Genomic DNA, 57,671 nt, shown 5'->3' with positions numbered 1-57,671 from the left:
GTTGGGCCGCCTGCTCAGCGTCTGTGTGGCGAGGCGTGCGCGCTGCACTCTGATTTGGCGCTGTGCCTGACGGCCCCGGGGGCTCCACCGCAAGGCGGTCGGGGCCCTTTGCTGTTGCTGCCCAGCCTTGCCAACATGGCATAGCGCAATTGGCGTGATTTGTGCCTGTTTTGCAGCGCCGCCGTGCTGCTGGGCTACCGCCGCTGTGGCGGCGCCACGGCGCTGTGCCGCGCCATGTTGGGTGGCGTGCTGCCATTGGGGTAGCCCGTTCGTGTCGAGAGCAGGCCCGCCGTAGGGCGTATTTAGGGCTAGGGCGCTCTGGCACAGGGGCCGATGTTGTGGCTGCACAGTCTGGCCGGATTGGTGGGTGGCCGGTGTGGCGCAATATGCAACCTGTCTGGCCTGATCGGGTGCCCTCGCGCGCGCTTTGCGGCGTATGCTTTGGTGTCAGGCCGTGCCCGCACCGCCGAGGGCGCTGCGCTTGCGCACCCCTGCGGTCATGAACAAAACAGGCTCTTGCGTCGCGCCCAGACCGCCAGCCAAGGAGACAAACGCCGTGATCCTGCCGTCCGATCCTTCCATCCCGAAGTCAGCCTCCAGCTATGCCCGTGGGGCTACCGACGTTCCTCTCATCGAGCAAACCATCGGAGCCTTCTTTGCCGATATGGTGGCCCGCCAGCCCGACCGCGAGGCGCTGGTGAGCAGGCACCAGGGCCGCCGCTATACCTACGCCCAACTGCAGGCCGAGGCGCACCGGCTGGCCAGCGCCTTGCTGGGCATGGGCCTGCAGCCCGGCGACCGCGTGGGCATCTGGTCGCACAACAACGCCGAATGGGTGCTGATGCAACTGGCCACCGCGCAGGTGGGCCTGGTGCTGGTCAACATCAACCCGGCCTACCGCACGTCGGAGGTGGAATACGCGCTCAACAAGGTGGGCTGCAAGCTGCTGGTGACCATGGCGCGCTTCAAGACCAGCGACTACCTGGGCATGCTGCGCGAGCTGGCGCCCGAGTGGCAGGGCCAGCAGCCGGGCCACCTGAACGCCGCCAAGCTGCCGCAGTTGAAGACGGTGGTGTGGATTGATGACGAAGTAGGGCAGAGTGCCGACGAGCCGGGCCTGCTGCGATTTACCGACCTGATGGCGCGCGGCAACGCGGCCGACCCGCGCCTGGCCCAGGTGGCCGCCACGCTGAAGGCCTCCGACCCGATCAACATCCAGTTCACCAGCGGCACCACCGGCTTCCCCAAGGGCGCCACGCTCACGCACCGCAACATTCTTAACAACGGCTTCTTCATTGGCGAGTGCATGAAGCTCACGCCTGAGGACCGCCTGTGCATCCCCGTGCCGCTGTACCACTGCTTTGGCATGGTGCTGGGCAACCTAGCGTGCCTGACGCACGGCTCCACCATCGTCTACCCCAACGACGGGTTCGACCCGCTGACGGTGCTGCAGACGGTGCAAGACGAGCGCTGCACCGGCCTGCACGGCGTGCCCACCATGTTCATCGCCGAGCTGGACCATCCGCGTTTTGCCGAGTTCAACCTGAGCACGCTGCGCACCGGCATCATGGCCGGATCGCCATGCCCCACCGAGGTGATGAAGCGCGTGGTGGAGCAGATGAACCTGCGCGAGATCACCATTGCCTACGGCATGACCGAGACCAGCCCCGTGAGCTGCCAAAGCAGCACCGACACGCCGCTTACCAAGCGCGTATCGACCGTGGGCACCGTGCAGCCGCACCTTGAGATCCAAATCGTGGACCCTGAAACCGGCGCCGTGGTGCCGCGTGGCGCGCGCGGCGAGTTCTGCACCCGGGGCTATTCGGTGATGCACGGCTATTGGGGCGACGAAGCCAAGACGCGCGAAGCCATTGATGCCGAGGGCTGGATGCACACCGGCGACCTGGCCACCATGGACGACGAGGGCTACGTGAACATCGTCGGCCGCATCAAGGACATGGTGATCCGCGGCGGCGAGAACATCTACCCGCGCGAGATTGAAGAATTCTTGTACCGCCATCCGCAGGTGCAGGACGTGCAGGTGGTGGGCGTGCCCGACCAGAAGTACGGTGAGGAACTTTGCGCCTGGATCATCGCCAAGCCCGGCACCCAGCCGACGGAAGAAGACATTCGTGCCTTCTGCAAGGGCCAGATCGCGCACTACAAGGTGCCACGCTACATCCGCTTTGTGACCAGCTTTCCGATGACGGTGACCGGCAAGATCCAGAAGTTCAAGATCCGCGACGAGATGAAAGACCAGCTGGGGCTGATTGAAGATAAAACCGCTTGAAAGAGCAAGACCGTATGACCATTCTCGACACCCAACTCAATGCCCGCTCGGCGGACTTTCTGGCCAATGCCGCCGCCATGCGCACGCTGGTGGATGACCTGCGCGCCCAGCTCGACAAGGTGGCCCAGGGCGGTGGCGAGGCCGCGCGCGCCAAGCACACCGCACGCGGCAAACTGCTGCCGCGTGAGCGCGTGCAGATGCTGCTGGACCCCGGCACGCCGTTCCTCGAACTCGCGCCGCTGGCCGCGCTGAACATGTACAACAACGACGCGCCCAGCGCGGGGCTCATCGCAGGCATTGGCCGCGTGAGCAGCGTGGACTGCATGATCGTGTGCAACGACGCCACGGTGAAGGGCGGCACCTACTACCCGCTCACCGTCAAGAAGCACCTGCGTGCGCAAGAGGTGGCGCAGCAGAACCACCTGCCCTGCATCTACCTGGTGGACTCGGGCGGGGCCAACCTGCCCAACCAGGACGAAGTCTTCCCTGACCGCGACCACTTCGGCCGCATCTTCTTCAACCAGGCCAACATGAGCGCCATGGGCATCTCGCAGATCGCCGTGGTGATGGGCAGCTGCACGGCGGGCGGCGCGTATGTGCCCGCGATGAGCGACGAGTCCATCATCGTCAAGAACCAGGGCACGATCTTTCTGGGCGGCCCGCCGCTGGTCAAGGCCGCCACGGGCGAGGTCGTCACGGCCGAAGACCTGGGCGGTGGCGACGTGCACACGCGCCTGTCGGGCGTGGCCGACCACCTGGCACAAAACGACATGCATGCGCTGCAGCTGGCGCGCAACGCAGTGCGCAATTTGAATAAAAATAAGGCTCCAGCGCACGCAGATCAAGCGCCGGTAGCTCCTAAATTCGTAGCGGAAGAGCTGTACGGCGTGATCCCCGTAGACACACGCAAGCCCTTTGATGTGCGCGAGATCATTGCCCGCATCGTCGATGGCAGCGAGTTCGACGAGTTCAAGGCGCGCTACGGCACCACGCTGGTCACGGGCTTTGCGCGCATCGAAGGGATGATGGTCGGCATCATTGCCAACAACGGCATCCTGTTCAGTGAATCGGCCCTGAAAGGCGCGCACTTCATCGAGCTGTGCTGCCAGCGCAAGATTCCGCTGGTGTTCCTTCAGAACATCACCGGCTTCATGGTGGGCCGCAAGTACGAGAACGAAGGCATTGCCCGCAACGGCGCCAAGATGGTCACGGCCGTGGCCACGGCGAGTGTGCCCAAGTTCACGATCATCATCGGCGGCAGTTTTGGCGCAGGCAACTACGGCATGTGCGGCCGTGCGTACTCGCCCCGCTTCTTGTGGATGTGGCCGAACGCGCGCATCAGCGTGATGGGCGGCGACCAGGCTGCGGGCGTGCTGGCCACCGTGAAGCGCGATGGCATCGAGGCCAAGGGTGGGCAGTGGACGATGGAAGAGGAAGAAGCCTTCAAGGCCCCCATCCGCCGCCAGTACGAAGACCAGGGCCACCCCTACTACGCCACGGCACGCCTGTGGGACGACGGCGTCATCGACCCGGCCGACACCCGCCGCGTGCTGGCACTGGGCCTTGCGGCCACGCGCAACGCGCCGATTGAAGACACCAAGTTCGGCCTGTTCCGCATGTAAGCCTGGTTGCGTGGTGCTATTTCCAATTGCTATGAAGCCCTCTGGCGCCTCCCCGTTGCCCGTTGTTCCAACGCGCTGGCTGCTGGGTGCCGCCTTGACGCTGTGGGGAGTGTTGGCGCAGGCGGCCCCCGAGATGCAGCGTGTGAAACTGCCATTGCCTTCCGGCACCGTGCTGCAAGCGCACTGGCTGCCCGCACCGCAGTCGGCAGCACCGGCCCAGCCATCAGCCAAACCTGCGGTGCTCGCACTGCATGGCTGCGGGGGCTTGTACGCCAAGGGTGGGGCGCTGTCTTCGCGCTACCGCGAGACGGCTGAGACTTTGCACGCCGCAGGCTATGCGGTGCTGATGCCCCACAGCTTTGGATCGCGCGGTTTGCGCGATGTGTGCCAGACCCGCTACAGCGACCGGACCTTGAACGTGAGCGACCGCGTGCAGGACGCTCGCGCCGCCCTGGTGTGGCTGGCGGCGCAGCCGGGTGTGGATGCCCAGCGCATCGGCGTGATGGGCTGGTCCAACGGCGGCACCACCACCTTGAACCTGCTGGTGCAGCGGCACACCCATCCGCAAGAGGGCGAGCCGCCACTGGCCGGAGCGGCCGTGTTTTACCCCGGCTGCGGGCCCCTGCTCAAACACCAGGCCGTGGCGGGCAATGTGCCGCTGCTGATGCAGCTCGGTGCGCTGGACGACTGGACCCCGGCCCAACCCTGCGTGGACTGGGCCGCCACCCTCAAGGCCCGCGCAGGCAGCGACGTGACGGTGCATGTGTACGAGGGAAGCTACCACGGCTTCGATGGCTCTGCGCCAGTGCGCTTGCGTGGCGATGTGCCCAATGGCACTTCAGCACAGGGTGTGCACCAGGGCGGCAATCCGCAGGCGCGTACCCAATCACTGGAGGCCTTGCAATCTTTCTGGAGCCGGGTGCTGGGCACGCGGAAAGCACCATGAACCCAGCGCACCATTTCAGCCAACTTGCGCGCTACAACCAGTGGGCCACGGCCCGCTTGCTCGATGCCGTGGCGGCCCTGCCCGAGGCGGACTACCGGCGCGATGCAGGGCTGTTCTTTTGCAGCATTCACGGCACGCTCAACCATCTGCTGGTGGGCGAGCATCTGCTGTGGTTTGTGCGATTTTCGGAAGGCGCATCGCCCCGGGTGGCGCTGGATGCTGAAGTGGAGGCTGATCGGAAGGCGCTCGCGCTGCGCCTGCAAGAAGGTGCGGCCCGCTGGCCTCCGCTGATCGTAACCTGGCCTGCCGAACGTTGGGGTGGCACGCTGGACTACACCACCATGCGCGGCACGGCCGCGTCGCTGCCCTTTGCCGCCACCCTGGCCCATGTGTTCAACCATGGCACCCACCACCGGGGCCAGATCACCGCCGCGCTGACCGCACTGGGCCAGCCCTGTCCTGAGCTGGACCTTGTCTATTTCCTGCAGGCCGAACAGGCCGGAGCCACCCCATGAGCAACAACCTACAAATCACCTACGAAGGCGCCGTGGCGCGCATCACGCTCACGCAGCCTGAGATTCGCAACGCCTTCAGCGATGAGGTCATTGCCGAGATCACCGCCGCCTTCACCGAGGCGGGGGGGCGTGCCGATGTGTGCGCCGTGGTGCTGGCAGCCGAGGGCCCCGCATTCTGTGCGGGCGCCAACCTCAACTGGATGCGCCGCATGGCCGACTACACGCGCGATGAAAACATCGCCGACGCTGGCAAGCTGGCCGAGATGCTGCGTGTGATCTACGAGTGCCCCAAGCCAACAATAGCCCGCGTGCAGGGCGATGTGTATGCGGGCGGCATGGGCCTGGTGGCGGCCTGCGACATGGCCGTGGCGGTAGACACGGCGGGCTTTTGCCTCAGCGAAGTGAAGCTGGGCCTCATCCCTGCCACCATCAGCCCCTACGTGATCCGCGCCATGGGGGCGCGCGCTGCGCACCGCTACTTCCTGACGGCCGAACGCTTTGGCGCGGCCGAGGCGTTGCGCATCGGCTTTGTGCACGAGGTGGTGGTGGCCGACCAGCTCGACGCCAAGGTCGATGAACTGCTCAAAGCCCTGACCAGCGCCAGCCCCAACGCCGTGCGGGTGTGCAAGAAGCTGGTGATGGATGTGGCAGAGCGCGAAATCAACGCGGGCCTGATCTCTGCCACGGTGCGGGGTATTGCCGACATCCGCGCCAGCGACCAGGGCAAGGAAGGCGTGCAGTCGTTCCTCGCCAAACGCAAGCCCAACTGGTTATGAAGCACCCCCTGAGTCGCTACGCGCCTTCCCCCTCTCTCGCTTCGCGGGAGGGGGACGAAGCCCTCGCTGCGGGGCGGCCCTTGCTCGGCATCCCTGGCATGAAGCCACGGCGGTTTCGCACGCCTGAGGCAAGGCTGGACGCGGCGGAGGACTGACATGGACACCCTCTGGTTCAACATCGTTCAGTGGCTCCACACGCTGGGGCTGCATATGGATGGTGGCACGGCGCGCGCTGTGGGCGATGCGGCGGCCACAGCAACTGCGAAGCTCGACATGCCCGCCCTGCTGGCGCTGGCCGCCGCACTGGGCTGGGCCAGCGGGTTCCGGCTGTATGCGGTGGTGTTCCTGGTCGGGATGATGGGTGTGCTGGGCTGGATGCCTTTGCCGCCCGGCCTGGCGATGCTGCAGCACCCGCTGGTACTGATGGTCAGCGGCTTCATGCTGATGGTGGAGTTTTTTGCCGACAAGGTGCCCTGGGTGGACAGCGCCTGGGATGCCATCCACGCTTTCATCCGCGTACCCGCTGGCGCTGCGCTGGCGTACGGCGTGTTCGGCGCCGACAACGCCACGATGGCCGTGGTGGCGGGGCTGCTGGGCGGCTCGCTCTCGGCCACGGCCCTGGCTACCAAGATGACCACGCGGGCGGCGGTGAACACGTCGCCCGAGCCGTTTTCTAACTGGGGCCTGTCGTTCTTTGAGGATGGCTTAGTGGTCGCCGTGGTGTGGCTGGCCACGCAGCACCCGGTGGCTTTCGGCATTGCGTTGGTGGTGATATTGGTCGTGTCGGTGCTGCTGCTGGTGGTGCTGTTCAAGTTTTTGCGCGCCGTGGTGCGGCGCTTGTCTTCTTTCTTTTCTGGTTCTGCCAAGGTGGCTTAAATGTTCAACAAAATCCTGATTGCCAATCGTGGGGAGATTGCCTGCCGAGTGGCGGCTACGGCAAAACGCCTGGGCGTGAAGACCGTCGCCGTGTATTCCGATGCCGACGCCAATGCCAAGCATGTGGCCGTGTGCGACGAGGCCGTGCACATTGGCGGCAGCGCGCCCAAGGACAGCTACCTGCGCTGGGAGCGCATCATCGAAGCCGCCCAGGCCACGGGCGCGCAGGCCATCCACCCTGGCTACGGTTTCCTGAGCGAGAACGAAGACTTTGCGCAGGCCTGTGCCGCTGCGGGCTTGGTCTTTATCGGCCCGCCCGCCTCGGCCATCAAGGACATGGGGCTCAAGGCCGAGTCCAAACAGCTGATGGAAAAGGCGGGCGTGCCCCTGGTGCCCGGCTACCACGGCGCCGACCAGGACCCGGCCCTGCTGCAGCGCGAGGCCGACCGCATTGGCTACCCCGTGCTCATCAAGGCCAGCGCGGGTGGCGGCGGCAAGGGCATGCGCGCGGTGGACAAGGCCGAGGACTTTGCCGCCGCGCTCGAATCGTGCAAGCGCGAAGCCATCAACAGCTTTGGCGACGATGCGGTGCTGGTTGAAAAGTACGTGCAGCGCCCTCGCCACATCGAGATCCAGGTGTTTGGCGACACGCATGGCAACTGCGTGTACCTGTTCGAGCGCGACTGCTCGGTGCAGCGCCGCCACCAGAAGGTGCTGGAAGAAGCCCCCGCCCCCGGCATGACGCCCGCGCTGCGCCAGCAGATGGGTGAGGCCGCCGTGGCCGCCGCCAAGGCCGTGAACTACGTGGGCGCAGGCACGGTGGAGTTCATCGTGGAGCAGCCGGGCGGCTATGAAAAGCCGGAAGACATGAAGTTTTTCTTCATGGAGATGAACACCCGCCTGCAGGTGGAGCACCCGGTGACCGAGGCCATCACGGGTCTCGATCTGGTGGAGTGGCAGTTGCGCGTGGCGTCGGGCGAGCCGCTGCCGCTGCAGCAGCAAGACCTGCGCATCATCGGCCACGCCATCGAGGCGCGCATCTGCGCCGAGAACCCCGACAACAACTTCCTGCCTGCCACCGGCGCGCTCAACGTGTATGCGCTGCCCGAGTGCGTGACCTTTGAGCGGGGCTTGGTACGCGTGGACTCTGGTGTGCGCCAGGGCGACGCGATCAGCCCCTTCTACGACTCCATGGTGGCCAAGCTCATCGTGCACGGCGACACGCGCGAACAGGCGCTGGCCCGGCTCGATGACGCGCTGGCCCAGACCCACATCGTGGGCCTGGCGACCAATGTGCAGTTCTTGCGCCGCGTGGCACGCACTGAGGCATTTGCCAGCGCCAAGCTCGACACCGCGCTGATCCCGCGCGAGCAGGCCGTGCTGTTCCATCAGGAGCCCGTGGGTTTGCCCCTGGCCGCTGCGGCTGCCGTGGCGCAGACCCTGCTGAATGAGCGCGCCAGCGAGGGCGTGGACCCGTTCAGCCGCCGCGACGGATTTCACACGCATGGCGTGGTGCAGCGTCGGTTTGAGTTTGAATTTGGTGGCGAACATGCCAAAGCGCTGCTGACCTACGAGCGTGGTGGCAATCTGCACTTGGCCGTGGGCGAAGGCGATGCTGCCGTGGCCGGGCCGCTGGTGTTCAGCGACTTGGCGCAGGGCATCGAGTTGCAATTTGCCGGCCAGCGCACCCGCGCTGCCGTGTACGCGCAAGGCGAGGTGGACCATGTGTTCACCCCGCTGGGCGCCACGCAGATCACCGCCATCGACCTGCTGGCCCACGCGGGTGAGGCAGCGGCTGAAGGCGGTCGCCTGACGGCCCCCATGCCCGGCAAGGTGGTGTCGTTTGCCGTGAAGGCGGGCGACGCGGTGACCAAGGGCCAGCCCCTGGCGGTGATGGAGGCCATGAAGATGGAGCACACCATCGCCGCACCGGCCGACGGTGTGGTGCAGGAACTGCTGTACGCGCCCGGCGACCAGGTCACCGAAGGGGCTGAGCTGCTCAAGCTGGTGGCGGCCGAAAAGGCCTGATCGGCTCCAGGGCGCCCTGCAGGTGACAGCGCGAGTTGCCCGATGCGGCTACCCTTGGGCGCCATGAAAATCACTCTTTGCTGTACCGACACCAAGGCCGAGCCTTGGCTCCAGGGCCTGTCCGCCGCATTGCCTGGCGCTGATATTTCCGTGTGGCAACCCGGCGCCCCGCAGGCCGACTACGCCGTGGTCTGGGCGCCGCCCCAGCAGTTCATGGACGAGCAGTTGGGCCTCAAGGCCTTGTTCAACATCGGCGCGGGTGTGGATGCGCTGCTCAAGTTGCGCCTGCCGCCCGGCGCGCTGGTGGTGCGGCTCGATGATGCGGGCATGGCTGTGCAGATGGCCGAATACGTGAGCCACGCGGTCATCCGCCACTTTCGCGAGTTCGACGGCTACGAGGCCGACATGGCGGCGGGGCGCTGGGGCTACCGCAAGCCGCGCCTGCGCAGTGACTTTCCCATCGGCGTGATGGGCCTGGGCGTGCTGGGCGAGCGCGTGGCCAAGGCGTTGGCTCAGTTTGACTTTCCCGTCAATGGCTGGAGCCGCAGCCCCAAGGCCATCGATGGTGTGCGCGCCTTCACGGGTGCGGAGCAGTTCAACGACTTTCTGGCCGCCAGCCGTGTGCTGGTCAACCTGCTGCCCCTCACCCCCGAAACGACCAACGTCATCAACAAAGACACGTTGGGTCGCCTGTTGCCCGGCGCTTACGTGATCAATGTGGCGCGCGGCGCGCACCTGGTGGATGAAGACCTGATCGCCGCCATAGCCAGCGGCCACGTGGCGGGTGCCACGCTCGATGTGTTCCGCACCGAGCCCTTGCCCGCAGGCCATGCGTTCTGGTCGCATCCGCGCATCACCGTCACGCCGCACACCTCGGCGCGCACGCTGCGTGAGGAGAGCATTGCGCAGATCGCGCGCAAGATGGCGGCGCTAGAGCGGGGCGATCCGGTGGCGGGCGTGGTGAACCCCGCGCGCGGTTACTGAAGCCCCCGACGGTCGCAGTGGACCAGGTCAGTCCACCGTCACGCCCGCGTCACGCACCAGCTTGCCCAGGCGTTGTGCATCTGCCTTGATGAGCGCGCCAAAGTCCGCCGCTGAGCCTGCCACCACAGGTGTACCGATGGCTTCCCATTTGGCTCGGAAGGCGGGTTCCTTGAAGATGGCGTTGACCGTGGTGTTGAGCTTGTCGATGATGGGCTGTGGCGTGCCTGCGCGCACCGCAATGCCATGCCAGCCGGTGATCTGGTAGCCGGGCACACCAGCTTCGGCCAGGGTGGGCACGTTGGGCAGTACCTTGGCGCGTTCGCTCGACGTGACGGCCAGCGGGATTAGCTTGCCCGCCTGAATATGGGGCAGGGAGCTTCCCACGATGTCGAACATCACATTGACCTGGCCGCCGATCAGGTCGTTGAGTGCGGGGCCTGCACCCCGGTAGGGGATGTGCGCCAGCTTGACCCCTAGCGTGCTGTTGAACAGCTCGCCCGCCAGATGCTGGGGCGTGCCATTGCCCGCAGAGGCGTAGCTCAGCACCGGCTTGCCTGCTTTGGCCACGGCCAGAAATTCGGCCAGCGTTTTCACTCCGAGCGATGGATGTACTTCGAGCACCAGCGGAAAGGCGGACAGTTGCACCACCGGGGCCAGGTCGGTCAACGGGTTGAACGGCATGCTGCTGTACAGCGAAGCGTTCACCGCCATGGGGCCGCTGGCTGCCAGCAGCAGCGTGTGGCCGTCGGCAGGGGCTTGCTTGGCAACCTCGGCGCTGCCGGTGTTGCCGCCTGCGCCGCCCTTGTTGTCCACGATCACGGTCACGCCCAGCCGACTTTGCAGCTCAGGTTGCAGCATGCGCGCCATCAGATCGGTAGGGCCGCCGGGCGGGTAGGGCACCACGAAGCGGATGGTCTTGCTGGGCCAGGCGTTGGTCGCTGTTTGGGCAGTTGCTGCGCCTGCAATGCCCAGGGCCAGCGGCAAGGCGCAGGCGGCGTGCAACAGGGCGCGCCGGGTGGTGCGCAGTGAGGGTGAAGGTGTTGAGTGGGGCATGTCTGTCTCCTGGAGGATGAAAAACCCATCTGATGTGGGCTGATGGTGTTGGATAACGGTTCTCAGGCTGCGCCGAAGCGCTTTCGGATGTCGGCGGCAGTGGCCAGCGGGCGGCCCAGCGCCTGCGCGGCTTCCACCGCCTGGCGTACCAGTGCGGCGTTGTCAGGGGCTGTGCTGCCGTCCTTGCACAGCAGGTTGTTTTCAAACCCCACGCGGGCGTGGCCGCCAAACACGGCGGCGGCGGCCACGCAGGCGTTTTCTGCGGCACCGAAGGCGCACACGGCCCAGGGCTCATTACCCTCGTGGGCGTTCAGAAAAGGCAGTAGGTCGCGCGGGCTGGAGGTCTGCCCAGCGCTGTAGCGGCCCAGCACGAACAGCAGGAACCACGGTGCATCCGGCACCACGCCACTGGCGCGCAAGGCCTGCCAGCGGCGCAGGTCGGCCACGTCATACAGGATGACCTGCACCATGGTGCGGCGCTGGGCTAGGCCGGTGAAGAAGCGCTGCAGCCCCGCTTCGCCAATCTCGGGCTTGTCCACCTCACGCAGGCCGATGGACACGGCCTCGGGTTGCAGTGCTTCGACCATGGCGATCTGCACCGGGGCCTGGTAGACACCTGCGGCTTCGCTGGTGATCTGGATGACCATGGCATCGCCGACGGCCTGGCGTACCACGCGCTGGGCTTCTCGGTAGCCCTCCACATCGAGGCTGTGGCGGCCCTGCGCATCGCGGATGTGCATGTGCAGCATCGCGGCTCCGGCATGAAGGCAGGCCTTGGCCGTGGCGGCCAGCGTGGCGGGCGTGATGGGTACGGCCGGGTGGTCGGCGGGCTGCTTGTAGGCGCCGTTGGGCGCTACGGTCACGATTAGCGGGTCGGCCCACTGGTCTTGGGGGATGGGCGATGCACTCATGCGCGGGCTCCTGTGGCCGATGGGGTGTCAGCGTGTGGGGTATCGGTGGGGGGCTCGATGGTGGGCAACTCGCTGGCCAGCAGCGCCAGGCCCTGGCGCAGCAGAGTGTCGTAGCGCGCGCGTTCTGCCTGCTTGCGGTCTTCGGGCCAGTCGAAGAAGCCTTTGCCCGTCTTCATGCCGAGCTGGCCCTGGGCCACCTTGTCGCGCAGGGCTTGGGCGGGCACGTCGATGTTGGACAGCGTGGGGTACATGGTGGCTGCTGCGGCGGTGTGCACCTCGATGCCGGCATGGTCGCGCTGCAGCACCGGACCGGCAGCTAGAAAGCGGAAGCCGAAGCCAAAGCGCACGGCCGCGTCCACGTCCTCCGGTGAGGCAATGCCTTCGTCGATGAGGGCAAACGCCTCGCGAGATAGCGCATGCTGCATGCGGTTGGCCAGAAAGCCGGGCTTGTCCTTCTTGACCAGCACCGGCACGCTGCCGCAGCCGCGCATAAAGGCATGCAGCCAGGTGCCCAGTGCCGGGTCGCTGCGCTCGCCCAGCACCACCTCCACCAGCGGCACCAGGTGGGCGGGCATGAAGAAGTGCAGGCCCAGCATGCGCTGCGCCGTGGCCAGCCCCTGGGCAATGGCGCTGATGGGAAAACCCGAGCTGTTGCTGGCCAACACGGCCTGGGCGGGGGCCACGGCTTCTAACTCGGCAAACAGGTGTTGCTTGGCCGCCAGTTGCTCGGTGATGCATTCGACCACCAGCACCACGCCAGTCCAGTCCACCTCCTGCAGCGATGCGCACACCTGCACTGCGCCTGCGTGGGCGGCCTGGCCGGCAGCGGCCAGCTCCTGGGCAATGTGGGGCAGTAGCCGGTTGCGGCGGTCGGTGTGCGGGTCTACCACCGTGACGTGGGCTCCCCCGCGCGCCAGGACCACGGCCACATCGGCCCCCATGGTGCCTCCGCCCACCACCACGGTGCGTGCATTGCGAGGCGAACTTGTTTCCATCATGTCTCCTGTTTCTTGGATCGCTTACTTGTCTGCAGTGCAGTCTAGGTACCCAGCATTGCGCGGTCCAAACGTCTTTTTCGATAGACTGATCGGCCATGAAGATCAATTGGTCCGCTCGCGAGGTAGACGTTTTCCTGTCGCTGGCCGAAACGCTGAGCTTTCGGCGCACGGCCCTGCAGATGCACCTGTCGCAATCGGCGGTGTCAGGCACAGTGGCGCGTCTGGAAGAGATGCTGGACGTGCGCTTGTTTGAGCGCACCACGCGCACCGTGCAGCTCACGCTGGCGGGCGAGGTGTTTGCCGAGCAGGCGCGGTTTCTGCGCCACCAGATGGAAGAAACCGTACGCCGCGTGCAGGAGGTGGCGCAGCTGCAGGTGGGCCGCATTGCGCTGGCGGCGCTGCCGTCGCTGGCAGCCGGGGCGGTGCCACGCGCGTTTGCAAGGTTTGCCGCGCAGCACCCGGGCGTGCAGATGGAGCTGATCGACAGCCTGGCAGGCCCCGCGTTTGACATGGTGCGCGCCGGGCGGGTGGACTTTGCCCTCACCGCCGCCAACCCCGCCTATGCGGACCTGGACTACACCCCGCTGGTGTCCGACCGGTTTGTGCTGCTGATGCCGCGCACGCACGCCCTGGCCCGGGGGCGCGGTGCCGTGGCCTGGGCCGATGTGGCTGAGCTGCCCCACATCTCCATGCCCGCAGGCACCAGCGTGCGGCAGTACGCGCAAGAGGCTTTGCTGACGCACCGTATCCGCTTTGAACCCCGCTACGAGGTGGAGCACCTGGCCACCATTGCGGCCATGGTGGCGGCGGGGCTGGGTGTGAGCGCGCTGCCCGAGCTGGCTGCCCAGGTCGTGCGCAGGCCCGAGGTGGTCACGCGAGCGCTCAAGGCGCCCGTGCTGCACCGGCCCATCGGGTTGATCACGCTGCGCGGGCGGCCGCTTTCGCTGGCGGCACAGGCCATGGTGGCGCTGCTGCGGCAAGAGGTGGAGGGTGATGGCACCCGTACTGGCTGATGGCGCGTCCGGCGAATGGTCTGGCACGATATGAGGTGGCCCTGGGGAGGCGCTGGCGAGACAATGGCGGCATTCCTTGATCCCCATTTGGTAGCCCCATGAGCATTCCCTCCCGCGTCCACCTCATCGACGTTGGCCCCCGCGACGGCCTGCAGAACGAAAAGACCCCGGTGCCTGCCGCCGTGAAGATCGAGCTGGTGCACCGCCTTCAACAGGCGGGCCTGAAAGAGATCGAGGTCACGAGCTATGTGAGCCCCAAATGGGTGCCGCAGATGGCCGACAACCACGAGGTGATGAGCGGCATCGCGCGCCAGAGCGGCGTGGCGTACTCGGTGCTTACGCCCAACCTCAAGGGCTTTGACGCGGCGGTGTTGGACCTGCCCGACGAGATTGTCGTCTTCGGCTCCGCCAGCGAGGCCTTCAGCCAGCGCAACATCAACTGCAGCATTGCCGAGAGCATCGAGCGCTTTGCGCCCGTGGTGGCGGCGGCGCTGGCCGCAGGCATTCGTGTGCGCGGTGCCATGAGCTGCACCGTGGGCTGCCCGTACGAGGGCGATATTGCGCCTGAGCGCGTGACATACCTGGCAGGCCTGCTCAAAGGCATTGGCGTGCAGCGTGTGGATGTGGCCGACACCATTGGCGTGGGCACGCCGCGCAAGGTGCAGAAAGCGCTGGAGGCCACGCTGCAGCACTTCGATATCGATGGCGTTTCGGGCCACTTCCACGACACCTACGGCCAAGCGTTGTCCAACACGCTGGCGGCGCTGGAACTGGGCGTGTGGAACTTCCAGTCGTCCGTGGCTGGGCTGGGCGGCTGCCCCTATGCCAAGGGCGCCACGGGCAATGTGGCGACCGAAGACGTGGTGTACATGCTCCATGGCATGGGCGTTGAGACAGGGATTGACCTCGACCGCCTCATCGATGCGGGCGCGTACATTAGCGGCTTTCTGGACCGCAAGCCCCAGTCCCGCGTCGCGAACGCCCTGCTGGCCAAGCGCGCAGGCTGACGCCCTGGCAGGCGTGGCCCCGGCTGCCCGCCTGACAAGGGGCTCCCAAAGATGGATGAACCTATGTGTGGAAGTGAATTGATCCCCTTGCCCGATGGCGTGCAGCGCGTGGCTGCCGCCTTGCTCGAAAAAGGCCACCCGCATGCCCCGCGCATGCTCGACAACTCGGCCCGCACCGCGCAGGAAGCCGCCGATGCTTTGGGCATTGCCGTGGGACAGATTGCCAAGAGCATCATTTTTCGGCGCAAGAGCGACGACGTGGCCGTGCTGGTGGTTACCTCGGGCGACCGGCGAGTGGACGAAAAGAAGGTCGAAGCCCATGTGGGCAAAGTGGGCCGCGCCGACGCGGACTTCGTCAAATCGCGCACAGGGTTTTCGATTGGCGGAGTCTCGCCCGTGGCCCACGCCACGCCGCCCGTGACGCTGATTGACCAGGACCTGCTGCGCTTTGACGTGGTGTGGGCAGCGGCTGGCCACCCGCATGGCGTGTTTGCACTGCACCCGAGCGACCTGCATCGCCTGACGGGCGCGCCGGTGGTGGATGTGGTGCAGGCCGTGGCCCCAGTGGCCCCAGCGCATGCCCCAGCCCCAGGGAGTGCTGGTGCATGAGTACTACTGAATCCATAGCTGCTCGCGCTTTATTGATGAGCGATGCAGGCTATTTTGATGTGAACTCTGACGAGGTGGTGCCATCGCCGTGCATTTCGGTGTGCCGCCTGACGGACGACCGCACGCGCTGCGAAGGCTGCTTTCGCACGATTGACGAAATCCGCGCCTGGTCGGGCGCCGACAGTGCGCAGCGGCGTGCCATCTGGGTGACGCTGTTGCAGCGGGCTGGTGTGGCCCTGCCTGCGCCGTTGGTGCCGTAGTCGGTCACGCAGTGCGTTGCAGATCGGCCCGCCCATCCCGCTATCTGTTTGCCAACCCTTCGCTCAGGAGCCCGGCCCATGAAGCACATCACGTTTTATTTGGACTTTGTGTCGCCCTATGCCTGGCTGGCGTTCGAGCGCTTGCCTGATGCGCTGGAGGGCCTGAGCTACAGCGTGGCTTACCAGCCGGTGCTGCTGGGCGCCTTGTTGCAGCAGCACGGCAACCCCGGCCCGGCGGGCATTGCCCCCAAGCGCGACTGGACCTACCGCCATGTGACCTGGCTGGGCCACGCGCAGGGCACGCCACTGCAGATGCCTGCGCGCCACCCGTTCAACCCGCTGCCTTTGCTGCGGCAGGCGCTGGCTTGCAGTGACGACGGCCGCATCAACCGTTTTGTGGCGGGCACGGTGCTGCGCCATGTGTGGCAGGGCGGGCACGACGCGCTGGACGCTGAGCGGCTGAAGGTGCTGGCCGCGCAATTGAGCGAGCAGGTGCGCCCAGGGCAGGACCTGCACAGCGATGCCCCCAAGGCGCTGCTGCGCGCCAACACCGAGGCGGCGCAAGCCGCTGGCGTGTTTGGCGTGCCCGCGTTTGGGGTGGATGGCAAGGTGTTTTGGGGGCTCGACTGCTTGCCCATGCTGCGGGCCTATCTGGCGGGGGACGCCTGGTTTGACGGCTCGCAGTGGGATGCGGTGCAGCAGGTGCCATCCGGCCTGCCGACGCCCACCGAACGCAAGGCCTGAGTTTTTTGCTATTGAATGTATAGCTGCTTGCGCCTGTAGATAAAGCGCTGGAGGCCAATTTGTCTTGGGTCTTGGCAAGGTGCCTGCCCTGACCGTTGGGCCGTGCGATTGCAAGCCCCCAGCAAGCGCGCGGTGGTGCAATGGGCGCACTTGGTTGCACACCTTGGAGACAGCCCCGCATGCCCAACGCCTTTCCGTTTTCCTTGTCGCCTTTTGACTGCCTGGACCCGGACGAACAGCGCCAGGTGCGCGGCAGTGTGGACATCGCCTACTTTCCGCAGAATGCGGTGATCCTGGAGCCTGGGGCGACGCCGTTGCACCTGTTCGTCATCGTCAAAGGTTATGTGCAGCAGCTCGACGATGGCGATGTGGTGGCCACCCTGGGGCCGGACGATTGCTTTGACGGGCGCAGCCTGGTGGCCGGGCGCGTCAGCAGCCGGTTTGTGGCGGCGCAAGAGGTGGTGGCCTACCAGCTGGCGCGGCAGACGGTGATTGAGCTGATTGCCAGCAACGCCACGTTTGGCGCGCTGCTGTTTTCTGACCTGGGGCACAAGCTCAGTGTGCTGGCCGAGCGCCAGCAGCCGCGCGAGCTGCCGTCGCTGAGCCTGTCGCGCGTGGGCGAGGCCTTCTTGCGGCCAGTGCACAGCGTGGATGCGGCCACCGACATCCTGAGCGTGGTGCGCCTGATGCGCGAGCAGCGCACCTCCAGCGTGGTGGTGCTGGACGCGGCGGCGGGGCGCAAGGGGATTTTCAGCCGCACCTTGCTGCAGCAGGCCATTCTGGATGGGCGTCCCCTGCAGACCATGCCCGTGGGCGACTGGGCGAAGTACCCGCTGATCGAGATCCGCTCCGTGGAGCCGCTGGGCGACGCCATGGCCATCATGCTGCACCACCGCATCCACCGCCTGGTGGTGGAAGAGGGCGGGCAGATGCTGGGCGTGCTCGAAGCGCTGGATTTGCTGAGCTACCTCTCCAACCAGTCGCACATCGTCACGCTGCAAATCGAGCAGGCTCGCGACCTGGAGAGCCTGGGCAGCGCGGCGCTGCAGATCAGCAAGGTGATTGCGCTGCTGTTTCGCAGTGGCTCGCGGGTGGGCTTGATTGCGCGGCTGGTGCAGCAGCTCAATGCCCGGCTGTTTGAACGGGCCTGGCAGCTCATTGCACCGCCTGAGCTGGTGGCCAACAGCTGCCTGTTTGTGATGGGCAGCGAGGGGCGCGGTGAGCAGCTGCTCAAGACCGACCAGGACAACGGCCTGGTCCTGCGCGAGGGCTATGTACCACCGGCCGATCTGGCCGAGACTTGTGCGCGGTTTTCTGAGGCGCTGGGCCAGTTTGGCTACCCCCCGTGCCCCGGCGGCATCATGCTCAGCAACCCTGCCTGGCGCCGCTCGGTGCCCGATTTTGTGGCCATCCTGCGCCAATGGGTGTGGCAGCCCGATGGCGACAACCTCATGCACCTGGCCATCTTCATGGATGCCCACGCCGTGGCAGGTGACGCCAAGCTGCTGGCCCAGGTCAGCGACAGCCTGCACCAGTGCGCCACCGACAACGACGCCCTGCTGGGCCGGTTTGCCGCCGCCATCGACGCCTTTGGCTCGCATGGCGGGTGGCTGAGCAAGCTGTTCTCGTTGGGCGAATCGCCCGCGCCGCTGCACTTGAAGAAGGAGGGGTTCTTTCCCTTGGTGCATGGCGTGCGCAGCTTGGCCCTCGCGCACCAAGTGCGCGCCACCTCGACCACGGTGCGGGTGCAGGCGCTGGTGGGCCTGGGGGCCTTGTCGCCGGGCGAGGGGGAGGACCTGGTGGAGGCGCTGCACGTGTTCATGGCCCTCAAGCTCAAGACCGGGCTGGCCGAGCAGGCGCAGGCGCGGCCGGTGAGTGGCACGGTCGCGCTGCAGCAGCTCAGCAGCCTGGACCGCGATCTGCTCAAGGACGCACTGGGCGTGGTCAAGCGCTTTCAGCAGCTGCTGCGCACCCGCTTTCACCTGGGGGCGCTGTGATGGGCAGCGCGCTGACGGGCTGGGCGCGCCCAGGCGCCGATGGGCAGCGCCCGCAACTGGTGCCCGGCTGGGCGGCACTGCGCCGCCGCTGGCTGGCCCACCGCCTGCGCGGCGCCCGCTTTCAGCCACTGCTGCAGCCGCCGCCTGCGAATGAGTGGGTGGCGCTGGACTGCGAAGCCACGGGCCTGGACGTCCGCAGCGACGAGATCGTCTCCATCGGCGCCGTGCGCATTGTGGGTGACCGCATCCTGACCAGCGAGCGGCTGGAACTGCTGGTGCGGCCCGAGCGCGCCGTCTCTGCACACAGCGTGCGCATCCACCGCCTGCGCACGCAAGATCTCGCCGACGGCCTGCCGCTGCGCGAAGCGATTGAGCAGCTGCTGGCCTTTATCGGCAGCCGCCCGCTCGTTGGGTACTACCTGGAGTTTGACGTGGCCATGCTCAACCGGGCCGTGCGCCCTTTGTTGGGCATTGCCCTGCCGCAGCCGTGCATCGAGGTGTCGGCGATGTACTACGACTACAAGTTCCACCAGTTGCCCCCCTACCAGCAGCACGCCAATGCGGACATCGACCTGCGCTTGAGCACCTTGATGCGCGACTTGGAGCTGCCTGAGCGCGATGCGCACGATGCCCTCAACGACGCGGTGATGGCGGCGCTGGCTTTCATCAAGTTAAAGCATTTGCGCTCTTCCTGAGGGCGGCTAGGGATGTCCTGCATCACCGTCGCGAGGCCGCACTATCAACAGACCGCAGGCAGTGATGCAGGACATCCCTAGGGTTTGAAAACGGTGGCGCGTCGTGAAAAACGTTGCAGAATTTTGACGGAGGCGTTTCAAAGTGTTGCGTAAATGCATAAATCAATGCGTTGGTGGCGATTTGCCGGCAGTACGGGAGGGTGTAACACCTAAAATTTCGCAAGTTGTAGCTGCAGCTCGGGCGGAGACCCCGCACAAGCTGAGATGCCACTCCTCCTGATGGACTAAAAGCAAACAAGGAAACCTCATGCAAAAGACGAATCGTTTGGCACTGGCTGTGCTGGCTCTCCTGGGCACCACCACCGCTGCTTTCGCTCAAAGCAGCGTTACGCTGTATGGCCGTGTGAACACCACGGTGGAACGCCAAGAAGTGGGCAATGTCAAGACCACTGGCCTGTTCAACAACTCCTCGCGTTTCGGCTTCAAGGGTTCTGAAGACCTGGGTGGCGGCCTGAAGGCTGGCTTCCAACTGGAAAGCGGCTTCAACTCTGACACTGGCGCTTCCGCTACCACTTTCTTCGGCCGTCAAAGCGAAGTGAACCTGTCCGGCGGTTTCGGTGCCGTGCGTCTGGGCCGTTTCACTGCTGAGTCCTACTACGCTACTGCTGACTACGTCAGCATGCACAACCATGACACCGGTTCGTCGTCCGACGCGTTCTACGCCTACGTGATGCCCGATGCCAACAAGATCGCTTACCGCACTCCTACTTTCGGCGGCCTGACTGTTGACGCAGCTGTTGCTCTGCACGAACAACCTACCGGCCGTGCCGGCAAGAACGCCTTTGACCTGGCTGCCAACTACAACCTGGGTGCTCTGGCCCTGGGCGCTGGCTACTCCAAGCAAGGCGACGTGAACCAATTCGCAGCCCGCGCTCTGTACACCTTCGGTGCTTTCACCGTTGGCGGTTACGTTCAGCGTGACGAAGACGCTTACGTTCTGAACGGCGGCAAGCGCAACACCTTCCGTCTGGCCGGTGCTTACAACCTGGGCGCTTCCGAGTTCCACGTGAACGTCGGCCGTGCTGGTGAGTACAAGAACCTGAACGACAGCGACGCTACCCAATACACTCTGGGCTACAACTACAACCTGAGCAAGCGCACCAAGGTGTACGGTTACTACACCCACGTGAACAACAGCCGCAACGCCAACTACCAATCTGGCGTGGCTGGTGCTGACTTCAGCTCCGTGGCCGTTGGTATTCGCCACAACTTCTAATTGGGTTTCAATGCTGGCAGCTTAGGCTGCCAGTCTTGGCTTGATAGAGAAAAAGCCTCGCCTCCTTTGGGAGGCGAGGCTTTTTGCTTTGCGGCCTGGCAATGGTGGTGATAGCGGGTGGCAGGACGGACCGCTGGGTTGGTTATCTTGCCCATCCCAGCCAATCTGCTGTGCTGTTTGCAGTGTTCTGCTGAGTTTTCCGGAGTACGGAGGGTTTTGGACTTGATGGCGTGGATGTGCGGGGTGAGCATCCACTCCAGTGAGTTCTGGCCATAGCCATCTCTTGCCGGAATATCTGCTTCAGCCGTCTCTGAAGGTGCCGAACTGTTGGGGCCTGAGGTGTCTGCTGGCCTTTGCCAAGGGCTTTGACAGGTGCAGCCATGCCAAACACTACGGGGGGCTTGGTGTGGAGACCGTCCTCGTCTGCGGACTGGCTTCAGAGGGAATTTTGGGAGATGAGGGCTGGCACTGTGGGTGGTGCCGTATGCCCCTGTACGTTGGCAGGGGGCTTTGGGCGGGCTGTTGCAGCCCTTGATGGGTGAGTTTTGCGAGAGCTTGGCGGCGGCTACTTTGCAGCGCCTGAAGTACCGCCAGGCTAGGAGTCTGTCGGACTGGGAGCGTCGAAAGCGAAAATTGGCCTCAGCGAGGATAGTTTTTGCCGACTTTTTGCCCCATAGCTGAGCTATGGGGCAAAAAGACGGTGAAAAATGCACCGCTGCGGCCGATTTGCAGCCGACGATTTCCAAGTCCGACAGGCTCCTAGGTAATCGTTCAGTGGCCCGATGCGCCGGAGGCGCCCAGACCGGTTTCCGAGCGCACTTGTTGCGCAGGGTAGGCGGCTCGTTCGCGCTGGGCGTTCGCACTGCGGTCAAGCAGCGAGAAGATCCAGATGCCCGCGAAACCAATGGCCATGGAGAACAAAGCGGGCGAGGTGTAAGGGAACAGTGCGCTGCCTTTGGGGTTGCCCAGCACCGCTTCCCACACAGAGGGTGACACCACCGTGAGGCCCACGGAGGAGACCAACCCCATGAAGCCGCCGATCACAGCGCCCCTGGTCGTGCAGTCCTTCCACAGCACGCTCATGAAGAGCACTGGGAAGTTGGCCGATGCGGCAATGGCAAAGGCCAAAGACACCATGAACGCGATGTTCTGCTTTTCGAACACGATGCCCAGCACCACGGCCACAAGGCCGAGAGCCAGCGTGGTGATGCGGGATACACGCAGCTCGGCGGCACTATCTGCCTTGCCTTTCTTGAACACCGTGGCGTACAAATCGTGCGACACCGCAGAGGCGCCCGACAGCGTCAACCCTGCCACCACCGCCAGGATGGTGGCGAAGGCCACGGCAGAGATGAAGCCGTAGAAAACGTCGCCACCCACTGACTTGGCCACCAGCACGGCGGCCATGTTGGCGGTGCCTGCGCCGCCTTTGATGACGCCCGTGACGGTGTCTGCAAACTCTGGGTTGGTGAGCACCAGTGTGATGGCGCCGAAGCCGATGATGAAGATCAGCACATAGAAGTAGCCGATCCAGGTGGTGGCCCAGAACACGCTTTTGCGGGCTTCCTTCGCATCAGGCACCGTAAAGAAGCGCATCAGAATGTGGGGCAGGCCGGCCGTGCCGAACATCAGTGCCATGCCGAAGCTGATCGCGGAGATGGGGTCTTTGATAAACCCACCGGGGCCCATGATCGCCAGGCCGATCTTGGCCGCTTCCTCGGCAGGCTTGCCAGAGTTGGTGGCAATCGCGGTCTTCACCGCAACGCCCTTGGCAAACAGGGCTTCGGGGCTGAAGCCAAACTGCGCCATGACCATGAAGGCCATGAAGGTCACCCCGGCCAGCAACAGGCAGGCCTTGATGATCTGCACCCAGGTGGTGGCTGTCATGCCGCCAAAGAGCACATACACCATCATCAGTCCGCCCACCAGCACCACAGCAATCCAGTAGTCCAGGCCAAACAGCAGCTTGATCAGTTGGCCTGCGCCCACCATTTGGGCGATCAGGTAAAACGCCACAACCACCAGCGTGCCGCTGGCGGCAAACGCACGGATGGGGGTTTGCTGAAAGCGATAGCCCGCCACGTCGGCAAAGGTGAACTTGCCCAGGTTGCGCAGCCGCTCGGCCATCAGGAAGGTGATGACGGGCCAGCCCACCAGAAAGCCGATCGAGTAGATCAGGCCGTCATAGCCCGACGCCATCACCGCCGCAGAGATGCCCAGGAACGAAGCGGCCGACATGTAGTCGCCTGCAATGGCCAGGCCATTTTGGAAGCCGGTGATGCCGCCGCCGCCGGTGTAGAAGTCAGCCGCCGAGCGGGTTTTGGCCGCAGCCCATTTGGTAATCCAGAGCGTGCCCGCCACGAACAGGCCGAACATGACGATGGCTGTCCAGTTGGTGGACTGCTTGGCCGCTTCACCGACATCTCCACCGGCCGCAAGGGCCATAGGGACGAAGGCCAGCGCGGCGAGGGCTGCCGCAGTGGCCGCGAAGTTTTGCGTTTTCATCGTGCGGCGTCCTTGAGGATGGCTTGGGTCAATGCGTCATAGCGCCCATTGGCGCGGCGCACGTAGATGCCGGTGATGACGATGGTGAACACGATGACGCCAAAGCCCAGCGGGACCCCCAGCGTGGTGACACCGTTACCGATGGGCTGCGCGAGGAAGGGCTTGTTGAAGGCGATCAGTGCGATGTACCCGTAATAAACGAAAAGCATCAATGCGGTGAGCAGCCAGCCAAAGCGGTTGCGCTCGCGCTTGAGTTCCAGGTACTTTGGGTGGCTTTGAATTCTTTCTGCCACGGGGTCGGTCATGTTCATCTCCATAGGTTTCGGGATCTTCTGCAGCGCCATGCGAATGCCGCTACATACCGAGAACGATTCTGGAAACGGGGACTGACCCTCCACTTACGCAGCCTGTGTGCGGGCCTAGGGGTTTGTCCTTGGCAGGGTTGACCCGTAGGTGTGGGGTCCGGATTTACCCGAACGCCTTGCGTCGCCCATTGGACAGAGTCCGGCGTTTTCACTCGAAAAAACGCCGATTTCTCGCATGAAGAAAAACGCCATAAGGGTTGGTACTGATCCTGGCTTCTTGCGCCGGAGAATTGCTTTTTGGGGCGGAAACAGGTGTGTGACTTTGTCAGTTTTCGGTCAGATAACGGCTTGATATTGCGCCTCACGGGGCGGCGAGGCTGTTTGGTGTATCGCCTTTTTCGCATCCGAAAAAACCCATACAGGAGACACACACCATGGCAACAACCCATCCCGCACCGCGGCCGATGTCGCCCGAAGAGAGGAAGGTCATCTTCGCGTCGTCACTCGGTACCGTCTTTGAGTGGTACGACTTTTATCTATACGGCTCGCTGGCCGCCATCATTGCCAAGCAGTTCTTCAGCGGGCTGGATGCAGGCTCTGCCTTCATCTTCGCTTTGCTGGCGTTTGCTGCGGGCTTCATCGTCCGTCCCTTTGGCGCCATTTTCTTTGGCCGCTTGGGTGACATGATTGGCCGCAAGTACACGTTCCTGGTCACCATCTTGATCATGGGTCTGTCCACGTTCATCGTGGGTATCTTGCCCACGTATGCGTCGATTGGCGTGGCCGCTCCGGTCATCCTGATCATCTTGCGCTTGCTGCAAGGTTTGGCGCTGGGTGGTGAGTACGGCGGGGCTGCCACCTATGTGGCGGAGCACGCTCCGCACGGCAAACGTGGTGCCTACACGGCGTGGATTCAGACCACCGCCACGCTGGGCCTGTTCCTGTCACTGATGGTGATTCTGGGCACCCGCACCGTTCTGGGCGAAGAAGCCTTTGGTGACTGGGGCTGGCGCATTCCCTTCATCGTGTCGATCCTGCTTTTGGCCATCTCTGTGTGGATTCGCCTGTCGATGAACGAATCGCCTGCCTTCCAGAAGATGAAGGCTGAAGGCAAGACTTCCAAGGCCCCGCTGACCGAGTCCTTCGGCCAGTGGAAGAACCTGAAGATCGTGATCTTGGCACTGGTAGGCCTGACGGCAGGCCAGGCTGTGGTCTGGTACTCGGGCCAGTTCTATGCGCTGTTCTTCCTGACGCAAGCGCTGAAGGTCGATGGCGCCACTGCCAACATCTTTGTGGCCGTGTCGCTGCTGATTGGCACGCCATTCTTCATCGTCTTCGGTTCGCTGTCGGACAAGATTGGCCGCAAGCCCATCATCTTGGCAGGCTGCCTGCTGGCAGCGTTGACGTATTTCCCCGTGTTCGGTGCATTGACCAAGGCGGCCAACCCTGCCCTTGCTGAAGCCCAGGCGAAGAACCAGGTGATCGTGACCGCTGATCCCAAGGAGTGCTCATTCCAGTTCAACCCCACCGGCACCTCCAAGTTCACCAGCTCGTGCGACATCGCCAAGCAGGTGTTGGCTGGCGCTTCGGTGAGCTACGAGAACGCCGTGGGCGCCGCTGGCACCCCTGCTTCCATCAAGATCGGTGAAACCGTCATCGCCTCGTACTCCAGCAAGGGCCTGCCAGCTGATGAAGCCAAGAAGAAGGACGGCGAGTTCAAGAAGGCCGTGGCCGATGCGCTGAAGGCTGCGGGCTACCCCACCAAGGCCGACCCTGCACGTATTGACAAGGTCATGGTGGTGGTCATCCTGACCTACTTGGTCCTGCTGGTGACCATGGTGTACGGCCCTATCGCCGCCATGCTGGTGGAAATGTTCCCGACCCGCATCCGCTACACGTCGATGTCCCTGCCTTACCACATTGGTAACGGCTGGTTCGGTGGCCTGCTGCCCACCACGGCGTTTGCCATCGTGGCCCAGACGGGCAACATGTACAACGGCCTGTGGTACCCCATCATCATCGCGGGCGCCACGGTGGTCATTGGTGGCTTGTTCATCAAGGAAACCAAGGACGTGGACATCTACGCCAACGACTGAGCCATGCGCTGATGTGCTCAGTACAGGGCCTGCTGCACGCAGGCCCTGTGTTGAATCAAGAGGCTTTGGGTGTCCGTGCCACCGATCTGTGTGGTCGTGCGCCGCCCGAGGCCTCTTCGTTGAACAACCCCATCTCAGGAGATATGTATGTGGAAGATTGCCGTTGGTTTTGCTCTGTTTGCGGCGCTGTCGATTTTTGTGATCATCAAGGCCGGGGACAAGGCTGACATGGGCGGTGAAAAGCACGGGGCTGATGCCGTTCACGTTCCCGAGCCCGCTGCAGCCGCCAGCACCCCCGCCCCGGCTGCCAGTGCGCCTTGATGCAACCAGGTAGGGCAGTCTGCGCTGCTCGCATCACTCGGATCACCCAATAAAAAGGCCCGCGTCCTTGACGGATGCGGGCCTTTTTATTGCGCAGTGCGCCATGCCCTAGCGTGGCATTCCGCCTGGGCTGTGTCAGCGTTTGAATTTGCCGTCGGCACCAATGATGGCCAGGTCCGCAAAATCCAGCCCTGAATGGTCGGTGGCGCTGTAAGACAGCTCCAGCCCGCCCAGGTCCAGCTTTTTGATGCTCTCCAGCCCTGCCTGCAGCTTGGCCCGGTCGGGCTTGGGGCCTGCGCGCTTGATGCCTTCGACCATCACCTTGGCGCTGACAAAGCCCTCCAGCATGGCCGGGGTGAGGTCCGCAATGTTCTTGGCTTTGGCCAAGTCCATGGCTTCCTTGACCAGCGGGTAGTTGAGTGAACGCTCTGACGGCAGCACCTGGGTGACCACGACCCCCCTTGCGCTGTCGCCCAGCGCCTTGATAAAGCCGCCTGAGGCGTTGTTGGACAAGGTCACGATCTGCCCGGTAACGCCCGCGCTGCGCAGTGCCTTGATGCCATCGACCACAGCCGCCCCAGTGCCCACAAACACCACAGCTTGGGGCTGCTTTTGCGCGACGCGTGGTGCCATTGCCGCAAAGTCCGGTTTGGTGCGGTCAAACTTCTCCACAAACAAGGCTTCCAGCTGGTTGGCTTTGAAGCCCGACATGGCGCCCGCGAGGGCGTCTGAGCCGAAGGTGTCGTCCACGTGGACCACGCCGATGCGCTTGATGCCCAAGGTGTTCAGGTGGGAGATGGCCTTTTCCACCTCGTGCTGGTAGGGCGCACGCACGTTGAACACGTATTTGTGCACGGGCTTGTGCAGGGCAATGGCCCCCGTCGATGGGCCAATCAAGGGCACACCATGCTGCTCCAGCAGGGGCAAGATGCCCTGCGTGTGAGGCGTGCCCCGGGTCATGAACAGGCCCAGCACACCCTTTTGCTCGATGAGTATGCGTGCGTTGTCCAGCGTCAGCTTGGTGTCGAATTTGTCGTCCAGCGTCAGCAACTCAATCTTCTGCCCGCCCACGCCACCCTTGGCGTTGACATGGTCCAGGTACAGCGAGGCACCTTGGGACGCCTCTTGCACGGTGGCGGCTGCCGAGCCGGTGACACCCACCGTCTGCCCGATCAGAATTTGGGCGTGGCAACTGCTCCACGCCAGCAGCGCCAGCGCTAAGCTGGCGCGCAACCACGGATGAGATGGCTTCATGGGGTAGGTCTCCTTTGCTTTGCCTGCGGGTGTCCGCAGTGTATTTACAAATGGTGACGCATATCGCCCATGGGGATTTGGCTTGTCAGCAAGCCGCCAGCCTGCGCGCAGGCTGGCTCTCAGTTCAACGCCGGAACTTTCCGTCCGTACCGATGATGGACAGGTCGGCAAAGTCCAGGCCTGTGTGGTCGTCGGGCCCGTAGGTGACTTCCAGCCCGCCCAGGTCGAACTTGCGCAGGCTCTCCAGCGCCACTTGCACTTTCTCGCGCGTAGGCTTGGGGCCTGCCCGCTTGAGTCCTTCTACCAGCACCTTGGCCGCTGCAAAGCCTTCGAGCATGGCGGGGCTGATGTCGCCCAGGCCCTTGGCACGTGCCAGCTCTTGCGCCTCCTTCACCATGGGGTAGGTCACCGCGCGCTCGTTGGGGTAGACCTGGGTCACGATCACGCCCCGCGCATTGGCCCCCAGGCTTTTGATAAAGCCCGTCGAGGCATTGTTCGACAGCGTCACGATCTGCGCGGCAGAGCCCGCAGTGCGAATGGCGTTGTTGGCATCCACCACGGCAGAACCCGACGCAATGATCAAGACCGCTTGCGCATCGGCCTTGACCAGCTTGGCTGCAATGGGGGGGAATTCAGGCTTGGCCCGGTCAAACTTCTCCTGCAGCACGGGAGTGATCTTGGCGGCGACCAGGCCCTTTTGGGCCCCGGCCAAGCCATCGGCACCAAAGCTGTCATCTGCATAGACCACACCAATGCGCGAGATACCCATGGAGGCCAAGTGGGTCATGGCCTTTTCGGCCTCGCGCTGGTAAGTGGCGCGCACATTGAAGACATATTTGCGCACGGGTTGGTGCAGCACCATGGCGCCGGTGGAGGGTGCCACCAAGGACACGCCGTGCTTGTCGAGCAGCGGAATGATGGCTTCGGTGTGCGGCGTGCCCCGGTTCAGAAACAACGCCAGCACGTTGTTCTCTTCGATCAACTTGCGCGCGTTGTCAGCGGCCAGCTTGGGGTCAAATTTGTCGTCCAGTGCCACCACCTCGATCTTTTGTCCATTGACGCCGCCCTTGGCGTTCACGGTGTCAATGTAGAGCTTGGCACCGTCGGAGGTTTCTTTGACGCCTGCGGCCACTTGGCCCGTGAAACCGGCGGTTTGTCCGATCAAGAGCTGGGCGTTGGCGCTGCTCAGCGTGGCACACAGGGCTGCGGCAGCCCAGCATTTTTTCCATGCGTGCATGGCAATCTCCTTGTGTTTTTTTGTTACCAGCACTGTAGCGGACTCTTGTAACAAGCAGAAGACACCTTTCCGCGAGGCACAGATTTGTGCCGACGCAATATCCCAAAAGACTTTGAACAGGCCCATAGGGTCTCCCACTGCTGCCAAGGCGTTGTCAGCAGGGGGTGCCTAGAATGTTTCGCCTCACACCCGAAAGACCGCATCCATGACCCAGGGACTGATCCGTATCCGTGGCGCACGCCAGCACAATCTCAAGAACCTGGATCTGGACATCCGCACCGGCGAACTCACGGTGGTCACAGGCCCCAGCGGCTCAGGCAAGTCCAGCCTGGTGTTCGACACGCTCTACGCCGAGGGCCAGCGCCGCTATGTAGAGACCTTCAGCGCCTACGCCCGCCAGTTCCTCGACCGCATGGACAAGCCTGCCGTGGACAAGGTCGAAGGGGTGCCCCCAGCCATTGCCATCGACCAGACCAACCCGGTGCGCTCCAGCCGCTCCACCGTGGGCACGATGACGGAGTTGAACGACCACCTGAAGTTGCTGTTTGCGCGCGCCGGGCAGTTGTTTGACAAGCAGACCGCGCAACCCGTGCGGCACGACACGCCCGAGACCATCTACGCTGAGCTGGCCGCGCGCTGTACCGCAGCGGGTGATCCACGTGTGGTGCTGACCTTCCCGGTCGAGTTGCCCGCCAACACCAGCGCAGAGCAGGTCGAGCAATGGCTGTCTGCCAGCGGCTTCACCAAGGTGCAGGCCGAGCGCGAAGTGGCCACCCCCACCGGCCCGCGCAAGGTGCTGGATGTGGTGGCCGACCGTTTCCGCCTGGGCAATGCCGAAAAGGTGCGGGTGATCGAGGCCATCGAGGTGGCGCTCAAACGCGGCACCGGGCGCTTGAACGTCTATCGGCTGGTGGATGAGGGCGAGCCCGAACTCTGGCGCTTCTCCACCGGCCTGCACTGTCCCGACAGCGACCTGCGCTACAGCGATCCCATCCCCTCCGCCTTCTCGTTCAACTCCGCCGTGGGCGCGTGCGACAGCTGCCGGGGCTTTGGCCGCGTGATCGGCGTGGACTACGGCCTCGTCATCCCCAACGACAAGCTCACGCTGCGCGCGGGTGCCATCAAGACCATCCAGACGCCCGCGTGGAAAGAAGCGCAGGACGACCTCATGCGCCACGCCGAGGCTGCGGGCATCCCGCGCGACACGCCCTGGTACAAGCTGACCGACGACCAGAAGAAATGGGTCATTGGCGGCGCGCCCGGCTACAAAGACGGGCAGTGGAGCAAGCAGTGGTACGGCATCAAGCGCTTTTTTGAATACCTGGAAAGCAAGGCCTACAAGATGCACATCCGCGTGCTCTTGTCCAAGTACCGCAGCTACACGCCGTGCCCCACCTGTGCCGGTGCGCGCCTCAAGACCGAAAGCCTGCTCTGGCGCATCGGCCGCAAGGAAGATGCGGATGCCGTGCTGGAGCCCGGCAAGCGCTTCCTGCCCGAAGGAGTGCAGTGGAGCCGCGAGCAACTGGAAGCGTTGCCCGGCCTGTGCCTGCACGACCTGATGCTGCTGCCCATCGACCGCTTGCGCGCGTTCTTTGCGCGCATGCAGTTGCCCGTTGGGGATGACGCGAAGGGTGGCGATGCGCAAGCGCTGAAACTGCTGCATGAAGAGATCACCACGCGCCTCAAGTACCTGTGTGACGTGGGCATTGGCTACCTCACGCTAGACCGGCAAAGCCGCACGCTCAGTGGCGGCGAGGTGCAGCGCATCAATCTCACCACTGCTTTGGGAACCAGCCTGGTCAACACGCTGTTTGTGCTCGACGAGCCCAGCATCGGCCTGCACCCGCGCGACATGCACCGCATCACCGAGGCCATGCTGCGCCTGCGCGATGCGGGCAACACGCTGGTGGTGGTGGAGCACGACCCCGCCGTGATGCTCGCGGCCGACCGCATGATCGACATGGGTCCCGGCCCCGGACGACTGGGTGGGCAGATCGTGTTCGATGGCACCACGGCCGATTTGCGCAACGCCGACACGCTCACGGGCGCTTACCTCGGCGGGCGCAAGCAGGTGGGCTTTGGTTTTAAGCGCATGGTGACGGAATCGACCCCGCGCCTCATCCTGGAAGGCGCGCGCGAGCACAACCTGCAGAACGTGTCGGTCGAGTTCCCGCTGCAGCGCCTGGTCACCGTGACGGGCGTCAGCGGCTCGGGCAAATCGAGCCTGATCCAGGACGTGCTGGCCCCCGCGCTGCTGCGCCACTTCGGCAAGGCCACCGACGCGCCGGGCGCGCACGACCGCATGCTGGGCGCCGACCACCTGTCTGACGTGGTGTTTGTGGACCAGTCGCCCATCGGCAAGACGGCCCGCTCCAACCCTGTGAGCTACGTGGGCGCGTGGGATAGCATCCGCGAGCTGTTCGCCGTGGCGCCGCTGTCCAAGCAGCGCAGCTACACCGCCGCCAAGTTCAGCTTCAACAGCGGCGACGGGCGCTGCCCCACCTGCGGCGGCTCGGGCTTCGAGCATGTGGAGATGCAGTTTTTGAGCGACGTGTACCTGCGCTGCCCCGATTGCGACGGCAAGCGCTATCGGCCCGAGATTCTGGAGATCACCATCGAGCGGGGAGGGCGTGCGCTGAACGTGGCCGATGTGCTGGCCCTCACCGTGGCCGAAGCAGCCGACCTGTTCGCGGGCGACCGCGACGTGATCCGCGCCCTGCAGCCCATCGTGGATGTGGGGCTCGAATACGTGGCGCTGGGCCAGCCTGTGCCTACGCTGAGCGGCGGCGAGGCGCAACGCCTCAAACTCGCAGGCTTCCTGGCCGAGGCCGCCAAAACTGCCTCCAAATCGCGTCAGGCGGTGGCGCGCAAGGGCACGCTGTTCCTGTTCGACGAGCCCACCACTGGCCTGCACTTTGACGACATCGCCAAGCTCATGCGCGCGCTGCGCAAGCTCATCGATGCGGGGCATTCACTCATCGTCATCGAGCACAACCTGGACGTGATCCGCGCCAGCGACTGGCTCATCGACCTGGGCCCCGAAGGCGGCTACGCGGGCGGCCTCATCGTGGCCGAGGGCACGCCCGAAGACGTGCGGGCGCATGCCACCTCGCACACCGGACAGGCACTGCGCGACTACGAACTGGCGCTAGGCGTGGGCGGCCACTCGGTGCACGAAAAAGCTGCGGTGCTACGAAAATCAGAGCGCCTTGCGCTTATGGATAAAGCGCCAGCGGCCAAAAATGCCATTGAAATTGTCAACGCCAAGGAGCACAACCTCAAGAACCTGAGCGTGGACATCCCGCGTGGAAAGTTCAATGTGGTCACAGGCGTGAGCGGCTCGGGCAAGTCCACGCTGGCGTTCGACATCCTGTTCAACGAAGGCCAGCGCCGTTACCTGGAATCGCTCAACGCCTATGCCCGCAGCATCGTGCAGCCTGCCGGGCGACCCGAGGTGGATGCGGTCTACGGCATCCCGCCCACTGTCGCCATCGAGCAGCGCCTGTCGCGCGGCGGGCGCAAGTCCACCGTGGGCACGACGACGGAGGTGTGGCACTTTCTGCGTCTGCTGTACGTCAAGTTGGGCACGCAGCACTGCACCAAAGACGGCGCCGCCGTGCAGCCGCAAACGCCCGAGAGCATCGCGGCCCAACTGCTCACCCAGTTCCGTGGCCAGCACATCGGGCTGCTTGCGCCGCTGGTGATGAACCGCAAGGGCGTGTACACCGAGCTGGCCGACTGGGCCCGCCCGAGGGGCTACACGCACCTGCGCGTGGACGGCAACTTCTTGCCCACCACCAACTTCCCGCGCATCGACCGCTTCAAGGAACACACCATCGAGCTGCCCGTGGCCAGCCTCGATGTGTCGCCCGAGAACGAAGCACAACTGCGCACCGCGCTGGCCGACGCGCTCACGCACGGCAAGGGCGTGGTGCATGTGCTCAGCAGCATCGGCACACTGGCGGAGGCCATGCAAAGCGGTGCCGCCACGGCGGGTATTGGCCATCTGCAAGCGTTTTCGACCAAGCGCGCCTGCCCTGTGTGCGCTACCAGCTATGCCGAGCTAGACCCGCGGCTGTTCAGCTACAACAGCAAGCACGGCTGGTGCCCCGACTGCGTGGGCACGGGCGTCAAGCTCACCCGCGACCAGCGCAAGGTGTTTGACGATTCGGTGCAGGACGACAAGGAAAAGGGCCGCGAGCAAACCTTTGCCGAGCCCGAGGTGGAAGACCTGGCCGACACCGCCTGCCCCACCTGCAGCGGCACGCGCCTGAACGCCACGGCCCGCGCCGTGAAGTTTGCAGGCGTCGGCATTACCGACATTGCCGCGCTGTCGGTGACGGACGTGCGCCGCTGGATCGAGACCCTGCGCATTGAAGGCGGCATGACCCAGCGCGAGGCTGACATCGCCCGCGACCTGGTGCCTGAGATCCAGAGCCGCCTGGAGTTTCTGGAAGAAGTGGGCCTGGGCTACCTTACGCTGGACCGGGGCGCGCCCACGCTCAGCGGCGGCGAGGCCCAGCGCATTCGCCTGGCCGCGCAGCTGGGCAGCAACCTGCAGGGCGTGTGCTATGTGCTCGACGAGCCCACCATCGGCCTGCATGCGCGCGACAACCAGATCTTGCTCAACGCCCTGCACAAGCTGGGCGACAAGGGCAACACGCTGGTGGTGGTGGAGCACGACGAAGACACCATCCGCCGCGCCGACCACATCATCGACATTGGCCCGAGCGCCGGTAAACGCGGCGGGCGCCTGGTGGCACAGGGCAGCGTGGCCGACATCACGGGCGCCGAAGATTCGCAAACCGGCCGCTACCTGCTGCACGCCATGAAGCACCCGCTGCAGCTGCGCCGCAGCATGGCGGCCAGCGAGGTGAGTGCAGAGGCCACCGCCGCGTTTGCGCGGGCCGAAGCCGCAGCCCCCACCGGCCGGCAAAGCGCCGCCGTCAAGAAGCGCGCAGCCCAGGCCGCATCGCTGGCGGCGGATGCGTTGACCGAAGCCAAGGAACGCGCAGCGATGCGCTGGCTCACGGTCCACGGCGCGCAACTGCACAACCTGCAGAACGTGACCGCCACCGTGCCTTTGCATCGTTTGGTCGCAGTGACGGGCGTGAGCGGCTCGGGCAAGTCCACGCTGGCCCGCGATGTGCTGCTGGCCAACGTGCAAACCTGGGTGCAGCAGCGCAGTACCAAGGCCGGGCGCGATGCCATGGACGCGGGCAAGGCGCCGCCACTGGTCGGTTGCACAGGCCTGTCGGGCTTCGAGAGCATCGACCGCGTGCTCGAAGTGGACCAGACGCCGATTGGCAAAACGCCGCGCAGTTGCCCTGCGACCTACATCGGCTTTTGGGACACCATCCGCAAGCTGTTTGCTGAAACGCTGGAGGCCAAGGCACGCGGCTATGCCGCCGGGCGCTTCAGCTTCAACACGGGCGAAGGCCGCTGCCCCAGCTGCGAAGGCGCGGGCGTGCGCACCATCGAGATGAGCTTTCTGCCCGACGTGAAGGTGCCCTGCGAAACCTGCCACGGTGCGCGTTTCAACCCTGAGACGCTGGCCGTGACCTGGCGCGGCAAGAGCATCGGCGATGTGCTGCAGATGGAGGTGGACGAGGCCGTGGGCTTCTTCGCCACCATGCCCAGCATTGCGCACCCGCTGCAGCTCTTGCAGGACGTGGGCCTGGGCTACCTCACGCTGGGCCAGCCCTCGCCGACCCTGAGCGGTGGCGAGGCGCAGCGCATCAAGCTCGTGACCGAGCTGACCAAGGTACGTGACGAGGTGGGCCGACGCGGCCAGAAGGCACCGCACACGCTGTACGTGCTGGACGAGCCCACGGTGGGCCTGCACATGGCCGATGTGGACAAGCTCATCCGCGTGCTGCACCGTCTTGTCGATGGTGGCCACAGCGTGATCGTGATCGAGCACGACCTCGACGTGATCGCCGAGGCCGACTGGATCTTGGACCTGGGCCCCGAAGGGGGCAACGCCGGTGGCCGCATCGTCGCGGCGGCTACACCCGAGGACGTGGTGGCTGCGGGCACCCACACCGGGAAGGCGCTGGCGCCTGTGCTGGCGCGCTGAGCCTGCGCTGCACGTTTTGGAAGGGGCGCACAAGCGTCCTGGCCGATGTCCTACGCGCAGCGCAGAACATGGCGCACGCGCTTTGTGGTGTGGGGTTCCTACGATGGTTTCCAGGGGCTTTGTCCCTGTTTCCATCCACTTTCGAGGATATCCACCACCATGAACTCCTTCATCAAAACCTGTACAGCCATGGCTGCTGCCTCTGTGTTGCTGGTCGCCTGCGGCGGCGGCAACGACGATGACCCCACGCCCAGCAACGAGCCTGGGGTGCTCACGGTGACTGAATCCTCGGTCGATGGTTTGAGTGGCGTCTATGGCAATGGCGCCTTGAATTTGACCGACGTGGAGCGCTTCAACCCCGTGGGTTCTACGCCAGAGCTGTGCTCCTTCCGCTTTGATGGCGCCAACAAGGTGGGGTCGTCGGCCACGGCGTTCGGTGATTTGCGCTACCGCAGCAACACCGATGGGCTCTATGTGGCGTACATCACCTTTGCAGGGCGAGAGTTCGCCAGCGGCGAGGCCATTGACACGGCGGTGGTTCGCAGCCTTGACCGTGTGGAGCTGACGCGCAAGGTGCTCACCGCCACCGATGGCTCCGGGGCCACCGTGCGTGTCAGCGGCATTGTGCCCATGCGTACCAACCGACCCGCAGGTTGTTGACGGATCTCGTGCCCCTGCGCGCCTGCGGGGCCGGTCTGCAAGGCTGAGATACTCGGGTTTTGACCGCAGCTGGATCTGCGGCGTCAGAACAATCTCAGGGAGTCGGGATGCAGGTGAAGCGAGTGAAGCCTTGGCTGGCCGTGGTGGGTGCTGGCGTGGTGCTGGCGGGTTTGGCTGCAGGAATCTGGTTTGGCGGGGTTCAGCAGCATGTGGCAGGTGCGCAACCCTTGGGCGGAGGTGTGGGGCAGCCTGCACCGGCCAGTGCCGTGGGCCGAGGGGAGGCGGACAGCGCGCAGCGCGATCAGGCCATGGCGCCGCTGCGCGAGGTGCTGGCCAACTACCGCAAGATCATCGTGCTGCTGGCCGACGAGGCCAAGCTGGGCGCTGCCGAGAAGGCCGCCGCCAACCAGGCGGGCATGGGGCTGTTCCACGCCAATATCGCCAAGGCCAAGGAGCTGGTGGCGCTGCTGGAAGAAGGCCCGCTGGCCGCGCCGCGTGCGCGCCTGCAGGTGCTGCCCGCACTGCTCGACTATGTGGAGAGCGACCCGGAACTGTTTGACGCCGACCGGCTGGCGTTTCGCGAGGTGCTGCGCCAGTGGCAGGCCACCATGGCCCGCGATGGCACCTTGCCTGCCATCAAGCTGCACAAGCGCATTGGCGAAGACCTGGATGCGCTGGCCGAGATCGAGCGCAACTACGAAAAAGAAATCCGTGAGGTCTTCGGGCGTTTTGAAAGCCGGGGCATCACCTTGAAGCGCGAGCGCTGGGACGACTACGTGGCCCAGTTGCAGCGCCTGTACCCGCGCGAGGCCATCCTGCGCGACCATGGTGTGGTGTTGCCATACCCCGAGCCCGTTGGCTCAGCAGCGGCCAACGATAAGGGCAAAGGCAAGGCCAAGAATGCAGTGGGGGGCACTGAGAGCGCTGAGTTCTCGGGCCGCGACCTGCCGCCCAAGACCATTGTGCTGACCTTTGACGACGGCCCACACGGCACCTACACGCCCGAGATCGCGGCCATCCTCAAGCAGTACGACGTGCCGGGCGTTTTCTTCCAGGTGGGCAGCAACCTGGGCACCGTGGGGGCCGACGGCAAGCCACACCTGCATGCGCGGGCCCAGGTCAGCAAGCAGTTGCAGGCGGCAGGCCATGTGCTGGCCAACCACAGCCTCACGCATGCGCAGTTGTCCAAACGCAGTGGCGATGCGCTGCGCGATGAAATTCTGGTGACGGACAAGCTGCTGACCTCAGTGGACGAGCGCCGCTCCGTGCTGTTCCGCTTTCCGTACGGCGCGCGCAACGCCGAGGGCATGGACATCCTGAGCGCGGCGCACCTGCGATCGGTGATGTGGAACGTGGACTCGCTGGACTGGGCCGACCCGGTGCCAGCATCGATTGCGCAGCGCGTGCTGTCGACGCTGGAGAAAGAGGGCAGGGGCATCATCCTGTTCCACGACATCCATGAGCGCACCGTGAAGGCGCTGCCAGGCATCCTGTCCAAGTTGGTGGCCGACGGTTACCAGTTCGCCACCTGGGATGGCAAAGCCTTTGTGGTGCCCAAGGGCGCGCCCTCCGCTGCTGCGGCGGCACCGGCCGCAGCAGCGGCGGGCGGCTACAGCCAGTCGTGGGCGATTGTGGTGGGCATTGACGAATACGCCCGCTGGCCGCGCCTGCAATACGCCGTGCGCGATGCGCGCTCGGTGCGCGAGACGCTCATCCAGAAGTTCGGCTTTGCGGCCGAGCGCATCGTCACGCTGGAGAACAAGGAAGCCACGCGCACCAACATCTTGGCCGCCTTCCACGACAAGCTGGCCCACGGCGGCATGCAGAAGAACGACCGCCTGTTTGTCTTCTTCGCCGGACACGGCGCCACGCGCAAGCTCACCTCGGGGCGCGACCTGGGCTACATCATCCCGGTCGATTCCGACCCGCAGCAGTTTGCGACCGACGCCATTCCCATGAGCGAGCTGCAGAACATTGCCGAGAGCGTGACCGCCAAGCACACGCTGTTTGTGATGGACGCCTGCTACAGCGGCCTGGGCCTGACGCGCGGGGGCGGCAATGGCAACTTCCTGCGCGACAACGCCAAGCGCGTGGGGCGGCAGATGCTGACGGCCGGTGGCGCCGACCAACTGGTGGCCGATGGCGGACCCAACGGGCATTCGGTGTTCACTTGGGCGCTGCTGCAGGGCCTGGGCGGCAAGGGCGATTTGAACGGTGACGGCATCATCACCGCCACCGAGCTGGCCGCTTATGTGGCCCCTGCCGTGGCCTCGGCCTCCAGCCAGACGCCTGCCTTTGGCAGCCTGCCCGGCTCTGAAGGCGGCGACTTCGTGTTTGAGCTACCCACCGAGACCGAGTTCTTGAGCGCGCAGAGCACTCAACTGGGCAGCGAGGCGATTGCCATGAACACCAAGCTCGATGCGGGCAAGCCTGCCGCCGTGCCTGCGCCGCAGTCTGCCGCTTCTGGCGCCCCTAGCACCGCAGGCCCCGTGCCCAAGGTGGTGGCGCCCGTGGTGGTGAAGGACTTGCAGGGCAACGACCAGAAGATCACGCCCCCGCAGGCGGTGACGCTGTCCCACCGCCAGCTGGCACAGCGCGCCAACGACCGGGGCCTGCAGCTCTACCGCGAAAAGCAGTACGAGCAGGCCGAGGCCCAGTTCACCGAAGCCCTCAAGCTCCGTCCCGACTTTGCGCTGGCCGCCAACAACCTGGGCTTTATCTACTACCGCCAGGACAAGTTTTTGGAGGCGGCGCGCTGGTTTGATAACGCCATCCGCATGGACCCCTCGCGCGCCGTGGCCTACCTGAACCTGGGCGAAGCCCATGAAAAGGCGGGGGATGCCGAGCGTGCCAACAAGGCTTACGCGACCTACCTGGAGCTGGCGCCCAAAGGCCCCACTGCGGACAAGCTGCGTGAGCGCCTGGGGCAACGCTGAAGGGAGCTGGGCTGGGGCACCGGGCACCGTGTCCGGCGCTGTCCTACAGGCAGGTGGGCGGCTGTCTGAGGTGGCCGGTGGGGCGCCGTGCCTACGATAGCCCCAGTGCCCAACCTGCTGATCCCACGGCCCCCGTGGTCGGTGATGCAGGTTATCAGCACGGGATTACCCCTGGGACCGGTCGCTCTCTCCTCCCTCCCCTCTATGGCCGGTCTTTTTATCCCGCTCCCCCAGCCTCTGGGCGAGCGGGATTTTTTTTGGCGGGTGCATGCACAATCAACGGCCCACGCTGAAGTGCCTGCGCACAATGAGAGGATGGCTTCTGCTGGACGCGCGCTCCTTCTGCCCCGGCCAGCATCGCACTTTTGATCCATGTCTTTGCACCCTCATCCCTGCCATTTCCTGCATTGCTTGCCGTTGCGAGCAGAGCGCAGTGCCATGGTGGGGTGCCCACGCCGCGCGCAGTGAGTGACATGGGGACTCCGCAAGCGCCCGATTCCCAACCTTCGCCCCCATCCTGGCAGGTGGTGTGGTTGCACCCCGCCGCGCCGCCCAAGCCCCCCGAGGGCGCGCCCTGCAATGGCTGCGGGCTGTGCTGCCTGGCTGAGCCCTGCCCGCTGGGTGTGTTGGTGTCGCGCCGCCGCCATGGCGCCTGCGTGGCCCTGCGCTGGAGCGATGCCGAACAGCGCTACTGGTGCGGCATGGTGGCCGACCCGGCCAGCGTGACCGGTTGGCGCCACCCGTGGGTGGTGCGTGGCTTGTCGCGCCTGGCGCGGCGGTGGATTGCCTCGGGCGTGGGGTGCGATGCGCAACTGCAGGCGCAGCCACCGTCTTCCGGTGTGTGATTTTGCTATTTAAATGATAGCTGATAGCGCTTATCCATCAAGCGCTAGGTGCCAATATGGCTTGAGGCTCTGCAGCGGACGGCTGGGTGGCCTGCGCGCCCAGCCGTGGCGCCAGGTGGATGCCTGCCAGCATGCAGCGCACCGAGCCTCCGGCCAGTTCAATGGTGGGCACCGCCAGGGGCAGCAGGGTCGCGTGCTGCTCCACGGCTTGGCGCTGTGCGGGCGTGAAGCTGGCGGCTGCCCGCGCCGACAGGGCGAGCACGGGGCCCGCCGTGCCCTGCAGTTCCAGCGCGTTGGCGGCAAAGTCTGCGATCTGCTGCGGGCTCAGGTCGATCACGGTGCGGCCGGTCTCCCACAGCCGCTCCTGCACCTCGCGCCGCCGTGCCGCGTCGCTGACCATGTGAAAGCCGCCCATCGCAAAGCCGGTGCCAATGCACAGCATCACGTTGGTGTGGTAGCACGGCTGGCCTGCCGCATCGGCCGTGGCAAACACCATGGGCTCGTACTGAAAGTGGGTGCAAAAGCGCTCCAGCGCCACCGGGTTGGCCCGGTGTGACTGGGCGGTGTAAGCCACGCGGCCGATGTGGTCGAGCACCATGGCGCCTGTGCCTTCGAGGAACACACCGTCCTGCTCCAGGCCGGAGTAGTCCACCACCTCTTGCACGCGGTACTGGGCCTTGAGCCGCTCGATGATGTCGTGGCGCCGCTCGCGGCGGCGGCTGGGCGCGTACATGGGGTACAGCGCCACATGCCCGCCCGCGTGGGTGGAGAACCAGTTGTTGGGAAACACCGAGTCGGGCGTGCCGGGCTGCCCCGGTGCGCCGGTGTCGTCAAACAGGTGCACGCGCACGCCCGCCTGGGCGATGCGGGCGGCCGCCTCGGTCACCTCGGCATGGGCGCGGCGTGCCAGCTCGGTGAGCGGTGCACCGCTGCTGCGCTGGTAGGCGTTGTCGGCGGCGGTTTCGGGGTTGGGATGGAAATGGTGCGGGCGCACCATCACCACAGCGGCTGGGGCTTGCATGGAAGGGCGTGGGCGCTGGCCTTGGGGCAGGGCGGGGGATGTCGTCGCAGTCATGGCGGTGCTGTGTCGGTATTCACGCCACGCGGCGCAGGGCCACGCGCTGGCGGTCGCCACGGGTGCGACCGAACAGGTCCTTGGGGTCCCCATCGGTGGGCACCAGTTCCACGTCAGTGCCCAGGTGGCGGGCGGTGGCCAGCTGGTACACGTAACGCAGGGCCGAGTAGTCCTCCAGCGCAAAGCCCACAGAGTCGAACACTGTCACGTCTTGCGCCGATTGGCGTCCAGCCGCCTGGCCGCTGAGCACGCGCCACAGCTCCGTCACCGGGTGGTCAGCGGGCAGTTGTTGGATGTCGCCTTCGATGCGGGTTTGCGGCTCGTACTCCACAAAAATGCGGGCGGCGCGCAGCACATCGGCGTGCAGCTCGGTCTTGCCGGGGCAGTCGCCGCCCACGGCGTTCAGGTGCATGCCGGGCTCGATCATGTTGGGCGTGAGGATGGTGGCATTGGCCTTGTCGGCGGTGATGGTGGTGACGATGTCGGCACCCCGCACCGCCTCGGCAACCGATGCTGCTGGCACCACGCGCAGGCCGGGCACCGTGGCCAGGTTGCGCTGCAGCTTGGCGGTGGCAGCGGGGTCGATGTCGAACACCCTCAGCTCGTCCACCCCCAGCAGCGCATGGAACGCCAGGGCCTGGAATTCGCTTTGTGCGCCGTTGCCTATGAGGGCCATGCGGCGTGCACCGGGGCGGGCCAGGGCGCGCGCCGCCATGGCCGAGGTGGCGGCCGTGCGCAGCGCGGTGGTCAGCGTCAGCTCGGACACCAGCAGCGGGTAGCCCGTGGCCACCTCGGACAGCACCCCGAAGGCCATCACCGTAGGCAGGCTTCCCGTAGCCCGGTTGGGGTTGCCCGGGTGGCCGTTGACGTACTTGAAGCTGTAGAAGGCGCTGTCGGCCACGGGCATCAGCTCGATCACACCGCGTGCGCTGTGGCTGGCCACGCGGGCGGTTTTGTCAAAGTCGGGCCAGCGCAGGTAGTCGCTTTGCAGGTGCTCTGCCAGCTCGGTCATGAAGCGGGCGGGGGTGATGTCGTGGACCAACTGGGCGATGGTGGGCAGGTCGATCAGGCGGGTCATGGGGTGTCTCCAGTTCAGCGTTGTGGTGGGCTGAGGGGAATTTTCCGGAGGGCATGCGCCAGCGAACAGCCCACAAGCTGCTCAAATAGTCCTGTAAATTGGCGTTTTGTCTGATTGAGGTGGCTAAATGTTCAAAATCGATGACACCGACCGCGAGATCCTGAGCATCCTGCGGGCCGACGCCCGCACCCCGGTGGCTGTCCTCGCGCAAAGGCTGCGCATTGCCCGTGGCACCGTGCAGAACCGCCTTCGCAAGCTGGAGGACAGTGGCGTCATCACCGGGTACACGGTGCGGCTGCGCCCGGAGTCCGAGCCCCAACGCATCCGGGCGTGGATGAGCATCGCCGTCGAAGGCAATGCCGCACCCGAGGTCATTCATGCCCTGCGCGGCGAGCCTGCCGTGGGCACCTTGCACACCACCAACGGGCGCTGGGACATCGTGGCCGAGGTGCGGTCTGAGAGCCTGGAAGCGTTTGACGCCGCGCTGGGGCGCATTCGCCTGACCCCGGGCATCGCCAACACCGAGACCAGCATCTTGCTGTCCACCTACAAGGCCTGAGGCCCAAGGTTGACAAAGTGCGTCGGCCCATAGGTCGTCAAACTGGCGCAGCGCAGGCCAGCGACCGCCGCGCAAGGGCCGCCGAGCTGCCAGTGCGGCGCTTCGCTTGCGGGTGCTGGCGGTGTCCCCCTTGCCGAACCGCACAGCCATTCGAGAGAAGGGGGAAGGCGCGAAGCGACGCAGGGGTTGTGCCACATTAGCGACAGTGTCTAGGGAGTTTCCGTATGCCCTTGTGGCAGTGCCTGCATTCCAATGGACAAGTCTTTTTCTGCCACTCAGGAGCCTCGCCATGCAACGTCGCCAGATCATCCAATGGGGGGCCGCCAGCCTCGCCGCCCCGGCGTTTTTGGCGCAGGCCCAGAGCTTCCCGAGCAAGCCCATCAAGCTGGTAATCGCCTTTCCGGCAGGTGGCCCCACCGACATCACCATGCGGTCGCTGGCCGACAACGCCAGCAAGATCCTGGGCCAGCCCGTGATCGTGGAGAACAAGCCCGGCGCCGGTGGCACCTTGCCTGCCCAGGCACTGCAGACAGCGCCCGCTGATGGCTACACCGTGGCGCAGATTCCGCTGGGTGTGTTCCGCCTGCCCTACACCACCAAGATCAACTGGGACCCGGTCAAGGACATCAGCTACGTGCTCAACGTCACCGGCTATGCGTTCGGCCTGGTGGTGCCTGCCGACTCGCAGCTCAAGACCTGGACGCACTTTGTGGCCTGGGCCAAGGCCAACCCCGGCAAGCTGAGCTATGGCTCCACCGGCACCATGACCAGCCCGCACCTCACGATGGAGTTGATTGCGCAGAAGCTCGGACTCGAACTGCTGCACGTGCCCTACAAGGGCAGTGCTGACCTGATGCAGTCCATCTTGGGCGGCCAGATCATGGCGGCTGCCGACTCCACCGGCTTTGCGCCGCAGGTGGAGGCAGGCAAGCTGCGCGTGCTCAACACCTGGGGGGCGGAGCGCCTGGCCAAGTTCCCCGATGCCCCCACGCTCAAGGAGCTGGGGCTGGACCTGGTGCAGAACTCGCCGTTTGGCATCGGCGCCCCCAAGGGCACGCCCGCTGCCGTGGTCAAGCGCCTGCACGACGCCTTCAAACAGGCCATGGAGCAAGAGAGCTACAAGACTGCGCTGGCCCGCTACGACATGGTGCCGATGTACATGGGCACCACTGCCTACCAGAAGTTTGCGCAAGACACCTTTGCGCGGGAGAAGGCGTTGGTGGACAAGCTGGGGCTGGCCAAGCCCTCCTGATGGGCCGTCAGGCAGGCCGCTGTGCCGTGAAGCTGGGGGCTGTGGGGGCGTTCCGTGTGATGATGCGTGCAGACATTCACTGGACACACCCCTATGGCATCCCCCTCTGACAGCATCAGCATGGCCCTGTTTTGCGACTTTGAAAACGTCGCGCTGGGCGTGCGCGATGCGCAGTACGAAAAGTTCGACATCAAGCCCATCCTGGAGCGCCTGCTGCTCAAGGGTTCTATCGTGGTCAAAAAAGCCTATTGCGACTGGGAGCGCTACAAGGGCTTCAAGGCCACGATGCACGAGGCCAACTTCGAGCTGATCGAAATCCCGCATGTGCGCCAGTCGGGTAAAAATTCGGCGGACATTCGCCTGGTGGTCGATGCGCTGGACCTCTGCTACACCAAGTCGCACGTCAACACCTTCGTCATCATCAGCGGCGACTCGGATTTCTCGCCGCTCGTGTCCAAGCTGCGCGAGAACAACAAGCAAGTGATCGGTGTGGGCGTGAAGCAGTCCACCTCGGACCTGTTGATTGCCAACTGCGACGAATTCATCTTCTACGACGATCTGGTGCGCGAGAACCAGCGTGCCCAGGCCCGCCGCCAGAACCCCGGCAGCAACCCGCCGCCCGCTCCGCGTCGCAGCCCTGAGGAGGAACGTAGCCGCAAGGAAAGCCAGGACGCACGCCGCACCCAGGGCGTGGAACTGGCGGCCGAGACCTTTGAGGCCTTGCTGTCTGAGCGGGGTGACACCGGCAAGATCTGGGCCTCGGTGCTCAAAGAGGCCATCAAGCGCCGCAAGCCTGATTTCAGCGAAGGGCGCTATGGCTTTCGCACCTTTGGCAACTTGCTGGAAGAAGCCCAGGCACGGGGCCTGCTGGAGTTTGGCCGCGATGAAAAATCGGGCGCCTATGTGTTTCGCAGCCTGGGCCAAGGCGCGGGAGGGGGCGCCTCCGTGAGGCAGGACTTGCGGCAGGACCCGCGACAGACCGCGCAGCCGGATACGGCGGCAGAACGCGCTGACCACAGCGTTCCCGCGCGGCATGACTTTCATGCGGTGGCGGTGGCACCAGAGCGGCCAGCGGGGGGCGGTGATGCCCCCGGCGCCGCAGGTCGGTCGCGTGGTCGCCGTGGCGAGGCTCAGGGCCGCGCAGAGGCTGCTTCAGAAGATTTGGCGGAGCGTGATGAAGGCATGCACGCTGCATCGCATCAGCCTGCGGCCGAGTCCCCGATGGACCGTCCGGTGAGCCGCTATTTCTCGACGCCTGCAGTGCCTGTTGCTGCTGAGTCGACCGTGCCGCCCACCGATGTGGTGGCCCACGCTGTGACCCCGGCGGATGAGCAGACCGCAGCGCAGGAGGCTGTGGTGACAGACCAAGGCAATGAGGTCGCACCCGCGACCAGCCGCCCTCGGGGCCAGGGGCGCAGCAGTGCGGGCAAGGGCGCAGCAGCGGGCAGCAGGGCGGCAGCCCCGCGCGCGCGCAGTGCAAAGACCGCAGGTGGGGCCAATGCGGCCGCAGGGGCTGCCCAGCCCGCCCAGCCTATCGCAGCTGAGGCTGCATCGCCTGCCGAGGCGCAGGCCCAAGCCCCTGCCAAAGCGCCAGCGCGCCCGCGCAGCCGGGCGCGCAAGCCAGCAGACAAGTCGGCAGAGTAAATCGGGCAGCGCTGCGGTGTTGTGCGGAGGGGTTGTCAGCCCCGCACGGCCAATCGTGCGCGCACTTCGTCGTAACTTGGGGGCGTGCAGCCTGCTCGTTCCACACAGTGGCTGGCGCTGGCCAGTGCATGCTGCAGCGCGCTGCGCAGCCGCGCTGCGTCCAGGGGCGCGGTGAGCCCACAGGGGCGCAGGGCCAGGGCCTCTTCGCCGCGCTCAGGCCCCGCCAGCAGGGCGGTGATCAGCCCCGCCAAAAAGCAGTCGCCTGCACCCACGGTGTCCACCACTGCCAGCGGTGCGGCCTCGCGGGCATGGGCCGCCAGGCCATCGCGCTGCAGTAGCCAAGCACCGTCGGGCCCCAGCGTCAGTGCCAGCCACTGCGCGGGCGTGTGTTGCAGCAGGTGGCGGGCGCGCTCCAGCGCGTTGGCGCCCGGCGTGCCCAGGGCCTCCAGATCGTCGTCGCTCACCTTGATGAGGTGGGCTTGCTGCAGCGCGGCCATCACGTTGGCACGGTAGGCGGGGGCATCGTCCACGGCCGACAGGCGCAGGTTCGCGTCCACCACCACCATGCGCCCAGCGGCGCGCTGGGCGGTCAGCCAGGGTTGGTAGACGGCGGCATCCTGCGCCACCAATGCCAGGCAGCCAGTGGCCACGACTTGCAAGCCGGGGTGGGCTGCGCAGGCGGCGTTCAGGGCCTCGGCTGTCACGGCCCGATCGGCCACGCCGTCGCGGTAAAAGCTGTAGCTGGCTTTGCCTTGTGCATCCAGCGCAGCCAGGGCCAGCGCACTGGGCTCGCGCACGGGCGCCGGGGCAGCCAGCGTGACCTGCGCCGCCTGCAGCCCCTGGGCCAATTGCCTGCCCAGCAGGTCGCTCGACAGGGGGTTCAGGTAGAGCGTGCCTATCCCTTGCAGACCCAGCGCCCGCGTCAGGTTGTACACCGCGCCGCCAGCGCAGGGGCGCAGGCGGCCATCGGGTTCTTCGATCAGGTCAAACAGTGCTTCGCCCGCCGTGGCTACCAGCAAGGGGGACGGCCTTGGGGGCGGCAATGGCAGGCCGTGTGATGGGGGGGCTGCAGAGCTGGGTTGGGGCGCTGGGCCTGCGGCTTGGGGCGCTGTTTGGCTAGGGAAAACCATAAGTAAATCCACTTGATTTATTAAGTTGTGGCGCACTATAGTTCCATCCCATCCACCCGGCAAGGGTGGTTGACCCGAGGGGCCGCAGCTGACGCGCCACCGGGTGTTTGCAGCCTATTCACAGGAGACAACCGTGATGCAACGTGCCCCCGCTTTTGTACTTTCTGCCATCGCTCTGTCGGGCGCTTTGGCCTGTGGCATGGCCCAGGCAGCCGAGCCCGTGATCGGCCTGATCACCAAGACCGAGACGAACCCCTTCTTCGTGAAGATGAAAGAGGGCGCAACGGCCGAGGCCAAGAAGCTGGGCGCCAAGGTGGTGTCTGCCGCAGGCAAGACCGACGGCGACAACGCGGGCCAGGTCACGGCCATGGAAAACCTGATGGCCGCAGGCGCCAAGACCATCCTCATCACCCCCAGCGACGCCAAGGCCATCGTCCCCGCCATCAAGAAAGCACAGGCCAAGGGCGTGATGGTGATTGCGCTGGACAGCCCCACCGACCCGGCAGACGCCACCGATGCGCTGTTTGCCACCGACAACTACAAGGCCGGTGAGCTGATCGGCCAGTACGCCAAGGCCGCGCTGGCGGGCAAGAAGCCCGTGATTGCGATGCTGGATCTACACCCCGGCCACCCCGTGGGCGCACAGCGGCACAACGGCTTTTTGAAGGGCTTTGGCCTGCAGGCCAACGATGCCAAGAGCAACGAACTCTCGCGCCCTGCCGAGGTGGCCTGCATGGCCGACAGTTTTGGCGACCGCGCCAAGGGCCAGACCGCCATGGAGAACTGCCTGCAGAAGAACCCCGACATCAATCTGGTCTACACCATCAACGAGCCCGCAGCCGCCGGTGCCTATAACGCACTGAAGGCCGCCGGCAAGGACAAGAACGCGATCATCGTGTCGGTGGACGGCGGCTGCGCCGGCATTGCCGATGTGGGCAAAGGCGTGATCGCAGCGACCAGCCAGCAATACCCCCTGCGCATGGCCGCCCTGGGCGTGGCGGCGGGCGTGGAGCATGCCAAGACCGGCAAGAAGGTCAGCGGCTATACCGACACCGGCGTGACGTTGATCTCTGCCAAGCCGATGCCCGGCGTGGACAGCAAAGATGTGAAGACCGGCACCGACCTGTGCTGGGGCGCGAAGTAAGCTTTTGGCTCCTCGTCGCTGACCGCGTTGCGCCGGGCTGATGCCCGGCGCGCTGACTGACCGACCTCTTTCCAAGCCATGAACACCACTGCCTCCAAGCTCCCGCCGTTGGCCACGCTCGGGCCTTTCATTGCGCTGCTGCTGGCCTGCGGCTTTTTTGCATTGCAAAGCGACCGGTTTTTGTCGGCGCAGAACTTTGCGCTCATCTTGCAGCAGGTGATGGTGGTGGGCGTGATCGCCATCGGCCAGACGCTGGTCATCCTCACCGCAGGCATCGACTTGTCGTGCGGCATGGTCATGGCGCTGGGCGGCATTGTGATGACCAAGGTGGCGTCGGACTACGGCCTCTCAGCCCCCGTGGCCATTGCCTGCGGCATGGCGGTGACCACGCTGTTTGGCATGGTCAACGGCCTCTTGGTCACCAAGGTCAAGCTGCCCCCGTTCATCGTGACGCTGGGCACACTCAACATCGCCTTTGCCGCCACGCAGCTGTATTCGGGCGCGCAAACCATCACCGACATCCCTGCGGGCATGACCTTCCTGGGCAACACCTTCCAGCTCGGTGGCACCGCCGTGGTGTGGGGCGCGGTGCTGATGCTGGCGCTGTACCTGTCCATGTGGTTCTTTTTGCGCGAGACGGCTCCTGGCCGCCACATCTACGCCGTGGGCAACAACCCCGAGGCCACGCGCCTCACCGGCATTGCCACCGACAAGGTGCTGCTGGGCGTGTACATGCTGGCCGGGGTGTTCTACGGCATTGCCGCGTTGCTGTCGGTGGCGCGCACCGGCGCGGGTGACCCCAATGCCGGGCAGACAGAAAACCTCGACGCCATTAGCGCCGTGGTGCTGGGCGGCACCAGCCTCTTTGGCGGGCGCGGCGTCATATTGGGCACGCTGGTGGGGGCGCTCATCGTGGGCGTCTTCCGCAACGGGCTCACACTGATGGGTGTGTCGTCCGTCTACCAGATTTTGGTCACCGGCATCCTCGTGATCCTGGCCGTGGCCACCGACCAAATCTCGCGCAAAGGAGTGCGTTGACCATGAGCACCTCCACACAGACGACTCAAGCAGCGAACGCCCCGCTGGTCATGCAGGCCAAGGGCCTGGTCAAGCGCTATGGGCAGGTCACCGCGCTCGATGGCGCTGACTTTGAACTGCGCGCTGGCGAAATCCTGGCCGTGATCGGCGACAACGGCGCGGGCAAGTCCAGCCTCATCAAGGCGCTGTCCGGTGCCACCGTGCCCGATGAAGGCGAGATCCTGCTTGACGGTCAGCGCATCCAGTTCAAAAGCCCCATCGACGCCCGCAAGGCAGGCATCGAGACCGTGTACCAGGACCTGGCCGTGGCCCCGGCCATGACGATTGCCGAGAACCTTTTTCTGGGCCGCGAACTGCTGCGCCCCGGCTTGCTGGGCAGCGCACTGCGCATGCTCGACAAGAAGAAGATGCTCGAAGAAAGCGTGGCCCGCATGGCCGAGCTGAAGGTGGGCATCCGCTCCATGACACAGGCGGTGGAAACCCTCTCGGGCGGTCAGCGCCAGTGCGTGGCTGTGGCCCGGGCTGCAGCGTTTGCGCGCCATGTCGTCATCATGGACGAGCCCACCGCCGCCCTCGGCGTGAAGGAAGGCAACATGGTGCTGGAGCTGATCCGCCGCGTGCGCGACAAGGGCCTGCCCGTGATCCTCATCAGCCACAACATGCCCCATGTGTTCGAGATTGCCGACCGCATCCACATTGCCCGCCTGGGCAAGCGCGCCGCCGTGGTCAACCCCAAAAAGATCAGCATGAGCGACACCGTGGCCGTGATGACCGGGGCCATGGCTGCGTCTGATTTGCCTGCTGAATGCCTTGCTTGAAGACGCTGCCATGCTCAAAAACATCGACCCCTTGCTGACCCCCGACCTGCTCAAGGTGCTTGCTGAGATGGGCCACGATGACGCCATCGTGCTGGCCGACGCCAACTTCACCGCCATGAGCCTGGGTGCTGGCAAGCCCGTGCTGCGCCTGCCGGGCATCGGCATGGCACGTGCCGTTCAAGCGGTGGCCAGTGTGCTGCCCCTCGCGCAGGACGTGTTCCACCCTGTGGCCTACATGCAGGTGGGTGGCACCGAGGCGCCGTACCGCTCGGCCCTGCAGCGCGAGACTCTGGCCGTGCTGGCACGTGAGGGCGTGAGCAGCGCGCAGGCTGAAGGCGTGGAGCGCTTTGCCTTCTACGAGCGCGTAAAAAAGGCCTATGCCATCGTTGTGACGGGCGAGCTGCAGCCCTGGGGCAACTTCCTGCTGCGCAAGGGCGTCATCGGCGACACTCTGCGGGATTGATCAGGCTCGTGTTCAATCAACCGGGAACCGTTCGGGCTGAGCTTGTCGAAGCCAGGGCTTAGGCTGTGCGGCGCTTCGACAGGCTCAGCGTGAACGGTTTTGTATTTTCGAAGGCCACTTGGTATGAACCTTCCGCCCGCCATGCTGGAAACTGACCCATCTCCACCCCCCGCAGACGTGGGCGAACCTCTGAGCAACGGCCCGGCCCTGCTGCGCCAGCGCGGCTCCAACCACGTAGGGCTGCGCCAGTTCAACGAGCGCGTGGTGCTGCAGGCCCTGCGCACCCACGGCAGCCTGGCCAAGGCAGAGATGGCGCGGGTGACGGGGCTCACTGCACAGACCATTGGCCTTATCACCGCTCGGCTGGATGAAGACCAATTACTGCGCCGCGAGGCCCCGGTGCGCGGCCGCGTGGGCCAGCCCTCTGTCCCCATCGGCCTGAACCCCGACGGCGCCTTTGCCATCGGCATCAAGATTGGCCGGCGCAGCGCCGACTGGCTGCTGGTGGACTTCACCGGCCATGTGCGCGAGCGCGTGGTGCTGGACTACGCCTTCCCTGACATCGACGTGCTGCTGCCCGCCATCCGCACGCACCTGAACCAGTTGCTCGACGGCCTGGGCCCGTTGCGCTCGCGCGTGGTGGGCGTAGGCGTGGCGGCACCTTTTCAGCTCGGCGGCTGGCACCGCATGCTGGGGCTGACCGAGGCGCAGTCTGAAGCCTGGAACAACATCGACCTGGGCGAGCAGGTGCAGCAGATGACCGACTTACCCGTGAGCTTTGCCAAAGACACTTCGGCCGCGTGCGTGGCTGAGCTGCTGCAGGGGCGCGGGCGCGACATCCCGAGCTTTTTGTACCTGTTCATGGACACCTTTGTGGGCGGCGGGCTGGTCATCAATTCGCACCTGCATCGGGGCCTGCACGGCAACGCGGGTGCGGTAGCCTCGCTGCCGCTGGCCCCCGCGCAACCGGGCCAGGCGCCCGCGCAGCTCATCAGCCAGGCCTCGCTGTGGGAGCTGGAGCAGCGCTTTCGCGAACACGGGCTAGACCCCATGGCCGCCTACGACAAGCGCGTGCTGCAGGCACCGTGGCTGGAACACAGCCGCGCCTGGATCGCCCATGCCGCGCGGGCACTGGCGCATTGCGTGGTCTCGGGCGCGGCCTTTCTGGACCTGGATGCCGTCGTTCTGGACGGCGCCGCCGCCCCCGAGCTGCTGCAGGCCCTGTGCGAAGGCGTGCGCCAGTCGCTGGCCGACTACAACTGGGAAGGCCTGCACCAGCCGCCCCGGCTGGAGCTGGGCAGCATCGGCTCAGACGCCCGCGCCTTGGGCGGTGCGCTGCTGCCACTGCACACCTGCTTTGCGCCAGACCACGAGATTTTTCTCAAGGCCTGATGCTTTGGCGCGCGGCAGCGTCGCGGTGCAGTGCAGTGCAGTGCAGTGCAGTGCAGTGCAAGTTTGCTATTGAATTAATAGCTGTCAGCGCTTGTCCATAAAGCGCTAGGGCCTGTTTCCATTCAAAATAAACAGCAGCGCTCGGGGCTTTCGCGCCCGGAATGCTTTCACTGCGTGCGCCCGCTACCTCACCGGCCCGCCAGAATCTCCCGCGCCACTTCGGCAAACCCTGCGCCGCGTTCGCCCTGGGCCACATAGCGCGGCAGGTGTGTGAGCTGCGGCACAAAGCGCGCAATGTTGGCCACGCCCACGCTGTGGGTGAAGTGCTGGAACATCGCCTGGTCGTTGCCTGAGTCGCCCACAAACACCCAGCGGTCCAGCTCCTGCGCCAGATTGCGGCCCAGCAGTTCGCGCACGATCCAGTTGGCGCCCTGCCATTTGTTGAAATCGCCAAAGCAGCCGTGGATGTGGATGCTGCTCACTGTGGTCTGCATGCCTTCGCGCTGCAGCAGGGTCAGCACCTGCTGCACGGTCTCGGGGGTGTGCTGGTCGAACTCGGCGTAGTCAAAGGCCAGGTCGGTTTCGCGCCCAGCGCTGTCGCGGCTCAGGGCCACGCCGGGCACTTCCGCTGCCACCTGGGCGGCAATTTCGCGCATGCGCGCCTGGTGGGCGCTGCGCGTGGCGGCGTCTTGCTGGTAGCGCTTGACCAGCGCTGGTTGCGGGTCGGTGCCCCGGGTGAATGCCACGGCCCCGTTTTCCGCCACCATGGCATCCACCGGCCAGGTGGAACCGGCAGGCCCGGCCATGAAGGGTTCGCACCAGCCAATCGGCCGCCCGGTGATGGGGATGACCATCAGGCCCGCAGCCTTCAGGTCGGCCAGTGCCTGCAGTGCGTCGGGCGTGATGGCGCCCTCGGTGGTCAGGGTATCGTCGATGTCGGTGAAAACGCCCACGATGTTGCGGCGGGCGTCTTGGGGCCAAAGGTTCAGGGCTTGCATGCGGGTTGTCGTTATGCTGAGGCTTTTGCGCCAAAGAGTGCGATTGTCGTGGAGGTCGTTGTCATGCAGCGTTGGGCCGTGATCTTCTTGATGGGTGTTGGGGGCTGTGCTGTGGCCCCCGCCCTGGCGCAGGCGCCCGTTGATTCCGCAGCCGTCTGCCAGCGTGCGGCGGACAAGCTGCAGGGCCTGGTGCCACAGTGGCGCGACTTCGTCATGGAGTTCAAGGCCGAAGCCAGCAACCCGTCCGTGCTGGCCCTGGCCGAAGAGCACCGCCAGGGCCGCCTGAAGGCCAGCTTCCGGCGCCACTGCCAGCGTGAGTGGGGCGCCCACCAGGCGATCTTCGTGTGCTTCAGCGGGTCGGTCACGGAGTTAGGGCTGGCGCTGTGCATGCAAAAGGACACCAATCCTCACGGGTGGGAATACCGGCCGTGAAAATCTGTTCTGAGTCCCCACGCAAAGCGGCTCAGCCTGCGTTTTGCAACGCTAACCCCACATGCTCGTTCACCCTGGGCATATAGCGCGGCAGGTGCTGCAATTGCGGCACAAACCGCTCCACGTTGGCCACGCCCACACTGTGCGCAAAGTGCTGGACCATCAGCTGGTCATTGGTCGATTCGTCCCCATAGACCCAGCGGTCCATCTCTGCATCCAGGTTCCGCGCCCACAGCTCGCGCACGATCCAGAGCGCGCCTTCGAGCTTGTTGTGGTCACCAAACGAGCCATTGATGTGGATGCTGCTCATCCGCGGCATTCATGCCCGCTGCTTGCATGATGCTTACGGCATGGTCGATGGCATCCTGCGGCAGCTGCGTGAACTCGCTGTGGTCAATGGCAATGTCCGTCTCCCGCCCCGCCGAGTCCGTGGTCCGGCGCGCACTAGGCACCTCGGCCTCGATCTGCGCCAGCACCTGCTACATGCGCGCGTAGTTGTGCTGCCGCACCGCAAGGGGCTGTTGGTATGATTTTGATAGCTTCCAGCGCTTATTTGATAAGTGCTAGAGGCCAATTTCATTCAAACCCTCCGCAGCCGCCAGCCGCAAAGCCACAGCCCCATTTCCCGCCACGATCGCATCGACCGGCCACTGCACCGCAAACGGCTCACGCCACCCCACCGGCCGGCCGGTGATCGCCACTACGCTCAGCCCAGCCACCTTCAGGTCCGCCAGCGCTTGCAGGGCGTTTGGGGTGATGTCACCGTCGGTGGTGAGGGTGTCATCGATGTCGGTGAAGAGGCCGTGGATGTTCTGCAACGTCGATGGCGCGCGCTGGGCAAAGTCTTTCATTCAAAGTGCTGCTTTCATGATGGGCTTTTCGACCGTGACGTACCAAAGTTTGCTGACCATGGCGATGACCACCGGGAGTGCTAGCAAAAACGCCAGCAATGCCTCTGGGGAGGCGATTCCAAGACTCATGCGCACTTTGCCGCTGAGATCGAGCAAAAAGGTGTGCAGCAAATAGAGGCTAAACGATGCATCCCCCAGCGTCACGAGCCAAGTGGGTGGTGCATGGCGTGTTTGCTCCAGCGCAAGTGCTGCCACCAGTGCTGCAACGCCCATGACCCCAAAGCTGCCCGCCCGCATGACCTCGATGCGATCAAAGTAGGGGGATGTCATTCCGAGAGCGACACCTGCAGCCATGAGTCCCAGGCACACCGCTATTGCGACGTACGGTCTGCGAAACGGCTGTGATTTGTTATCGTAAACATGCCCAACCAGGGCGCCCGCGAGAAACTCTAGGCCCAATCCCGTGAGCGTGTAGCGAAGCGGCTGCTGACCTGCGAATACGGCCGCGCGGTCAGCCACCAGCCAGCCAATGCCCCAGGCCGCCAATAGTGTGATGCCACAGACAATCGCCTTCACTTGGTATCGCTGGGGCAGCAGCGCGACGGCAGCTATCCACAGGTAGAAGTAAATTTCCATTGTCAAAGACCACGCGGGTGGTAGCCAGTTGTCCCATATGTTGGGGTACAGCAGTAGCGTGCTGAACACCATCTTTTTCAGAGTTGGCAGTTCGCCGTGGTACACAAATACCGTGGTTAAAGCGACCAGCAGCAGGACAGGCCAATAGCCCAGGTAGATGCGCAATAGGCGTCTTTTGACGAACAGCAAAATACCCTGCGCGGGCACGGCGTGGCGTGCAGACCGATACACCACAAAGCCACTCAATGCAAAAAATATGTCTACCCCAGCAAAGCCTCATTGTGTGATGCCGCTGAATGCGGCGAGTGTTGGCGTCAGCTCCCAGTGGGGGCGCATGTGAAAAAACAGCACCATCAGTGCAGCGAAGCCGCGCAGGGCTTGAATCCAGTTAAGTTTGTGCTTCATGAAGGTCACGCAGAGGGGGGCGCGATGTTGCGCTAGAGGGTGATCGTCTGGTGTGCGGCGAGAGCGTCGACGTGTGCTTGCTTCATCGTGTGGCGGCACACTCTTGGCGGCCCCGTCGGAACCAGGTGCTGCACTGCAGATGTAGCAGGGCTCAGGGTTGGAGGGTGGAGCGTCTCTTGGCCATGGCAGGCAGTAGCGCGAGTGGCAGGGTGAAGAAGGGCAGCAGGTAGCGGTATTCACCCGCGATCGAAAAGATGAAAACGCCCCCCAGTTGAACCAACATCGGCACGGCAATCAGCAGCATTGCCTTGTCCCTGTGCAGTGCTCCCCGGGCCATGGCCCAGAAAAGCAATGCAAAACCCACCCAGGGTGTCCACAGCACCCAACGCCATGCGTAGCTTTTGGCATGGATGCGTTGCAACCAGCGCTCCAGCGTTGTCCACCCCCATGCTCTGTATTCTGACGAAGACGCTATTCGGGGCAGCACATTGGTCGAGTAAGACAGCGCAGGGAATCCGCCCTGCGCCAAGGCCGCTGCCAAAAACACATTGACCCGGCTGCCGATGAAGTCAGGCAGGTTCTGCCAAAGGTTGTAGGTCCAGAACTCCTTCACCACTGTTTGCTTGTCTGCGTCTGACAGCGCACCGATTTGCGGGCCGTTCGGGTGGAAGACCAGCATGTCCCAATAGGCAGGGTCACGGTACTGCTGGATTTTCTCCAGCGGGCCTCGGTGGCTCAGGGCCTCAATGGTTGCGGGAGACACCTTGGGTTTTTGCAGCACCCAGGGGTCGTTCATGTGGGGGTAAAGGGCCCAGAGTTCGTTCATCGCCCGCTTTTGCAAAAAGCCCGCCGTCTCAAAAGCCGCTAGCGGAAACTGCGTCTCTTGCGTGGTGGATTTGTGCAGTTGATTGCCGCCAAAGACCACAGCCGACCAAGCTGCGGTGATGAGCAGCACCCGCAGGCGGCCACGTGCATCCAGCCACAGGCTGGCGAGCACCAGGGGCGCCAGAAACACCAGCCCATTGGGCCGAGCAAACGCAGCAAACGGCAGCGCGATGGCAATCACAAGCAAAGACGCTGCAGACGCTGATCGGCGCTGCACGCACAGCCACACCTCAAACAGCAAGGCAGCCGATGCCACCGCAAACAGGCCGTCAGGGTACAGCGTGCCCATGAAGTAAATCATGTGGGGCGCCAGTGCGATGGTCAGCAGCGCGAACAGCAAGGTTTTATAAAAGCCTTGGTCCCAGTACCAAGCCTGCATGCGGGCGAACATCACTGCGCACAGCACCAGTGCCGCGGCGATCGGTGCCTCCACATGCCCGGTGGTGCCGTACAGCAGTTTGACAAAGTAATACCAGACAACCGTCTTGCCCGAGCGGAAAGCCTCGGGGTTCTGGACTTCCAGCAGGATGGCTACGCTGTCTTCACCCAACACCCCAGGCCAGAAGGTCAACAACCAGATGGCGTAGGCGCTGAGCAGTAGTGCCAGCAATGCCAAAAACCGCATGAGGCTGCGGTGGTTGCTGTGGCCAGAAGGGGCGTTGGGAGCCAATGATTTCACGGCGACCTATCAAGACTCGTCGGGTTGCGGTGCAGCGAGTGAGTCGCTTAGCGGCTCCACAGGCAGGTTGCTCACGTCATAGTGCAAGAAGGCAATCAGGAATTGAATGCCCACCAGAATGGGCAGCGCTGCCAACATGACGGTGCCGCTGGTAGCCGGGTGGTTGGAGCGCGCGCTATCGAGCCAGTGCATCGCACCAAAGGCTGAGCCAACGACTACCAGTAAAGAACCAAAGAGGCTGTAGAGCGTGCCCACATTGAAGTCCCGCACGAGGTAGTTGTACACATAACGCCTCCACAAGCGCGACGCGTGCTTTCTCAAAAACTCCGGCAGCACCTTGCCGATCTTGAGATTGGACTCCTCGTCTGCATAGACCGAGTCCATCGGAATGTCTTTGACAACGGCGCGCAGCGTGTTGAGCCGAAACAGCATGTCGGTTTCAAAAAAATAGCGCTTCTCCAACTTGTCCAGCGGCAACTCTGCCAGCACACAAGTGCGCGCCGCCGTGTAACCGTTGGTCGGGTCCATGATGTTCCAGTAACCGCAGCTGAGCTTGGTCATGAAGGACAGCACCGCATTGCCGAACAACCGAACAGGGGGCATGCCTTGCACAGATTCTGGGCGGAAGAAGCGATTGCCTTTGGTGTAGTCGGCTTCGTTGCGCAGCAGGGGGCGGATGAAATACGGGATGAGTGCAGGGTTCATCTGCCCGTCTCCATCGATTTTCACCACGATATCCATGCCATCTGCGATAGCTGCTTTGTAGGCCGTCACCACGGCACCGCCTACTCCACGATTCTCTGGGTGGTAAAGGACGCGCACGCGGGGGGTCATACAGTTCTTCTCGATCCATTGACCACTGCCTTCGGGGCAGGCGTCGTCTACTGCATAGATGGCTTCAACTTCATTGCCGATGTTTTGTATGACCTGCAACACGTGTTGGGTCACTTTGTAGCAGGGAATGGCGACGGCAATGCGCATTCGATTTCCTTAACTCCACGAGGCCAAAATTACGCCCGCCATGATGAGCGCACCGCCTGCAAGGGTGCGCCAATGGAGCGGCTCACCAAGGAATAGCCATGCCAACGTTGGAACAATCAGAAAAGCCAGCCCCATGAAGGGGTAGGCCAATTGAAGTGGCGCACTGCGCAAAATCCACACCCAGGCTAGCGTGGTCAAGGCATACAAAAGCAGTGATGCCAATAGCCAGCGGTTGTGCAAAAGCGTGTGCAGTTCCAAAGTTTGGGGCATGGCTTGTGCCGCCTTTTTGAACAGTAACTGCCCGATGCTTACGGCCAGCACGCAAAGCAGCGTACACATAACGAGTAGTTTGGACATGGTTTTTCGGTTCTGGGGGGACTCTGATCCAACCATCCGATTGTCCAGGCAGTCTGTCATCAAACTTCAAGGGCTTGATAGAGCCCGGTGTGGGTCACTCGCTGCTAGAGCGCCCGTTATGGAGGCGATGGACATCAAGCATACAGCCTGACAGTGTTCACTGTCTGCGGGGCTTCAGTCTCAGTGCGATTTTTTCAACGCCGTGCCAGGATGCATAGGCCAGTGCTACTGTGATTGCTGTCGCCATTGCCAGGGTGCCTGTGAAACCCAGTTCAGGCCAGAAAAAGTGGAGCACAGCCTGTTGAGCGGGGAATGCAATGAGGTAGATGCCGTACGAAGGGTCCCCCCAGCGACCAATGCGCCTGATCACTGGGGTCGAACGGGTGCCGACGTAGAGCACAAGCAGGGGTAATGCTAGTAGTAATGCGGCGTAGCGCCATCCTCCGATCCAGAGAGCTGCCGCACCTGCCAAGGAGGCTAATATCCAAATCAACGGGGAACGTTCCCATCGGGGTTGCAGCAGATAGAGCGCAGACCCCGCAAGGAAGAAGGCCCCGAGTTCCCTGCCATAGTTCACTTTGCCAGTGACATCTGCATTGCCTTTTGCCATGAGCCAAAACATGTAGGCTGTTATCAGCAGCAGCCAGATATTTCGGAACTTTAATAAGCCCAGCAATCCTGCAAGTGCCATCACAACATAGCAACGCACTTCCAGGGGGATGGTCCAGAGGGATCCATTGACACCCCTGGGGTAGGGGTTGCTTTCAAAGACGCCTGGCAGTACGTAATGCACATTCAGCTTGAGATTCAGCAAATAGTCGAGCGTGGCCCTGTGCTTCCAGTACTCCATTAGTGGCAGGCTAGTGACCCAAGCGCCCAGGCCATAGGCCGTCACAACTACCACGACAGTGAGTGCAGGCCATATGCGAAGGATTCGCCGTTGGGCGAACCGTAGAGCGTTGGGGTCGTTGTACCAGCTTGACGTCACCAAGTAGCCGCTGATGACGAAAAAAACG

The 57,671-nt window shown here is 64.5% G+C and carries 47 protein-coding genes and 2 pseudogenes (1 of these 49 running past the window's edge); 31 read left to right on the top strand and 18 right to left on the bottom strand.

Annotated elements, in window-relative coordinates; translation table 11 throughout:
- Positions 1 to 556: 556 nt before the first annotated feature.
- The 8 genes from C8C98_RS04460 to C8C98_RS04425 all read left to right on the top strand — a co-directional run bounded on the left by C8C98_RS04460 (position 557) and on the right by C8C98_RS04425 (position 10,037).
- Positions 557 to 2,290 (top strand): AMP-binding protein, encoded by a 1,734-nt coding sequence (locus C8C98_RS04460; RefSeq protein WP_121456020.1) that lies wholly within the window; start codon positions 557 to 559, stop codon positions 2,288 to 2,290.
- Between the two features lie 14 nt (positions 2,291 to 2,304).
- Entirely contained in the window at positions 2,305 to 3,912 is a 1,608-nt protein-coding gene (locus tag C8C98_RS04455; RefSeq protein ID WP_121453302.1) for a carboxyl transferase domain-containing protein, read from the top strand.
- A gap of 55 nt (positions 3,913 to 3,967) precedes the next feature.
- The gene (locus C8C98_RS04450; protein WP_158600135.1) at positions 3,968 to 4,858 is read left to right on the top strand and encodes a dienelactone hydrolase family protein; all 891 of its coding nucleotides are present in this window, start codon (positions 3,968 to 3,970) and stop codon (positions 4,856 to 4,858) included.
- Complete coding sequence (locus C8C98_RS04445) at positions 4,855 to 5,373, top strand: DinB family protein (RefSeq protein WP_121453300.1); 519 nt, start codon at positions 4,855 to 4,857, stop codon at positions 5,371 to 5,373. The genes C8C98_RS04450 and C8C98_RS04445 overlap by 4 nt, the downstream gene beginning before the upstream one ends.
- The gene (locus C8C98_RS04440; RefSeq protein ID WP_121453299.1) at positions 5,370 to 6,149 is read left to right on the top strand and encodes an enoyl-CoA hydratase/isomerase family protein; all 780 of its coding nucleotides are present in this window, start codon (positions 5,370 to 5,372) and stop codon (positions 6,147 to 6,149) included. The genes C8C98_RS04445 and C8C98_RS04440 overlap by 4 nt, the downstream gene beginning before the upstream one ends.
- Before the next feature lie 156 nt (positions 6,150 to 6,305).
- Complete coding sequence (locus tag C8C98_RS04435) at positions 6,306 to 7,025, top strand: DUF4126 domain-containing protein (protein ID WP_121453298.1); 720 nt, start codon at positions 6,306 to 6,308, stop codon at positions 7,023 to 7,025.
- Positions 7,026 to 9,053 carry an acetyl/propionyl/methylcrotonyl-CoA carboxylase subunit alpha gene (locus tag C8C98_RS04430; RefSeq protein WP_121453297.1) on the top strand — a complete coding sequence of 676 codons (2,028 nt, stop codon included), beginning with the start codon at positions 7,026 to 7,028 and terminating at the stop codon, positions 9,051 to 9,053. It abuts the gene before it with no gap.
- Positions 9,054 to 9,116: 63 nt separating this feature from the next.
- Complete coding sequence (locus tag C8C98_RS04425; RefSeq protein ID WP_121453296.1) at positions 9,117 to 10,037, top strand: glyoxylate/hydroxypyruvate reductase A; 921 nt, start codon at positions 9,117 to 9,119, stop codon at positions 10,035 to 10,037.
- Between the two features lie 27 nt (positions 10,038 to 10,064).
- Here the strand turns inward: C8C98_RS04425 and C8C98_RS04420 are convergent, their stop codons facing one another.
- From C8C98_RS04420 to C8C98_RS04410, 3 genes are all read right to left on the bottom strand, one after another.
- Entirely contained in the window at positions 10,065 to 11,090 is a 1,026-nt protein-coding gene (locus C8C98_RS04420) for a tripartite tricarboxylate transporter substrate binding protein (protein WP_121453295.1), read from the bottom strand.
- A 62-nt stretch (positions 11,091 to 11,152) separates the two neighbouring features.
- Entirely contained in the window at positions 11,153 to 12,001 is an 849-nt protein-coding gene (locus tag C8C98_RS04415) for a 3-keto-5-aminohexanoate cleavage protein (RefSeq protein ID WP_121453294.1), read from the bottom strand.
- A complete protein-coding gene (locus tag C8C98_RS04410; protein ID WP_121456019.1) occupies positions 11,998 to 12,996 on the bottom strand; it encodes a 3-hydroxyacyl-CoA dehydrogenase family protein in 999 nt (332 codons plus the stop codon). Before C8C98_RS04410 ends, C8C98_RS04415 begins: the two co-directional genes overlap by 4 nt.
- 98 nt (positions 12,997 to 13,094) lie before the next feature.
- Here C8C98_RS04410 and C8C98_RS04405 point away from each other — a divergent pair, with 98 nt between their 5' ends.
- From C8C98_RS04405 to C8C98_RS04370, 8 genes are all read left to right on the top strand, one after another.
- Positions 13,095 to 14,012, top strand: a complete 918-nt coding sequence (locus tag C8C98_RS04405; protein ID WP_121453293.1) for a LysR family transcriptional regulator — start codon at positions 13,095 to 13,097, stop codon at positions 14,010 to 14,012.
- Between the two features lie 98 nt (positions 14,013 to 14,110).
- Complete coding sequence (locus C8C98_RS04400; RefSeq protein WP_121453292.1) at positions 14,111 to 15,019, top strand: hydroxymethylglutaryl-CoA lyase; 909 nt, start codon at positions 14,111 to 14,113, stop codon at positions 15,017 to 15,019.
- A gap of 63 nt (positions 15,020 to 15,082) precedes the next feature.
- Positions 15,083 to 15,628 (top strand): YbaK/EbsC family protein, encoded by a 546-nt coding sequence (locus tag C8C98_RS04395; protein WP_121453291.1) that lies wholly within the window; start codon positions 15,083 to 15,085, stop codon positions 15,626 to 15,628.
- Entirely contained in the window at positions 15,625 to 15,888 is a 264-nt protein-coding gene (locus tag C8C98_RS04390) for a DUF1289 domain-containing protein (RefSeq protein WP_121453290.1), read from the top strand. The genes C8C98_RS04395 and C8C98_RS04390 overlap by 4 nt, the downstream gene beginning before the upstream one ends.
- A gap of 78 nt (positions 15,889 to 15,966) precedes the next feature.
- A complete protein-coding gene (locus tag C8C98_RS04385) occupies positions 15,967 to 16,632 on the top strand; it encodes a 2-hydroxychromene-2-carboxylate isomerase (protein WP_121453289.1) in 666 nt (221 codons plus the stop codon).
- A gap of 179 nt (positions 16,633 to 16,811) precedes the next feature.
- Positions 16,812 to 18,629, top strand: a complete 1,818-nt coding sequence (locus C8C98_RS04380) for a DUF294 nucleotidyltransferase-like domain-containing protein (RefSeq protein ID WP_121453288.1) — start codon at positions 16,812 to 16,814, stop codon at positions 18,627 to 18,629.
- The gene (locus C8C98_RS04375) at positions 18,629 to 19,324 is read left to right on the top strand and encodes a 3'-5' exonuclease (RefSeq protein ID WP_121453287.1); all 696 of its coding nucleotides are present in this window, start codon (positions 18,629 to 18,631) and stop codon (positions 19,322 to 19,324) included. Before C8C98_RS04380 ends, C8C98_RS04375 begins: the two co-directional genes overlap by 1 nt.
- 307 nt (positions 19,325 to 19,631) lie before the next feature.
- Positions 19,632 to 20,600 (top strand): porin, encoded by a 969-nt coding sequence (locus tag C8C98_RS04370; protein ID WP_121453286.1) that lies wholly within the window; start codon positions 19,632 to 19,634, stop codon positions 20,598 to 20,600.
- 771 nt (positions 20,601 to 21,371) lie between these two features.
- On the opposite strand, the gene C8C98_RS04365 is transcribed toward C8C98_RS04370, so the two are convergent.
- The gene (locus C8C98_RS04365; protein WP_121453285.1) at positions 21,372 to 23,105 is read right to left on the bottom strand and encodes a cation acetate symporter; all 1,734 of its coding nucleotides are present in this window, start codon (positions 23,103 to 23,105) and stop codon (positions 21,372 to 21,374) included.
- Positions 23,102 to 23,410 carry a DUF485 domain-containing protein gene (locus tag C8C98_RS04360; protein WP_099658808.1) on the bottom strand — a complete coding sequence of 103 codons (309 nt, stop codon included), beginning with the start codon at positions 23,408 to 23,410 and terminating at the stop codon, positions 23,102 to 23,104. The genes C8C98_RS04365 and C8C98_RS04360 overlap by 4 nt, the downstream gene beginning before the upstream one ends.
- Positions 23,411 to 23,844: 434 nt before the next feature.
- Here C8C98_RS04360 and C8C98_RS04355 point away from each other — a divergent pair, with 434 nt between their 5' ends.
- The gene (locus C8C98_RS04355) at positions 23,845 to 25,506 is read left to right on the top strand and encodes an MFS transporter (RefSeq protein WP_121453284.1); all 1,662 of its coding nucleotides are present in this window, start codon (positions 23,845 to 23,847) and stop codon (positions 25,504 to 25,506) included.
- A 147-nt stretch (positions 25,507 to 25,653) separates the two neighbouring features.
- A complete protein-coding gene (locus C8C98_RS21845; RefSeq protein WP_199726546.1) occupies positions 25,654 to 25,827 on the top strand; it encodes a hypothetical protein in 174 nt (57 codons plus the stop codon).
- A gap of 135 nt (positions 25,828 to 25,962) precedes the next feature.
- Here the strand turns inward: C8C98_RS21845 and C8C98_RS04350 are convergent, their stop codons facing one another.
- Together C8C98_RS04350 and C8C98_RS04345 are read right to left on the bottom strand one after the other, a co-directional pair.
- Positions 25,963 to 27,081 carry an ABC transporter substrate-binding protein gene (locus C8C98_RS04350; protein ID WP_121453283.1) on the bottom strand — a complete coding sequence of 373 codons (1,119 nt, stop codon included), beginning with the start codon at positions 27,079 to 27,081 and terminating at the stop codon, positions 25,963 to 25,965.
- Between the two features lie 124 nt (positions 27,082 to 27,205).
- Complete coding sequence (locus tag C8C98_RS04345) at positions 27,206 to 28,318, bottom strand: ABC transporter substrate-binding protein (protein ID WP_121456018.1); 1,113 nt, start codon at positions 28,316 to 28,318, stop codon at positions 27,206 to 27,208.
- Positions 28,319 to 28,523: 205 nt separating this feature from the next.
- Between C8C98_RS04345 and uvrA the strand changes: the two genes are divergently transcribed.
- The 4 genes from uvrA to C8C98_RS04325 all read left to right on the top strand — a co-directional run bounded on the left by uvrA (position 28,524) and on the right by C8C98_RS04325 (position 38,838).
- The gene (uvrA, locus tag C8C98_RS04340) at positions 28,524 to 34,397 is read left to right on the top strand and encodes an excinuclease ABC subunit UvrA (RefSeq protein WP_121453282.1); all 5,874 of its coding nucleotides are present in this window, start codon (positions 28,524 to 28,526) and stop codon (positions 34,395 to 34,397) included.
- A gap of 159 nt (positions 34,398 to 34,556) precedes the next feature.
- Entirely contained in the window at positions 34,557 to 35,057 is a 501-nt protein-coding gene (locus C8C98_RS04335; protein ID WP_121453281.1) for a hypothetical protein, read from the top strand.
- A 107-nt stretch (positions 35,058 to 35,164) separates the two neighbouring features.
- Positions 35,165 to 37,993 (top strand): polysaccharide deacetylase family protein, encoded by a 2,829-nt coding sequence (locus C8C98_RS04330; protein WP_121453280.1) that lies wholly within the window; start codon positions 35,165 to 35,167, stop codon positions 37,991 to 37,993.
- Positions 37,994 to 38,466: 473 nt separating this feature from the next.
- Complete coding sequence (locus tag C8C98_RS04325) at positions 38,467 to 38,838, top strand: hypothetical protein (RefSeq protein ID WP_121456017.1); 372 nt, start codon at positions 38,467 to 38,469, stop codon at positions 38,836 to 38,838.
- Between the two features lie 37 nt (positions 38,839 to 38,875).
- Here C8C98_RS04325 and ctlX read toward each other — a convergent pair whose 3' ends face one another.
- Entirely contained in the window at positions 38,876 to 39,913 is a 1,038-nt protein-coding gene (gene ctlX, locus C8C98_RS04320) for a citrulline utilization hydrolase CtlX (protein WP_233574450.1), read from the bottom strand.
- A 19-nt stretch (positions 39,914 to 39,932) separates the two neighbouring features.
- Entirely contained in the window at positions 39,933 to 40,991 is a 1,059-nt protein-coding gene (locus C8C98_RS04315) for an ornithine cyclodeaminase (protein ID WP_121453279.1), read from the bottom strand.
- A gap of 127 nt (positions 40,992 to 41,118) precedes the next feature.
- Between C8C98_RS04315 and C8C98_RS04310 the strand changes: the two genes are divergently transcribed.
- The 3 genes from C8C98_RS04310 to C8C98_RS04300 all read left to right on the top strand — a co-directional run bounded on the left by C8C98_RS04310 (position 41,119) and on the right by C8C98_RS04300 (position 44,446).
- Positions 41,119 to 41,550: an Lrp/AsnC family transcriptional regulator gene (locus C8C98_RS04310; RefSeq protein WP_121453278.1), complete on the top strand. Its 432-nt coding sequence runs from the start codon at positions 41,119 to 41,121 to the stop codon at positions 41,548 to 41,550.
- Between the two features lie 289 nt (positions 41,551 to 41,839).
- On the top strand, positions 41,840 to 42,802 hold the full coding sequence (locus C8C98_RS04305) for a tripartite tricarboxylate transporter substrate binding protein (protein ID WP_121453277.1): 963 nt from the start codon (positions 41,840 to 41,842) through the stop codon (positions 42,800 to 42,802).
- Between the two features lie 93 nt (positions 42,803 to 42,895).
- Positions 42,896 to 44,446 carry an NYN domain-containing protein gene (locus tag C8C98_RS04300; protein WP_121453276.1) on the top strand — a complete coding sequence of 517 codons (1,551 nt, stop codon included), beginning with the start codon at positions 42,896 to 42,898 and terminating at the stop codon, positions 44,444 to 44,446.
- Positions 44,447 to 44,481: 35 nt separating this feature from the next.
- On the opposite strand, the gene C8C98_RS04295 is transcribed toward C8C98_RS04300, so the two are convergent.
- A complete protein-coding gene (locus C8C98_RS04295; protein WP_233574449.1) occupies positions 44,482 to 45,465 on the bottom strand; it encodes a PfkB family carbohydrate kinase in 984 nt (327 codons plus the stop codon).
- A 247-nt stretch (positions 45,466 to 45,712) separates the two neighbouring features.
- On the opposite strand from C8C98_RS04295, the gene C8C98_RS04290 reads away from it, so the two are divergent.
- From C8C98_RS04290 to C8C98_RS04270, 5 genes are all read left to right on the top strand, one after another.
- The gene (locus C8C98_RS04290; protein WP_121453274.1) at positions 45,713 to 46,720 is read left to right on the top strand and encodes a sugar ABC transporter substrate-binding protein; all 1,008 of its coding nucleotides are present in this window, start codon (positions 45,713 to 45,715) and stop codon (positions 46,718 to 46,720) included.
- Between the two features lie 78 nt (positions 46,721 to 46,798).
- A complete protein-coding gene (locus C8C98_RS04285) occupies positions 46,799 to 47,758 on the top strand; it encodes an ABC transporter permease (RefSeq protein WP_121453273.1) in 960 nt (319 codons plus the stop codon).
- Between the two features lie 2 nt (positions 47,759 to 47,760).
- The gene (locus tag C8C98_RS04280) at positions 47,761 to 48,576 is read left to right on the top strand and encodes an ATP-binding cassette domain-containing protein (RefSeq protein ID WP_121453272.1); all 816 of its coding nucleotides are present in this window, start codon (positions 47,761 to 47,763) and stop codon (positions 48,574 to 48,576) included.
- 10 nt (positions 48,577 to 48,586) lie between these two features.
- The gene (locus C8C98_RS04275) at positions 48,587 to 49,039 is read left to right on the top strand and encodes an RbsD/FucU family protein (RefSeq protein WP_121456015.1); all 453 of its coding nucleotides are present in this window, start codon (positions 48,587 to 48,589) and stop codon (positions 49,037 to 49,039) included.
- 141 nt (positions 49,040 to 49,180) lie between these two features.
- The gene (locus tag C8C98_RS04270) at positions 49,181 to 50,431 is read left to right on the top strand and encodes an ROK family transcriptional regulator (RefSeq protein WP_121456014.1); all 1,251 of its coding nucleotides are present in this window, start codon (positions 49,181 to 49,183) and stop codon (positions 50,429 to 50,431) included.
- Positions 50,432 to 50,619: 188 nt separating this feature from the next.
- Here the strand turns inward: C8C98_RS04270 and C8C98_RS04265 are convergent, their stop codons facing one another.
- Entirely contained in the window at positions 50,620 to 51,429 is an 810-nt protein-coding gene (locus C8C98_RS04265; protein ID WP_121453271.1) for an HAD-IIB family hydrolase, read from the bottom strand.
- Between the two features lie 48 nt (positions 51,430 to 51,477).
- On the opposite strand from C8C98_RS04265, the gene C8C98_RS04260 reads away from it, so the two are divergent.
- Positions 51,478 to 51,861: a hypothetical protein gene (locus C8C98_RS04260; RefSeq protein WP_147436325.1), complete on the top strand. Its 384-nt coding sequence runs from the start codon at positions 51,478 to 51,480 to the stop codon at positions 51,859 to 51,861.
- Between the two features lie 31 nt (positions 51,862 to 51,892).
- Here the strand turns inward: C8C98_RS04260 and C8C98_RS04255 are convergent.
- From C8C98_RS04255 to C8C98_RS04230, 7 genes and pseudogenes are all read right to left on the bottom strand, one after another.
- A pseudogene (locus tag C8C98_RS04255) lies at positions 51,893 to 52,712 on the bottom strand (HAD-IIB family hydrolase).
- Positions 52,713 to 53,609 (bottom strand): annotated as a pseudogene (locus C8C98_RS04250) (acyltransferase family protein); the annotation flags it as partial.
- A gap of 15 nt (positions 53,610 to 53,624) precedes the next feature.
- The gene (locus C8C98_RS22160) at positions 53,625 to 53,753 is read right to left on the bottom strand and encodes a hypothetical protein (RefSeq protein WP_255423162.1); all 129 of its coding nucleotides are present in this window, start codon (positions 53,751 to 53,753) and stop codon (positions 53,625 to 53,627) included.
- A gap of 151 nt (positions 53,754 to 53,904) precedes the next feature.
- Positions 53,905 to 55,317, bottom strand: coding sequence for a hypothetical protein (locus C8C98_RS04245; RefSeq protein ID WP_121453268.1), 1,413 nt, complete (start codon positions 55,315 to 55,317; stop codon positions 53,905 to 53,907).
- A gap of 9 nt (positions 55,318 to 55,326) precedes the next feature.
- Positions 55,327 to 56,298 (bottom strand): glycosyltransferase family 2 protein, encoded by a 972-nt coding sequence (locus tag C8C98_RS04240; RefSeq protein ID WP_121453267.1) that lies wholly within the window; start codon positions 56,296 to 56,298, stop codon positions 55,327 to 55,329.
- 9 nt (positions 56,299 to 56,307) lie between these two features.
- Positions 56,308 to 56,655, bottom strand: a complete 348-nt coding sequence (locus C8C98_RS04235; protein WP_121456013.1) for an EamA family transporter — start codon at positions 56,653 to 56,655, stop codon at positions 56,308 to 56,310.
- A gap of 157 nt (positions 56,656 to 56,812) precedes the next feature.
- Positions 56,813 to 57,671, bottom strand: partial view of an acyltransferase gene (locus C8C98_RS04230; protein WP_121453266.1) — the 3' portion only. It continues 179 nt past the right edge of the window; the window shows 859 of its 1,038 coding nt (coding positions 180-1,038); its start codon lies beyond the right edge, outside the window — the gene reads right to left on this strand; the stop codon is at positions 56,813 to 56,815.

Source organism: Acidovorax sp. 106 (assembly GCF_003663825.1).
GTDB lineage: Bacteria > Pseudomonadota > Gammaproteobacteria > Burkholderiales > Burkholderiaceae_C > Acidovorax.
Note: the sequence above shows the minus strand (reverse complement) of the source record. Positions and strands in the feature narration are given on the sequence as shown.

Coding starts and splice junctions, on each gene's coding strand:
- C8C98_RS04455 (WP_121453302.1), top strand. CDS start 2,305: ATGACCATTCTCGACACCCAACTCAATGCCCGCTCGGCGGACTTTCTG.
- C8C98_RS04445 (WP_121453300.1), top strand. CDS start 4,855: ATGAACCCAGCGCACCATTTCAGCCAACTTGCGCGCTACAACCAGTGG.
- C8C98_RS04440 (WP_121453299.1), top strand. CDS start 5,370: ATGAGCAACAACCTACAAATCACCTACGAAGGCGCCGTGGCGCGCATC.
- C8C98_RS04435 (WP_121453298.1), top strand. CDS start 6,306: ATGGACACCCTCTGGTTCAACATCGTTCAGTGGCTCCACACGCTGGGG.
- C8C98_RS04430 (WP_121453297.1), top strand. CDS start 7,026: ATGTTCAACAAAATCCTGATTGCCAATCGTGGGGAGATTGCCTGCCGA.
- C8C98_RS04425 (WP_121453296.1), top strand. CDS start 9,117: ATGAAAATCACTCTTTGCTGTACCGACACCAAGGCCGAGCCTTGGCTC.
- C8C98_RS04420 (WP_121453295.1), bottom strand. CDS start 11,090: ATGCCCCACTCAACACCTTCACCCTCACTGCGCACCACCCGGCGCGCC.
- C8C98_RS04415 (WP_121453294.1), bottom strand. CDS start 12,001: ATGAGTGCATCGCCCATCCCCCAAGACCAGTGGGCCGACCCGCTAATC.
- C8C98_RS04410 (WP_121456019.1), bottom strand. CDS start 12,996: ATGGAAACAAGTTCGCCTCGCAATGCACGCACCGTGGTGGTGGGCGGA.
- C8C98_RS04405 (WP_121453293.1), top strand. CDS start 13,095: ATGAAGATCAATTGGTCCGCTCGCGAGGTAGACGTTTTCCTGTCGCTG.
- C8C98_RS04400 (WP_121453292.1), top strand. CDS start 14,111: ATGAGCATTCCCTCCCGCGTCCACCTCATCGACGTTGGCCCCCGCGAC.
- C8C98_RS04395 (WP_121453291.1), top strand. CDS start 15,083: ATGTGTGGAAGTGAATTGATCCCCTTGCCCGATGGCGTGCAGCGCGTG.
- C8C98_RS04390 (WP_121453290.1), top strand. CDS start 15,625: ATGAGTACTACTGAATCCATAGCTGCTCGCGCTTTATTGATGAGCGAT.
- C8C98_RS04385 (WP_121453289.1), top strand. CDS start 15,967: ATGAAGCACATCACGTTTTATTTGGACTTTGTGTCGCCCTATGCCTGG.
- C8C98_RS04380 (WP_121453288.1), top strand. CDS start 16,812: ATGCCCAACGCCTTTCCGTTTTCCTTGTCGCCTTTTGACTGCCTGGAC.
- C8C98_RS04375 (WP_121453287.1), top strand. CDS start 18,629: ATGGGCAGCGCGCTGACGGGCTGGGCGCGCCCAGGCGCCGATGGGCAG.
- C8C98_RS04370 (WP_121453286.1), top strand. CDS start 19,632: ATGCAAAAGACGAATCGTTTGGCACTGGCTGTGCTGGCTCTCCTGGGC.
- C8C98_RS04365 (WP_121453285.1), bottom strand. CDS start 23,105: ATGAAAACGCAAAACTTCGCGGCCACTGCGGCAGCCCTCGCCGCGCTG.
- C8C98_RS04360 (WP_099658808.1), bottom strand. CDS start 23,410: ATGACCGACCCCGTGGCAGAAAGAATTCAAAGCCACCCAAAGTACCTG.
- C8C98_RS04355 (WP_121453284.1), top strand. CDS start 23,845: ATGGCAACAACCCATCCCGCACCGCGGCCGATGTCGCCCGAAGAGAGG.
- C8C98_RS21845 (WP_199726546.1), top strand. CDS start 25,654: ATGTGGAAGATTGCCGTTGGTTTTGCTCTGTTTGCGGCGCTGTCGATT.
- C8C98_RS04350 (WP_121453283.1), bottom strand. CDS start 27,081: ATGAAGCCATCTCATCCGTGGTTGCGCGCCAGCTTAGCGCTGGCGCTG.
- C8C98_RS04345 (WP_121456018.1), bottom strand. CDS start 28,318: ATGCACGCATGGAAAAAATGCTGGGCTGCCGCAGCCCTGTGTGCCACG.
- uvrA (WP_121453282.1), top strand. CDS start 28,524: ATGACCCAGGGACTGATCCGTATCCGTGGCGCACGCCAGCACAATCTC.
- C8C98_RS04335 (WP_121453281.1), top strand. CDS start 34,557: ATGAACTCCTTCATCAAAACCTGTACAGCCATGGCTGCTGCCTCTGTG.
- C8C98_RS04330 (WP_121453280.1), top strand. CDS start 35,165: ATGCAGGTGAAGCGAGTGAAGCCTTGGCTGGCCGTGGTGGGTGCTGGC.
- C8C98_RS04325 (WP_121456017.1), top strand. CDS start 38,467: ATGGGGACTCCGCAAGCGCCCGATTCCCAACCTTCGCCCCCATCCTGG.
- ctlX (WP_233574450.1), bottom strand. CDS start 39,913: ATGACTGCGACGACATCCCCCGCCCTGCCCCAAGGCCAGCGCCCACGC.
- C8C98_RS04315 (WP_121453279.1), bottom strand. CDS start 40,991: ATGACCCGCCTGATCGACCTGCCCACCATCGCCCAGTTGGTCCACGAC.
- C8C98_RS04310 (WP_121453278.1), top strand. CDS start 41,119: ATGTTCAAAATCGATGACACCGACCGCGAGATCCTGAGCATCCTGCGG.
- C8C98_RS04305 (WP_121453277.1), top strand. CDS start 41,840: ATGCAACGTCGCCAGATCATCCAATGGGGGGCCGCCAGCCTCGCCGCC.
- C8C98_RS04300 (WP_121453276.1), top strand. CDS start 42,896: ATGGCATCCCCCTCTGACAGCATCAGCATGGCCCTGTTTTGCGACTTT.
- C8C98_RS04290 (WP_121453274.1), top strand. CDS start 45,713: ATGCAACGTGCCCCCGCTTTTGTACTTTCTGCCATCGCTCTGTCGGGC.
- C8C98_RS04285 (WP_121453273.1), top strand. CDS start 46,799: ATGAACACCACTGCCTCCAAGCTCCCGCCGTTGGCCACGCTCGGGCCT.
- C8C98_RS04280 (WP_121453272.1), top strand. CDS start 47,761: ATGAGCACCTCCACACAGACGACTCAAGCAGCGAACGCCCCGCTGGTC.
- C8C98_RS04275 (WP_121456015.1), top strand. CDS start 48,587: ATGCTCAAAAACATCGACCCCTTGCTGACCCCCGACCTGCTCAAGGTG.
- C8C98_RS04270 (WP_121456014.1), top strand. CDS start 49,181: ATGCTGGAAACTGACCCATCTCCACCCCCCGCAGACGTGGGCGAACCT.
- C8C98_RS04265 (WP_121453271.1), bottom strand. CDS start 51,429: ATGCAAGCCCTGAACCTTTGGCCCCAAGACGCCCGCCGCAACATCGTG.
- C8C98_RS22160 (WP_255423162.1), bottom strand. CDS start 53,753: ATGAAGCACAAACTTAACTGGATTCAAGCCCTGCGCGGCTTCGCTGCA.
- C8C98_RS04240 (WP_121453267.1), bottom strand. CDS start 56,298: ATGCGCATTGCCGTCGCCATTCCCTGCTACAAAGTGACCCAACACGTG.
- C8C98_RS04235 (WP_121456013.1), bottom strand. CDS start 56,655: ATGTCCAAACTACTCGTTATGTGTACGCTGCTTTGCGTGCTGGCCGTA.